Annotated in this window: 46 protein-coding genes and 1 pseudogene (2 of these 47 running past the window's edge); 22 read left to right on the plus strand and 25 right to left on the minus strand. The window is 71.1% G+C overall.

Translation table 11 applies throughout. The features are described 5' to 3' along the window. The 3 genes in view from ACFY2A_RS19065 to ACFY2A_RS19075 are tightly spaced (at most 32 nt apart) and all read left to right on the plus strand, a layout consistent with a single transcriptional unit that may run on beyond the window. Positions 1-520 carry the 3' portion of an ABC transporter ATP-binding protein gene (locus ACFY2A_RS19065; protein WP_387173173.1) on the plus strand. The gene continues 380 nt to the left of window position 1, outside the view, so 520 of the gene's 900 nt are visible here — the last part of the coding sequence; its start codon lies beyond the left edge, outside the window; its stop codon occupies positions 518-520. Between the two features lie 10 nt (positions 521-530). Then, positions 531-1,268, plus strand: a complete 738-nt coding sequence (locus tag ACFY2A_RS19070; RefSeq protein ID WP_363925045.1) for an ABC transporter permease — start codon at positions 531-533, stop codon at positions 1,266-1,268. A 32-nt stretch (positions 1,269-1,300) separates the two neighbouring features. After that, a complete protein-coding gene (locus tag ACFY2A_RS19075) occupies positions 1,301-1,792 on the plus strand; it encodes a molybdenum cofactor biosysynthesis protein (RefSeq protein WP_387173175.1) in 492 nt (163 codons plus the stop codon). Positions 1,793-1,797: 5 nt separating this feature from the next. On the opposite strand, the gene ACFY2A_RS19080 is transcribed toward ACFY2A_RS19075, so the two are convergent. Continuing rightward, positions 1,798-5,151, minus strand: a complete 3,354-nt coding sequence (locus ACFY2A_RS19080) for a BTAD domain-containing putative transcriptional regulator (RefSeq protein ID WP_387173177.1) — start codon at positions 5,149-5,151, stop codon at positions 1,798-1,800. 148 nt (positions 5,152-5,299) lie between these two features. Between ACFY2A_RS19080 and ACFY2A_RS19085 the strand changes: the two genes are divergently transcribed. After that, positions 5,300-6,196 (plus strand): alpha/beta fold hydrolase, encoded by an 897-nt coding sequence (locus ACFY2A_RS19085; protein WP_387173179.1) that lies wholly within the window; start codon positions 5,300-5,302, stop codon positions 6,194-6,196. Between the two features lie 547 nt (positions 6,197-6,743). Here ACFY2A_RS19085 and ACFY2A_RS19090 read toward each other — a convergent pair. Next, positions 6,744-8,837: a glycoside hydrolase gene (locus ACFY2A_RS19090; protein WP_387173181.1), complete on the minus strand. Its 2,094-nt coding sequence runs from the start codon at positions 8,835-8,837 to the stop codon at positions 6,744-6,746. Positions 8,838-9,060: 223 nt separating this feature from the next. Here ACFY2A_RS19090 and ACFY2A_RS19095 point away from each other — a divergent pair, with 223 nt between their 5' ends. After that, a complete protein-coding gene (locus ACFY2A_RS19095) occupies positions 9,061-9,798 on the plus strand; it encodes a DinB family protein (RefSeq protein WP_387173183.1) in 738 nt (245 codons plus the stop codon). Positions 9,799-9,892: 94 nt separating this feature from the next. On the opposite strand, the gene ACFY2A_RS19100 is transcribed toward ACFY2A_RS19095, so the two are convergent. Beyond that, positions 9,893-10,402 carry a DinB family protein gene (locus ACFY2A_RS19100; protein WP_387173185.1) on the minus strand — a complete coding sequence of 170 codons (510 nt, stop codon included), beginning with the start codon at positions 10,400-10,402 and terminating at the stop codon, positions 9,893-9,895. 32 nt (positions 10,403-10,434) lie between these two features. Beyond that, complete coding sequence (gene rph / locus ACFY2A_RS19105; protein ID WP_387173187.1) at positions 10,435-13,074, minus strand: rifamycin-inactivating phosphotransferase; 2,640 nt, start codon at positions 13,072-13,074, stop codon at positions 10,435-10,437. A gap of 169 nt (positions 13,075-13,243) precedes the next feature. Between rph and ACFY2A_RS19110 the strand changes: the two genes are divergently transcribed. Both ACFY2A_RS19110 and ACFY2A_RS19115 read left to right on the plus strand, forming a co-directional pair. After that, positions 13,244-13,909 (plus strand): TOPRIM nucleotidyl transferase/hydrolase domain-containing protein, encoded by a 666-nt coding sequence (locus ACFY2A_RS19110; RefSeq protein ID WP_387173189.1) that lies wholly within the window; start codon positions 13,244-13,246, stop codon positions 13,907-13,909. 174 nt (positions 13,910-14,083) lie between these two features. Beyond that, on the plus strand, positions 14,084-14,605 hold the full coding sequence (locus tag ACFY2A_RS19115; protein ID WP_387173191.1) for a hypothetical protein: 522 nt from the start codon (positions 14,084-14,086) through the stop codon (positions 14,603-14,605). A gap of 126 nt (positions 14,606-14,731) precedes the next feature. Here the strand turns inward: ACFY2A_RS19115 and ACFY2A_RS19120 are convergent, their stop codons facing one another. From ACFY2A_RS19120 to ACFY2A_RS19140, 5 genes are all read right to left on the minus strand, one after another. Continuing rightward, positions 14,732-15,547 (minus strand): carbohydrate ABC transporter permease, encoded by an 816-nt coding sequence (locus tag ACFY2A_RS19120; protein ID WP_363925055.1) that lies wholly within the window; start codon positions 15,545-15,547, stop codon positions 14,732-14,734. Positions 15,548-15,609: 62 nt separating this feature from the next. Beyond that, entirely contained in the window at positions 15,610-16,632 is a 1,023-nt protein-coding gene (locus ACFY2A_RS19125; protein ID WP_387173194.1) for a carbohydrate ABC transporter permease, read from the minus strand. 10 nt (positions 16,633-16,642) lie between these two features. Next, positions 16,643-17,827, minus strand: a complete 1,185-nt coding sequence (locus tag ACFY2A_RS19130) for an extracellular solute-binding protein (RefSeq protein WP_387173196.1) — start codon at positions 17,825-17,827, stop codon at positions 16,643-16,645. Positions 17,828-18,585: 758 nt separating this feature from the next. After that, positions 18,586-19,320 (minus strand): hypothetical protein, encoded by a 735-nt coding sequence (locus ACFY2A_RS19135; protein WP_363925058.1) that lies wholly within the window; start codon positions 19,318-19,320, stop codon positions 18,586-18,588. Further along, entirely contained in the window at positions 19,313-19,888 is a 576-nt protein-coding gene (locus ACFY2A_RS19140) for an RNA polymerase sigma factor (protein ID WP_387173198.1), read from the minus strand. The genes ACFY2A_RS19135 and ACFY2A_RS19140 overlap by 8 nt, the downstream gene beginning before the upstream one ends. 80 nt (positions 19,889-19,968) lie before the next feature. Between ACFY2A_RS19140 and ACFY2A_RS19145 the strand changes: the two genes are divergently transcribed. After that, complete coding sequence (locus tag ACFY2A_RS19145) at positions 19,969-21,225, plus strand: YncE family protein (RefSeq protein ID WP_387173200.1); 1,257 nt, start codon at positions 19,969-19,971, stop codon at positions 21,223-21,225. Between the two features lie 61 nt (positions 21,226-21,286). Here ACFY2A_RS19145 and ACFY2A_RS19150 read toward each other — a convergent pair whose 3' ends face one another. From ACFY2A_RS19150 to ACFY2A_RS19160, 3 genes are all read right to left on the minus strand, one after another. Beyond that, entirely contained in the window at positions 21,287-22,744 is a 1,458-nt protein-coding gene (locus tag ACFY2A_RS19150; protein ID WP_387173202.1) for a hypothetical protein, read from the minus strand. Continuing rightward, positions 22,741-24,585 (minus strand): dynamin family protein, encoded by a 1,845-nt coding sequence (locus ACFY2A_RS19155; protein ID WP_387173204.1) that lies wholly within the window; start codon positions 24,583-24,585, stop codon positions 22,741-22,743. Before ACFY2A_RS19155 ends, ACFY2A_RS19150 begins: the two co-directional genes overlap by 4 nt. Before the next feature lie 97 nt (positions 24,586-24,682). Then, a complete protein-coding gene (locus ACFY2A_RS19160; protein WP_387173206.1) occupies positions 24,683-25,576 on the minus strand; it encodes an IniB N-terminal domain-containing protein in 894 nt (297 codons plus the stop codon). Positions 25,577-25,872: 296 nt separating this feature from the next. Here ACFY2A_RS19160 and ACFY2A_RS19165 point away from each other — a divergent pair, with 296 nt between their 5' ends. The 3 genes from ACFY2A_RS19165 to ACFY2A_RS19175 are packed head-to-tail and all read left to right on the plus strand — an operon-like array spanning position 25,873 to position 30,162. Then, positions 25,873-27,165 (plus strand): Hsp70 family protein, encoded by a 1,293-nt coding sequence (locus tag ACFY2A_RS19165; protein ID WP_387173208.1) that lies wholly within the window; start codon positions 25,873-25,875, stop codon positions 27,163-27,165. 5 nt (positions 27,166-27,170) lie between these two features. After that, entirely contained in the window at positions 27,171-29,690 is a 2,520-nt protein-coding gene (locus ACFY2A_RS19170; RefSeq protein WP_387173210.1) for a LuxR C-terminal-related transcriptional regulator, read from the plus strand. A 49-nt stretch (positions 29,691-29,739) separates the two neighbouring features. Further along, positions 29,740-30,162 carry a roadblock/LC7 domain-containing protein gene (locus ACFY2A_RS19175; RefSeq protein WP_387173212.1) on the plus strand — a complete coding sequence of 141 codons (423 nt, stop codon included), beginning with the start codon at positions 29,740-29,742 and terminating at the stop codon, positions 30,160-30,162. A gap of 15 nt (positions 30,163-30,177) precedes the next feature. On the opposite strand, the gene ACFY2A_RS19180 is transcribed toward ACFY2A_RS19175, so the two are convergent. After that, positions 30,178-30,582, minus strand: a complete 405-nt coding sequence (locus ACFY2A_RS19180; protein ID WP_363925066.1) for a DUF2267 domain-containing protein — start codon at positions 30,580-30,582, stop codon at positions 30,178-30,180. 165 nt (positions 30,583-30,747) lie between these two features. Here ACFY2A_RS19180 and ACFY2A_RS19185 point away from each other — a divergent pair, with 165 nt between their 5' ends. Both ACFY2A_RS19185 and ACFY2A_RS19190 read left to right on the plus strand, forming a co-directional pair. Beyond that, positions 30,748-31,617, plus strand: coding sequence for a GyrI-like domain-containing protein (locus tag ACFY2A_RS19185; protein ID WP_387173214.1), 870 nt, complete (start codon positions 30,748-30,750; stop codon positions 31,615-31,617). Positions 31,618-31,749: 132 nt separating this feature from the next. Further along, entirely contained in the window at positions 31,750-33,807 is a 2,058-nt protein-coding gene (locus tag ACFY2A_RS19190) for an alpha-glucuronidase (protein WP_387173216.1), read from the plus strand. A gap of 57 nt (positions 33,808-33,864) precedes the next feature. Here ACFY2A_RS19190 and ACFY2A_RS19195 read toward each other — a convergent pair whose 3' ends face one another. Beyond that, positions 33,865-34,515: a class I SAM-dependent methyltransferase gene (locus ACFY2A_RS19195; RefSeq protein ID WP_387173218.1), complete on the minus strand. Its 651-nt coding sequence runs from the start codon at positions 34,513-34,515 to the stop codon at positions 33,865-33,867. Between the two features lie 141 nt (positions 34,516-34,656). On the opposite strand from ACFY2A_RS19195, the gene ACFY2A_RS19200 reads away from it, so the two are divergent. The 3 genes from ACFY2A_RS19200 (at position 34,657) to fxsT (ending at position 39,053) form a co-directional block, all read left to right on the plus strand. Continuing rightward, positions 34,657-35,541 (plus strand): AraC family transcriptional regulator, encoded by an 885-nt coding sequence (locus tag ACFY2A_RS19200; protein ID WP_387173409.1) that lies wholly within the window; start codon positions 34,657-34,659, stop codon positions 35,539-35,541. Between the two features lie 73 nt (positions 35,542-35,614). Beyond that, positions 35,615-36,205: a TIGR03086 family metal-binding protein gene (locus ACFY2A_RS19205; protein WP_387173220.1), complete on the plus strand. Its 591-nt coding sequence runs from the start codon at positions 35,615-35,617 to the stop codon at positions 36,203-36,205. A gap of 232 nt (positions 36,206-36,437) precedes the next feature. Beyond that, positions 36,438-39,053: an FxSxx-COOH system tetratricopeptide repeat protein gene (fxsT, locus tag ACFY2A_RS19210; RefSeq protein WP_387173222.1), complete on the plus strand. Its 2,616-nt coding sequence runs from the start codon at positions 36,438-36,440 to the stop codon at positions 39,051-39,053. A gap of 194 nt (positions 39,054-39,247) precedes the next feature. Here fxsT and ACFY2A_RS19215 read toward each other — a convergent pair whose 3' ends face one another. Together ACFY2A_RS19215 and ACFY2A_RS19220 are read right to left on the minus strand one after the other, a co-directional pair. Beyond that, positions 39,248-39,670, minus strand: coding sequence for a VOC family protein (locus ACFY2A_RS19215; protein ID WP_387173224.1), 423 nt, complete (start codon positions 39,668-39,670; stop codon positions 39,248-39,250). 19 nt (positions 39,671-39,689) lie between these two features. Further along, positions 39,690-40,613, minus strand: a complete 924-nt coding sequence (locus ACFY2A_RS19220) for an SDR family NAD(P)-dependent oxidoreductase (RefSeq protein ID WP_387173226.1) — start codon at positions 40,611-40,613, stop codon at positions 39,690-39,692. 102 nt (positions 40,614-40,715) lie between these two features. Here ACFY2A_RS19220 and ACFY2A_RS19225 point away from each other — a divergent pair, with 102 nt between their 5' ends. Together ACFY2A_RS19225 and ACFY2A_RS19230 are read left to right on the plus strand one after the other, a co-directional pair. Then, entirely contained in the window at positions 40,716-41,009 is a 294-nt protein-coding gene (locus ACFY2A_RS19225) for a hypothetical protein (protein WP_387173228.1), read from the plus strand. A 62-nt stretch (positions 41,010-41,071) separates the two neighbouring features. Next, a pseudogene (locus tag ACFY2A_RS19230) lies at positions 41,072-41,326 on the plus strand (XRE family transcriptional regulator); the annotation flags it as partial. A 46-nt stretch (positions 41,327-41,372) separates the two neighbouring features. On the opposite strand, the gene ACFY2A_RS19235 reads toward ACFY2A_RS19230, so the two are convergent. Together ACFY2A_RS19235 and ACFY2A_RS19240 are read right to left on the minus strand one after the other, a co-directional pair. Beyond that, positions 41,373-41,831 (minus strand): GNAT family N-acetyltransferase, encoded by a 459-nt coding sequence (locus ACFY2A_RS19235; protein ID WP_387173230.1) that lies wholly within the window; start codon positions 41,829-41,831, stop codon positions 41,373-41,375. Between the two features lie 178 nt (positions 41,832-42,009). Next, positions 42,010-42,759, minus strand: coding sequence for an SDR family NAD(P)-dependent oxidoreductase (locus tag ACFY2A_RS19240; RefSeq protein WP_387173232.1), 750 nt, complete (start codon positions 42,757-42,759; stop codon positions 42,010-42,012). A 90-nt stretch (positions 42,760-42,849) separates the two neighbouring features. On the opposite strand from ACFY2A_RS19240, the gene ACFY2A_RS19245 reads away from it, so the two are divergent. Then, positions 42,850-43,299: a MarR family winged helix-turn-helix transcriptional regulator gene (locus ACFY2A_RS19245; protein ID WP_387173234.1), complete on the plus strand. Its 450-nt coding sequence runs from the start codon at positions 42,850-42,852 to the stop codon at positions 43,297-43,299. 222 nt (positions 43,300-43,521) lie between these two features. Here ACFY2A_RS19245 and ACFY2A_RS19250 read toward each other — a convergent pair whose 3' ends face one another. The 6 genes from ACFY2A_RS19250 to ACFY2A_RS19275 form a co-directional block, all read right to left on the minus strand. Then, positions 43,522-44,205, minus strand: coding sequence for a DUF624 domain-containing protein (locus ACFY2A_RS19250; RefSeq protein WP_387173236.1), 684 nt, complete (start codon positions 44,203-44,205; stop codon positions 43,522-43,524). Beyond that, positions 44,202-45,722 carry a xylan 1,4-beta-xylosidase gene (locus ACFY2A_RS19255; RefSeq protein WP_387173238.1) on the minus strand — a complete coding sequence of 507 codons (1,521 nt, stop codon included), beginning with the start codon at positions 45,720-45,722 and terminating at the stop codon, positions 44,202-44,204. Before ACFY2A_RS19255 ends, ACFY2A_RS19250 begins: the two co-directional genes overlap by 4 nt. 70 nt (positions 45,723-45,792) lie before the next feature. Beyond that, positions 45,793-47,430 (minus strand): extracellular solute-binding protein, encoded by a 1,638-nt coding sequence (locus tag ACFY2A_RS19260; RefSeq protein WP_387173240.1) that lies wholly within the window; start codon positions 47,428-47,430, stop codon positions 45,793-45,795. A gap of 45 nt (positions 47,431-47,475) precedes the next feature. Beyond that, positions 47,476-48,408 (minus strand): carbohydrate ABC transporter permease, encoded by a 933-nt coding sequence (locus ACFY2A_RS19265; RefSeq protein ID WP_363925684.1) that lies wholly within the window; start codon positions 48,406-48,408, stop codon positions 47,476-47,478. After that, positions 48,405-49,385 carry an ABC transporter permease gene (locus ACFY2A_RS19270; protein ID WP_387173243.1) on the minus strand — a complete coding sequence of 327 codons (981 nt, stop codon included), beginning with the start codon at positions 49,383-49,385 and terminating at the stop codon, positions 48,405-48,407. The genes ACFY2A_RS19265 and ACFY2A_RS19270 overlap by 4 nt, the downstream gene beginning before the upstream one ends. Beyond that, positions 49,382-51,781, minus strand: a complete 2,400-nt coding sequence (locus tag ACFY2A_RS19275; protein WP_387173245.1) for a glycoside hydrolase family 3 N-terminal domain-containing protein — start codon at positions 51,779-51,781, stop codon at positions 49,382-49,384. Before ACFY2A_RS19275 ends, ACFY2A_RS19270 begins: the two co-directional genes overlap by 4 nt. A gap of 295 nt (positions 51,782-52,076) precedes the next feature. Between ACFY2A_RS19275 and ACFY2A_RS19280 the strand changes: the two genes are divergently transcribed. From ACFY2A_RS19280 to ACFY2A_RS19290, 3 genes are all read left to right on the plus strand, one after another. Next, positions 52,077-53,108, plus strand: a complete 1,032-nt coding sequence (locus tag ACFY2A_RS19280) for a substrate-binding domain-containing protein (protein ID WP_363925681.1) — start codon at positions 52,077-52,079, stop codon at positions 53,106-53,108. Positions 53,109-53,129: 21 nt separating this feature from the next. Then, on the plus strand, positions 53,130-54,176 hold the full coding sequence (locus ACFY2A_RS19285) for an acetylxylan esterase (protein WP_387173247.1): 1,047 nt from the start codon (positions 53,130-53,132) through the stop codon (positions 54,174-54,176). A gap of 263 nt (positions 54,177-54,439) precedes the next feature. Continuing rightward, complete coding sequence (locus ACFY2A_RS19290; RefSeq protein WP_387173249.1) at positions 54,440-55,900, plus strand: endo-1,4-beta-xylanase; 1,461 nt, start codon at positions 54,440-54,442, stop codon at positions 55,898-55,900. A gap of 97 nt (positions 55,901-55,997) precedes the next feature. Here ACFY2A_RS19290 and manD read toward each other — a convergent pair whose 3' ends face one another. Continuing rightward, a protein-coding gene (gene manD, locus ACFY2A_RS19295; RefSeq protein ID WP_363925329.1) for a D-mannonate dehydratase ManD crosses the window boundary here: on the minus strand, positions 55,998-57,136 show its 3' portion. Its footprint extends 70 nt past the window's final position; only the last 1,139 of its 1,209 coding nucleotides appear in the window; its start codon lies beyond the right edge, outside the window; it ends in the stop codon at positions 55,998-56,000.

Raw genomic sequence — 57,136 nt, forward strand, 5'->3', positions numbered from 1 at the left:
GCTGTCCGGGGGGCAGCGGCGGCGGCTGGCGGTGGCGCTGGCCTTCGTCGGTCGGCCCCGGCTGGTGCTGCTCGACGAGCCGACCACCGGCCTCGACGTCGAGGCCCGGCACGCGCTGTGGGACGCGATCCGCGCCTTCCACGCCGACGGCGGCACGGTCCTGCTCACCAGCCACTACCTGGAGGAGATCGAGGCGCTGGCCCAGCGGGTGGTGGTCATCGGGCAGGGCCGGGTGCTCGCCGACGACAGCGTCGCCGCCATCCGCGGCGTGGTCGGCCTGCGCCGGGTCAGCCTGACCGCCGACGATCTGCCGACCCTGCCGAACGTGGTCCGGGTGGAACGGGACCGGGAGCGGATCCACCTGCTCACCGGCGACGCCGACCAACTGGTCCGCGATCTGGTCACCGCCGGTGTGGCCTTCCGCGACCTGGAGGTCCGACCCACCTCACTGGAGGAGGCGTTCCTCACCATCACCGCCGACAGCCGCCCGGCGGCAGCCGGCGTACCGACCACCGCCTGAGGAGACCGCCGTGCAGTACGCCCTGGCTCACGCCCGCTATCAACTGCTGGAACTCGCCCGGACCCCGGTCGCGGTGTTCGGCAGCGCCTTCTTTCCCGCCGTCGCGATGCTCTTCTTCGTGGTGCCCGCCGTCGGCGACAACGCCGTCGCCGCCACCTACGCCACCGCCGCCATGGTCACCTTCGCGGTGCTCAGCGCGAACGTCTTCCAGTACGGCGTCGGTGTCGCCGAGGACCGTGCTCAGCCGTGGGATCCGTACCTGCGGACCCTGCCGGTCGGGCCGGCACCCCGGTTCGCCGGCCGGGTGCTGGCCGGCCTGACCCTGACCTATTTGTCGCTGCTGCCGGTGGTGCTCATCGCGGCGCTGCTCACCGAGGCGCGAACCACCGCGGCGGGGTTCGCGCTCGCCGCCGTCACCGTCGCGCTGGTGTCGGTGCCGTTCACGCTGATGGGTCTGGCCATCGGGTACGCCCTGCCGAGCAAGGCGGCGATCGTGGTCGCCCAACTGGTGTTCTTCCCGCTGGCAGTCGGCGGTGGTCTGCTCACCGCACCCGGGCAGGCACCCGCGTTCATCGAGGCGATCGCACCGTTCCTGCCGACGCGGGGCGCGGTCGAGCTGATGTGGACGGCGGTGGGTGACTTCCGGCCCGAGCCGCTCTCCATGATCATGCTCGGGGTGTGGATCGTCGGGCTGGCGGCACTCGCCGGCTGGGCGTACCGGCGCGACGAGGGACGCCGCTTCTCCTGACCCGCTCGCAGCGTCCGGCATAGAGTCGGGAAATGCCGGAGATCGTCGAGTTGCTGGCCTCGTCCGTGCACCGGTTCGTGGGCCGGCCGGCGGACGGGCCGGAGCCGGCGCCGGCCGATGAGCTGGTGGACGAGATCCAGGTCCGGGCCGAGTTGGGCATTGTGGGGGACCGGTACTTCGGCAAGGCCGCGCACCGGCAGGCGAGCGTCACCGTCATCGCGGCCGAGTCGCTGCCGCCGGGGACCGGCCTGGCTCAGGTTCGGCGCAACATCCTGACCACGGGAATCACCGTGGACGACCTGGTCGGCTCGGTGCTGGTGCTCGACTCGGGCCAGGGTCCGGTGCGGCTGCGGATGAACCGGGCGGCACACCCCTGCGCCTGGATGGACGTGACCATCGGCCCCGGCGCGTGGCGTGGCCTGCGCGGCAGGGGAGGCGTCCGCTGCACCCCGTTGACCGACGGCATCCTGCGGGTCGGCCCGGTCGACGTGACTATCGCGGACGAGCCGGAGCGGCGGAGTTGAGCCACTCACCCGCGACCGGACGCGTGGTGGCCCGCTGCCCGCGGGGCGTCGCCGAGTGCGGCGGCGAGGTCGTCGAGGTGACGGGCGACCGGGCCGAGGGTGAGCACCCCGCTGCCGGCACCGGCCAGCTCGCCGTCGGCGGGCAGCAGGTCGGCGTACGTGGCACGGATGCGGGCCCGGTCGTCGAGCGCGACGGCGGCGCGGGCGACGAGGCAGCCGCGGGCCTCGCGCAGCAGGTCGTGCGGCGAGTCCGGCACGGCCTCCAGGGCTTCGGCGGCCTCGGTGCGGTGACCGGCGGCGAGCAGCAGCAGCGGGCGGACCCAGGGTTCGTACGGGCCCCAGTCCTCGCCCTGCCAGCGGGCCGTCTCGCCCGGTGTCAGGTCACCGCCGGTGGTCAGGCGCAGGCAGAACAGCGCCAGCGGGGCCAGTCCCTGCGCCATGCCGGGCAGCTCGTGGGCGGGCAGGGCCTGACTCGCCTCCCGATAGGCGTCCTTTGCCTCGGCGGGTCGTCCCTCGATGGACAGCCGCAGGGCCGCGTACCACCGGGTGAAGAGACCGACCAGGGGCAGCTCGTAGCGTCGGGCGAGGCGGTCCGCGGCCGTGGCGCTGGCGTCGGCCGCGGCCACGTCGCCGACCGCGCAGTACGCCTGCATGGCGATGAGGTGGCCGAGCACCTCGAAGGTCACCAGATGCCGTGAACGGGCCACCTCCGCCAGCTCCACGCCGATCCGGGCCCGCTCCGGCGCCAGCCCGGCCCGGTGGAAGGTGTGCAGGTATCGGGCGTTGAGCGCCAACGCGAGCAGCGGTACGTCGCCGGTCTGCCGGGCGATGTCCTCCGCCTCCCGGGCGGCCCGGTCGCCGCGGTCGCCGGTGCTGCCGCGCAACTCCAGCGCCAGGGTGGCCAGCAGGTGACCTCGGCGCGTGCCTTCGTCCGGGGGCAGGGCCGCCAGCGCGGTCTCGACGGCCAGCGCGACCTGCCGGGACAGTGGCTCGTCATCGTTGCGGGTCCAGATCGCCGGTACGTCGAAGGCGGTGAGCACGTCCGCCAGCAGCTCAGGGTCGTCGAGGCGTTGCGCGGTGGTGATCGCCGCGGCCCGGTGCCGGCGGGCCTGCGCCAGCCGACCCGTGACCGCGAGGGACCGTCCCAGACCCATCTGCGCCGCCAACCGGCCGTGCACGTCGCCGTCGGTGGCCCGGTCGTACGCGGTGACCGCCTGCTCCCACAGCCGGACCGCGTCGTGCGGGGCGGCCCGCGCCTCGGCCTGCTCGGCGGCTGACCGTGCGTAGCGGGCCGCGCGGCCCGCGGTGGCCCGGGTCCCGGCGGCGGTGAAATGGTGGGCGAGGGCGGCGGCCTGGTGCGGGTGCAGCCGTTCCATCGCTTCCCCGGCGGCGGCGTGCCACCGGGCGCGGCGGGCTTGCGGCAGGTCGTCGTAGAGGGTGTCGCGCACCAGCATGTGGGTGAAGCGCAACTGCCCGGCCGGACCGTGCGCGCTGAGAAAGCCGGCCTGTTCGGCCTGGTCGAGGGCGTCGAGGACGACCGGTTCCCGCTCGCCGGTAAACGTCGAGAGCACCTCCGGGTCGACGTCGCGGCCGACGACCGCCGCCTGCCGTAGCAATGTGCGGGTGGCCTCCGGCAGTTGGGTGAGGCGGTGCCGGATGACGTCCCGCACCCCGGCAGGTACCCGCTGAAGTGCCTGCGGACCCTCGGCGGCGAGCAGCCGGGCCAGCTCGCGGACGAAGAACGGGTTACCGCCGCTGCGGTGGTGGATCGACCTGAGGGTGGCGGCGTCCACGTCGAGTCCGACGACCGCCCGGGTCAGTTCGGCGGTCGCCACCTCGGACAGGCCCGTCAGGTAGACCCGGGTCGGTTCGCGTGGTGCGAGCCGGGCCAGCGTCGCCGTCAGCCCGGCACCGACCTGCGACGTGCGGTACGCGGCGACGACCATGACGGGGCCGCTGGCCGGTTCGGGCTCGGCGAGCAGCCCGGTGAGCAGATCGAGGGTTCCCTCGTCGGCGCGGTGCAGGTCGTCGAGGACCAGCAGCACCGGGGCTTGGCGGGCTGCCGCGTCGACAAGCGCGACCGCCTCGCGTCGCAGCCGGAACCGCAGCGTCTCGAGGCTCCGGCCGTCGCCGTCGCCGTCGCCGTCGCCGTCGTCCGGCACCGGTCCGGTGCCGACCGGCGGTGGTGGCGCGGCCTGCCGTGCCGGCCCGATCGTCGCGGTCAGCGCCTGGCTGATCTGCGTCCAGGGCCAGGCGGTCGGCGCCCCGTCGTACTCGGGGATGCGACCCCAGGCGGTCAGCCAGCCGTCGGCCGACAGGCACCGGGTGAGTGTGTCGAGCAGGGCGGTCTTGCCGGCGCCCGCGTCGCCGGAGATCAGGGCGACGGCCGGCACGCCGTCGCGGGCCGCGCCGGCGGCGACTCGTACGAGGCGGTCCAGTTCCGGTTCGCGGCCGACGAACGGACGCCGCCCCGGCGGTACATCGGGACGTTCCGGGGTCGCGCCGCCGCCCCCGGCCGGAGCCTCGGCAGAGGTGGCCGGCACCGGTGTCGGCATCGCGGTGGGCGTGCTCGGGGCGAGGTGCGGCGCCTGCCGGAGAATGTCGGCTTCGAGCTGACGCAGTCGGGGCCCCGGGTCGATGCCGAGTTCGTCGACCAGCGTGTCGCGGACCCGGCGCAGCGCGGCGAGGGCTTCGCCCTGCCGGCCGGAGCGGTACAGCGCGACGATCCACAGCCGCCAGATGTCCTCGCGCAGCGGGTGCGCCTCGGCGTCGCTCCGCAGGACGCCGGCGGCCTCGACGTCGCGCCCCAGCGCCATCAGTGCTTCGGCCCGCCGCTGGCCACCGAGCAACCGGAGGTCGTCGAGGCGGTTGATCTCCCCACGGGCCCAGCTCTCGCCGTCGTACCCGGCGTAGGCGGGGCCCCGCCACAGGGTGAACGCGTCGTCCAGGCCGGTCAGTGCCCGCTCGGGGCGGCCCTGGTCGAGCAGCCGCCCGGCTTCCACCACTGCCGTTTCGAACCGCCAGGCGTCGACGGCGTCGGCGGGGGCGCGCAGCGCGTACCCGGGGGGTGTGGTGATCAGTAACCGGGCCGGTCGGCGGGCCGGCCGCTCCGGTTCCAGGGCCCGTCGCAGATCGGCCACGAAGGTGCGGATCGCCGCGATCGACCCTTCCGACGGCGCGTGCCAGAGGTCGGCGAGAAGTTGGTCGACGGGGACCACCCGGCCCCGGGCGATCAGCAACCGGGCAAGCACGGCGCGGTGCCGGGGGCCCTTCAAACCGATCGGTACGCCACCGGCCCACGCGGTGACCGCACCGAGCACCCCGAAGGACACCGCCGGGGCCGTGTCCTGCCTGGTCATGTGACCACTCTAGGACGAGTGCCGATCATGGCGACGGTTCGCCGGCACTCATCGGGCACTCATCCGATGCTGATCCGGCGCGGCGAACCTCGGTGTCGACGACCGGCAACCGCCGATCGACACACCCATGTGATCCGGAGGACCTGGAATGACCCCGCGCATCAGCGGCTTCGACCAGCAGCGCGTTCCCGTCGCCGACGGGGTGGAACTGCACGCCGCAGTCGGCGGCTCCGGCAGCCCGATCGTACTGCTGCACGGCTTCCCGCAGACCCACCTGATGTGGCGGCACGTCGCCGCCGACCTGGCCGCCGACCACACGGTGATCGTGCCGGACCTGCGTGGCTACGGCGCCAGCGACAAGCCTGCCGACCTGGACGGCACCGCGTACGCCAAACGAACCATGGCCGCCGACGTGGTCGCGCTCGCCGGAGCGCTCGGTCACGACCGGTTCGCGTTGGCCGGCCACGACCGGGGTGCCCTCGTGGCGATTCGCGCCGGCCTCGACCATCCGGCACGGATCACCCGTCTCGCCATCCTCGACGTGCTGCCCACCCTCGACATGTGGGACGTGCTGCACGGCGTCGACGCGGCGGTCGGCTTCCACCTTTACCTGATGGCGCAGCCACCCGGCCTGCCCGAACAGATGATCGCGGCGAGCGCCGACGCCTTCTTCGGCCACTTCCTGGACGCCTGGACCCGTGACCCGGGCGCGATTCCCGCCGACGTCCGGGCGGCGTACCTCGCGGCGTCCCGCGCGTCGGTGGACTCGATCGTCGCCGACTACCGGGCCACCGCCGGCATCGACGTCGTCCACGACCGGGCCGACCGGGCGGCCGGTAACCGGCTGCGGATGCCGGTGACCGTGCTTCAGCAGGACTGGGGTGCCGCCCTCGGGTACGACGCCGCCGGGCTGTGGCGCGGATGGGCACCGGACCTGGTGCACGAGACGGTCACCTGCGGTCACTTCATGGCCGAGGAGGCCCCGGCCGACGTGGTCCGAGCGCTGCGTGCGCTGCTGTCCCGGGAGCCGGCCCGCCGGGCGTGACGGCGCGGGCCCAACCGGGCCGAGATGACGGCGGGCCCGGCCGGACCGAGGCGACGGCGCGGCCCCGGCCGGGCCGGAGCAGCCGGCCGGGCCGCCGCCGGCCCTGGGAGAGCCGGACCGGCGCGGCCTGGGCGGGGGCCACGCCGAAGATCGGAACCAGCGCGGCCACCAGAGCCATCGCCCGGCCGGCAAGCAAGCCCCTGGTACGCGGTCTGCGAAAGTCATCCGATTGATGCGCTGAGTAATCCTCACCCAGCGTGTCACCCCTGACCTCCCCGCCGATATGCACCCGCCAAGCTTTGCTCTGCTTCAACCCACGCAATAGCCGCTGACCAGCGGCGGCGCATCGACGGTGATCCGCTGTTCGGCCGGTAGGCGACACGAAGCGTGACCGTTGCGTCGGTTGAAGCAGAGCAAAGCTTCGGAGTAGGTGAGTTCCTGGTCGGGCCGATGTTGCTCACGGTGGCGGTCGGCGGGGTGGTCGTCGGTGGCGCGGGTGGTGCGGTGAGTTCGGTGGCGGAGTGGCGCAGTGACGCAGTGACGCCGGTCAGTCGCTGAACTCGGCGCGGTCCACGGTGAAGAGGGTGCCGGCGCCGCCGGTGAACACCAGGTAGAGGTCGTGGAAGCCGTTCGCCGCCTGGGGGCTGGTGTCGATCCAGGTCGTCGCGGTCACCCAGTCGGTGCCGGACCCCGGCGGTACGGTCATCGAGCCGACCAGTGGGCCGTCGGGGCTGTCGATTCGTGCCTCGATGACGCCGCCCGCCTTCGGGGCCACGGTGGCGTGCAGGCGCAGCTGGCCCTTCTGGTCGGCGAAGCCGGCCGCCGAGCCGTCCGCGAAGTTGACGTTCGCCCAGCGGAGGTGGCTGCCGTCGCGTACGCCCGTGATGACCTTGCCGTGCTCGGGCGTCGTGACCACCCTCAGCCCGGCGGACCGCCCGTCGTTCTCCTCGGCCAGGTAGGTGGAGAAGACGTCCTTGCGGTCGGGGAGTGCGGGCAGCTCGGACCACTTCGGTACGAAGGTGGTCACGCTGCGGCCACGGAGGTGCGTGCTGAAGGACCCGCCGTGGGTGCGGATGTCGGCCAGCTTCTTCATGTTCTCGTTGGCCGACGTGCGGTACGGCACCACCGACGGACGTGGACCCTTGCCGGCGGCGACGTGGGAGACGCACTCGCCCTGGCTCCGGAAGGTCGGGTTGACGAAGTCGGTCCACCCGCCTCGCTTGCAGTCCCGCCTGGTCTCCGGCGGCAGCGGGAAGCCGCCGGTGAGGTCGACGGTCAGCGGGACGTCCTCGGGGTTGTTGTTGACCACGACGATGGTGAAGTCGTGCGTGGCCTCGTCCTTGTACGCGGTGAGCGTGACCCCGGGCGACGGGGTGCTGGTGGCGTCGATCATCACATCGCCGGGGTCGAGGAAGCGGCTGTACTGGCCGAACGTGTAGTAGCGCTTGAAGACGCGGTACTGGCCGTTCTCGGTCGGGTTGCCGCTCTGCGGGGTGCCGGTGTTGACCAGGCGGATCAGGTCCGAGCCGTCCGCGCCGTTGTTCGCCACCGGCCACCACCAGAAGTACGCGCCCAGCCGGGTCTCGTCAAACAGGTTGCCGATGAGGGTCGCGTAGCGCAGGCCGTCGCTGATGGTGTTGTTGACGAACAACCGGTCGCGCGGCGCGCCCTGGTTCATGTACTCCGTCTGCCAGATGGTCTTGCCCAGCGCGTGTGACGTGGTGAACGCGGTGGGCGCGGCCCGGGTGGCGTCGTCGATCAGCCCGGCGTAGCCGTGCGCCGCGACGACGTCGACGTGCCGGTTGGCCGCCGGGTCGGTGATCGTGGGCAGCGCGTACCCCTCGTGGAAGCCGACGCCCTCGCCAAGCACGATCTTCGCGGTCACGCCCCGCCGTTCGAACGTGGGACCGAGGTGGTCGCGTACCAGGACGCGTAGTTCCTCGGCGGTCCACTGGCAGCTGGAGTACCCGGTGGAGATGTCGGGTTCGTTGGTCGGTGAGATGTGCGTGATCCTGATTCCGAACTCGCGCTCGTAGCCGAGCACGTACTCCGCGAGGTAGTCCGCGAACGCCTGGTACATCTCGGGTCGCAGTTTGTTCGGCGGGCCGGAGGGGCCGGACGAGGTCACGCTGTTGTTCTGTTTCATCCACGCCGGTGGGCTCCACACGCTGGCGAGGATCGTCTCGACGCCGCGCGCCTGCGCCTGCCGCATCAACCAGACCTGGTACGCGTCGAAGTCGGCCTTGCGCTGTGCCCAGTCGGGCCGGTCCCACACGAAGGTGCCCGGCGCGGGGGCGATCGTCTGCGTCGGGCCGTCGTAGAGCTGGTCGCCCCACACGCCGCCGTCGCCGACCATCACCCGCACGATGTCCAGGCCGATCCCGGCCCGGTCGTCGAAGATCATGTCAAGCATCTGGGAGGTGAGTGGCTCGCCGAGCCGCTTGATGCCGCCGGCCTTGTGGAACGCGAAGGAGCCGCCGAAGCCGTCGACCCGCTGCCGCTCGACGCTCCAGTCGACCACGGCGGTGGGCGCGGTGGCGGGCCGGTGCGCGCTGCTGCCCACAGCTGTCGAGGCCACCAGGCTTCCCGCTGCGACCAGGGCGGTGGCCAGCCGGATCGTCCACGTCGTCGGTCGTCGCATGAAGGATGCCCCCGTCGCTGCTACCACCCGGCGGTAGGGCCAGCGGGAACGCGGGCGGCCACACCATCGCGACGCCGCGGGTGGTGATCCATTGACGTCCGCGAATCAAGGCTAGGGGTTCACCCATCGACGGGCAAGGCAGGGCGGCTACGCGGCTACGCGGATCAGCGACGTCGCACCTCCGCGCTACTGTCGCCGCGATTCGTTGACGGGAGGAGTCCGGATGGTCCAGGAGCAGAAGGCCGAGTTCGTCGACCGGGACCTACAGGGGGCACGGTTCATCAGCTCGACGTTGGCCGGGGCGGTGATGCGCGGCGTCGAGGTGCGGGGGCTCGATATCGACGCACCCTGGCTGGCGGAGGGGTCGCTACTGGTCAACGGGGTCGACGTCGTGCCGTTCGTCGAGGCCGAGCTCAACCGACGGTTCCCGGGGCGGGAGCTGAGGCAGGCCGGGGATCCGGAGGGTCTGCGGGCGGCGTGGGCGGCGCTCGAACGGGCCTGGGCGACCGCGGTCGACCGCGCGTCCTCGATGCCGGCCGACGCCGTCGACGCCTCGGTCGACGGCGAGTGGTCCTTCACACAGACCCTGCGCCACCTTGCGTTCGCCGCCGACGCCTGGCTCGGCAAGGCGGTGCTGCGCCTGCCGCAGCCCTTTCATCCGCTCGGGCAGCCGCACGTCGAGTACGCGACGGACGGCTTCGACACGTCGATCTTCGCCACGGAGCAACCGACCCTGGCCGAGGTACTCGACCTGCGTGCCGAGCGGCAGGCCATGGTCCGCCAGTTCCTCGCCACCGTCACCCCGGAACTGCTCGCCGAGCCTCGACGGAACCCGTGGTCAGCCGAGACCGAGGTGTCGGTCCTGCACTGCCTGCACGTGATCCTCGGCGAGGAGTGGGAGCACCTGCGCTTCGCCCTGCGCGACCTCACGACGATCAGCACTGCCCGGCCCGGCGGCTGACGCGATCTACGTCGTCATCCCGGGGTGGGGCTGGCGGGCCGCCCTCTTCACCGCGCACGCCCTCGGCCTGAGCGGGTAGCTGTGCGGCAGCCGGTCAATCGGTCCGCCGGGTGAGGGCGTCTCGAAGGAGATCCAGGTGCCCGCGGTGCTGGGCGGTCTCCTCAATCATGTGCACGAAGATCCACCGGAGACTCACCGGACCGCCGCCGAACGACGGTTTGGCGGCGTGGTCGCTGAGATCCGCGAAACCGGCGGCGGCGCGGCGGCTCCGCTGGCACACAGCCGCGTACAACGCACACAGGTCGGCGGGGGAGTCCTCGCCGGCGGAGTGGAAGTCCCAGTCCGGGTCGGCGTCCAGCGGCGCCGACGCCCAGGGCTCGGGCACCGGGGCGCCGAGAAGCTTCTCCTGGAACCAGAGATCTTCCACGCGCGCCAGGTGCTTGACGATGCCGCCGATGGTCAGCTGGGTTGCCGGCAGCAGCCTGGCCGCCGCGTCGTCATGACCGAGTCCGTCCAACGTGTCGAGGACACATTGGCGATGGAAGTCGAGGAACTGTTCCAGGGTGCTGCGTTCGTCCGCTGCCACGTCAGGGAACTTGACCACCAGGTGAGCCTGCCATCCCTACGCGAGCGCGTCTATCCGGGCAGGATCTCCACGTAGCCGTCGGTGGCGTGCACGCGGATCCGCTGCCCGTCGGGGATCAGCCGGGTGGCGTCTGCCACCCCGACGACGGCCGGGAGGCCGTACTCCCGGGCGATCACCGCTCCGTGGGTCATCTGTCCGCCGATCTCCGTCACCAGGCCGGCGACCGCGACGAACAGGGGCGTCCAACTGGGGTCGGTGTGGGCGGTGACGAGGATGTCGCCCGGTTCGAGGTCGGCGTGGGCGAGGTCCAGGATGACTCGGGCGCGTCCCTCCACGGCCCCGGTGGAGACCGGCAGGCCCACCAGGGCGCCGGCCGGCACGTCGTCGCGTCGGTACGCCCCGTTGACGGTCTCGCCGTCCGAGGTGAGCACCCGGGGCGGCCGGAGTGCCTCGTACGACCGGAACTCCGCCCGGCGTCGACGGACGAGTCGGTCGTCGACCTGGTTGGTGCGTACGGCGTGGTGGAACTCCTGGAAGGTGAGGAAGAAGACGTCCTCCTTCTCCCCGATCACCCGTGCCCGCGCGAGGCGCTCGGCCTCGGCCAGCAGGGCCTGCTTGTAGAGGAAGTAGCGGCTGATGATGTCGTACTTCGGGTACTCCCGGTAGCCGGTGAAGGTCCGGACCCGGTCGATCATCCGCTTGGTCTCGGTGGCCTTGCGCTCCCCGTCCGGTAGGGCCCGCAGCCGGGACAGCACCTCCTGCGCCTTCTGCTCCGCGGCCTGCCGTCCGTGCTCGAAACGCCGCGCGGCGGCACCCGGCTCGGCGTTCCTGACGTGTTCCAGCAGCACCGGCAGCAGCGTGGTGGGACGTTCGCGCCACCGTGGCCTGGTGATGTCGATCTCGCCGACGCAGCGCATGCCGTACCGGTCGAGATAGGCCTCGATGGCGTGCCGCGCCTCGGTGCCGCCGGGAAGCTTCGGCAACTCGTCCAGGAAGCTCTCGTCCTCGACGCTGTGCAGGAACGCCACCACCTCGGGATGCGGGCGGATCACATCGGCGACGTCCAGCAGGGCCAGGCCCATCTCCGACGTCACGTTGCCAGGAGCGGACAGGGTCAGCGTGTCAGCCGCGTTCTTCTCGCCGAGCCACTCCCACAACTGGTCGTTGAGCCACCAGGTGGCCTCCATGCCCGCCATGATCGCTTGCATGCTCAGCGGGTCACTGAGGACTCGCTTGTGCTCCGCGAACGCGGTCGTCAGGAAGTCGAAAAGTGCCGTGCCGGTCTTCGTTCGGATGTCGCGCCGCAGGGCGGCGATGGAGGCTTGGCTGCGCTCGACCAGCCCGGCGAGGAAGGCCGGGTCCGTGTCGATCGGGGTGGCCGCTGGGCCGGCTGCCGCCCCGGCGGCCCGTGCCCCACCGACCGCCGCGTCCGGGCGCGTCGGGATGAAATCGGCGCGGTCGAGGACGGTCTCCAGTGCATCCCTGACCAGCGGATCGCCCTTACCCATGATCTCCAGCAGGGCGGCGCGGGTCGCGGGCGACGCCAGGCGCTGGGTGACGTCGACGAACAGCCTTCCGCCGGCCGCCTGCATCGGTGCCATGGCCGTCAACTGCCACATCGACAGTCCCAGCGGCTTCATCGCGTCGGTCATCATCTGCTGGTGGCCGACCGACACGTAGACGTGGTTGTCCCGGTCGCCGGCCCTCGGGACCGGGAACAGTGTCGTGATGGGCCGGCTCTGCACGATCTGGAAGGCGTCGCCGGCCAGGCACCACTCGATGTCCTGGGGGCGGCCGAAGTGTGCCTCGATCCGTCGGCCGAGCTGCACGAGTCGTACGACCTGGTTGTCCGTCAGCGCCGGCTGGTTCTGCCGCTGCGGGTCGAGCGCCTGTTCCCGGGTACCTCCGGCGGGTAGGGCGTGGACGGCCCGCCGCTTGGTGGCGATGACCCGACCGACGATCTCGTCGTCGCGCACCGTGTACACGTCCGGGTTCACCAGACCGGAGACCAGGGCCTCGCCGAGACCGAAGCTGGCGTCCACGGAGGAGACCTTCCGGTTGCCGGTGACCGGGTCGGCCGTGAACAGGATGCCGGCCACGTCCGGGAAGACCATCTGCTGCACGACCACAGCCATCCGGACCGTACGGTGGTCGACGCCGTTGCGCTGGCGGTAGGTCACGGCCCGCTCGCTGAACAGCGAGGCCCAGCACCGGCGGACATGCTCGACGACGGCGGTCGGACCCAGCACGTTCAGATACGTGTCGTGCTGGCCGGCGAAGGAGGCCGTCGGCAGGTCCTCGGCGGTGGCGCTGGACCGGACGGCGTACGCGGCCCGGCCGTCGAGTGCTTCGACGGCGCCGGTGATCGCCGCTGTCAGATCATCCGGCACGCGGATCCCCTCGATGGCGTGCCGGATCTCGGCGCTGCGTGCCCGGATCGCCTCCCGGTCGTCCGGGTCCAGCCGCGCCAGCTGATCGAGTCGATCGTCGATCGACGGTACCTGCGCCATGGCCCGTCGGAACGCGGCCGTGGTCACGCAGCAGCCGGCCGGCATCCGGAGGCCGTCGATCCGTGTCAACACCCCCAGGTGGGCAGCCTTACCGCCGACGACTCCGAGCTGCGTTCCATCGATGTCGCGCAGGTCCACCACGTACTGCCCGGTTGTCTCGTACGTCGACAGCTCCCGCACGGTGTGCCCCCATTTCCTCGTCCGGCCGACGATTCTGCGGCAGAACCCGGGTCTTGCCACAAGCCCCCCGGTGCGCTATACGTTAGGAGTGGCAGGGAGGTGGCTCTCTGCCTTTTGTCTTTGTCGCCCGTTGCGGGGCTCCGCCGCCGATCGGACGGGGAGGCCCAGCATGGATGTCACCTCGCGTCGCGAGCCGGCCCGGATCGGTCTGGACGGGCCGTTGGGCGGCAACGCCGCCTCGATGCAGGCCACCGCCCGCGCTCTGGCGCAGGCCGAGTCCGCCGTGGCCGTGATCCTCGTCGAGGGCATCAGCGACCAGATCGCCCTGGAGACGCTGGCTGTCGGTCGTGGTCGCGACCTCGCCGCAGAGCGGATCGTCATCGTGCCGATCGGCGGTGCCCACGCGATCGGCCGCTTCCTGACCAGGCTCGGCCCGCCCGGCGTCGGGTTGCGGCTCGCCGGCCTGTGCGACCTGCGCGAAGAGGAGATCTTCCGGCGTGGGCTGACCGAGGCGGGTGTCGGTGCGCCTCGCAGTCGAGCCGAGATGGCGCAGCTCGGGTTCCAGGTCTGCGTCGACGACCTTGAGGACGAGCTGATCCGAGCCGTCGGCAGCGCGGGGGTCGAAGCCCTCTTCGAGGCCCAGGGCGACCTGCGGCTGTTCCGTGGGTTCCAAAGCCAGCCCGCCTGGCGTGGCCGGGATCCCGACGCGCAGCTGTGGCGGTTCCTGCGCAGCAGTTCGCGCCGCAACCTGCGCTACGCCCGCCTGCTCGTCGAGGCCGCCGTCGCCCGGGACACCGTGCCCCGACCCCTCGACGCGCTGCTCGCCGGCGCGTGATCGGCGCGGCGGCGATGCGGGCGCTCCGCATGTGCCCCTGGCCATGCTGGCCGTCCCACCCGTCACCTGACCGCGCCGCCGGCAAAGCCGGGGGTATCTACCGATTCAAGTTTCGGCTGGTCGTGCTGGAGTTGGTCATCGGCGGCAAGCGGTGCCGCGGCGGAGGGATGACCCATGGAGATCCTCAGAAGGCTGGCCCGGGCTGCGGTCGTCGGTGGGACGCTCGCCATGCTCGTGGCGTGCGGGAGCGATGCCGGCTCAGGCTTGTCGACGCCGGGGGAGACTCCGGGCGCGGCGGGGAGCGTGGCGGCTCCGGACGATGCCGCCGGGTCGCTGACCGAGCCGAAGGGCGAGGAGTGCGAACGCCTCACGACCGACGAGGTCGCGGGCGTGATCGGGGCGCACGACGGTGGCCAGCATGACTACCAGCTCGGCGGTTGCGTGTGGACGGCGACCTCCGGCGGAGAGGCGATCCACGCGTCGGTGCTGTCCAAGGACGAGTACGAGGCGGTGGCCGAGATCGGGGAGCCGGTGAGCGGATCCGCCGACGGCGCCGTCTACGACGACATCCATGGCGAGCTGTGGTTTCCGTGCGGCAACGGTGACTTCTGTGGCGTCAAGGCCAACATCGGCGAGTCGGACCGGCGCAAGGAGGTCGCGTTGCGGATGGGCACGATCCTGCAAGGCCGGATGTAGCACCCGCCGCACGCGGTGGCGCTAACGCCTGACGCACCGGCGCGCCCGGCTCGCCCCGGTCAGACCTGAGTCTGGACCGGAGCGAGCCGGGCGCGCCGAGGCGTTTCGGCCGTGTCCGCTGACGAATCAGCCCTTCACGGCTCCGGTCAGTCCCCCGACGATCCGGCGCTGGAACAGGCTGAAGAACACCAGTGCCGGGATCATCGACAGCGAGGTGAACGCCAGGACCTTGGCCGTGTCGACCGAGTACTCCGAGGCGAAGGCCTGCACGCCGAGGGGCAGCGTGAAGGTCTCCTCCCGGTTCAGGATGAACAGCGGCAGCAGGTACCCGTTCCAGCTCTGGATGAAGGTCAGGATGGCCACGGTGATGACGCCCGGCATGGCCAGCGGTAGCACCATCCGCCAGAAGAAGCCCAGTCGGCTGCAACCGTCGATCGACGCGGCCTCCTGGATCTCGTCGGGGATCGCCCGTACGAACGGCACCAGGATGATGATGGTCAGCGGGATGCCGAACCCGATCTGGGGCAGGATCACCCCTGGCAGCGTGTTCATCAGCCCGAGGTTCTTGACCAGGATGTACAGCGGGGTGATCGCCACGGTCAGCGGGAACATCAGACCGGCGGCGAACAGTGCGTACATCGCCCCCCGCCCCCAGAACCGGTAGCGCGCGATGATGAAGCTGGTCATCAGGCCGAGGGTGACCACTCCCGCCGTGGTGGCCAGCGCCACGATGGTGGAGTTGAAGACCTGCTGCCAGAAGGTGCCGCCGGTCAGCACATCGAGGTAGTTCTGGGTCTGCCAGGTGCTGGGCAGTCCGGCGGGGTCGGTGGTGATCTCCGCGTTGGTGCGGAAGCCGCCCAGGATGATGTAGATGACCGGGGCCAGCATCGTCGCGATGAGCAGCAGCGCGACGAAGTACACCGACGGGTCGGTCCAGCTCATCGGCTTTCTGGACCGGGACGACCTGCGCGGTGCCCGGCGCCCAGCTACGGCGGTCACGGCCATCAGCGCCTCCCTCCGGTGATCGCGCCCTCGGTGTCCCGGCGCAGGACGAACCGCTGGTAGAGCAGGGCCGCGAAGAGCGAGACGAAGAACAGGACCACGGCGACCGCGTTGCCGTACCCGTACTCTCCCGCGTTCCGCCCGTTGGCCACCATGTAGGTGGCCATCGTGGACGTCCCCGCCGTCGCCGCCACGTACTGGCCCCAGATGATGTAGACCAGGTCGAACAGTTGCAGGGCACCGATCATCGACAGGAAGGCCCAGATGCGGATCGTCGGCCCGAGCAGCGGCAGTGTGATGCGTCGTTGGATCTGCCAGTACGAGGCTCCGTCGATCGCCGCAGCCTCCGTCAGCTCCTCCGGGATGCCCTGCAGCCCGGCGAGGAAGAGGATGACGGCGAAACCGATGTACTTCCAGGTGAGGATGCCCATCAGCGTCCAGATGGCAATCTTCGGATCGGACAGCCAGTCGGCCTGCAGCCAGCCGAGCCCGATCTTCTCGAGGACGGCGTTGACCACGCCCTCCCCGTGCAGCATCAGGCTCCAGCCGGTGCCGACGACCACCTCGGCGATCACGTACGGGATGAAGACCAGCACCCGGATGATCGTCTGTCCCCGCATCTGCCGGTTCAGCAGCAGGGCGAGCAGGATGGCGGCCGGCCCCTGGAGCAGCAGCGACAGCACCACGATGATGCCGTTGTGGCGCAGGGCGTCGATGAAGGTGCCATCTTCGAAGATCAGCAGGTAGTTGCGGAAGCCGACGAAGTCCTCGGCGGGCCCGTAACCCTGCCAGCTGAAGAAGCCGTAGTAGGCGGCCATGGCCACGGGCAGGATGACGAACGACAGGAAGACGATAAGTGTCGGCCCCGTCATCAGCGCGATTTCCAGCCGGGCTGGCCAGCCGATGCCCTTGGGTCGGCGGCGCCGGGCCGGGGGCGACACGACCGGCGTGTCACCCCCGACCTTCGTCAGACCCGGTGACGGGTCCAGCGCGAGCCGTACGCTCTCGTGTTGCTTTTCAGACATGGCGTTTGGACTACTGCGCCCTCTTGGCGGCGGCCTTGACCGCGTCGACGATGCCCTGCGGGTCTCCCTTGCCGGCCAGCATGTTCACCACGGCGGTGTTCAGGGCGTTGCCCACGTTCTGCCCGTAGACCGTGTCGAGCCACTGGGAGACGAACGGCGCCTGGTTGTAGGCGGCGAGGATGGACTGCAGGTGCGGCTCGGTGACCGCGGCCTGCGCCTCGCTGTTGACCGGCGGCGCGTTGAACGCCTCGTAGTAGGCCTTCTGAACGTCGGTCTTCGCGATGTAGTTCAGGAAGGCGGTGCACTCGGCCTTCGGGGCCTGGGCCGAGCAGGAGTAACCGTCGACACCACCGAGGATCGCACCGGGCTGACCGGCACCGCCCTCGATGCTGGGGAAGGGGAACCAACCCAGGTCGGGCAGCGGCTTCTGGTCCGGGGTCAGGGAGGCGATGACGCCCGGGTTCCAGGCGCCCATCAGCTCCATCGCCGCCTTCTTGTTGGCAAGCAGACCGGCGGAGCTGCCGGCACCCTGCTGGGCGGAGGTGGTCAGGAAGCCGTTGTTGAACGGCTCGGACGCGGCGAAGTTCTGCACGTCCTGACCGGCCTTGAGCCAGCAGGGGTCGTCGAAGGTCATCGTCTGACCGGCCTGGGTGATCGTCTCCGAGCTGCACTCACGCAGCGCGAAGAAGTAGTAGTAGAAGGCGGCCGGCCAGGCGTCCTTCGCACCGAGGGCGATCGGCTGCACGTCCGCGGCCTTCAGCTTGGTCACAGCATCCTGAAGCTCGGCGAGGGTGGCCGGGGGCTGGGTGATGCCCGCCTTGGTGAACAGGTCCTTGCTGTAGAAGAAGCCACCGGGCAGGACCGCCACCGGCATGGCGTAGACCTTGCCCTCGATCGTCTGCGCCGTGAACGACCCCTCGGAGATCACCTTCTTGGTGTCGTCGGTGATCGAGTCCGTGAGGTCCATCAGCTGGCCGGCCTTGACCATCGCGGCCATCTTGCCGCCGCCGCGCTGCATGAACACGTCGGGGGCGTCGCCGGAGTTGAGGGCGGTCTGGAGCTTGCCGTCCAGGTCCTCGTTCTGGATCGACTGGATCTCGATCTTCACGTTCTGGTTGGCGGCCTGGAAGTCCGCGACCGTCTTCTCCCAGAACGCCTTACCCGGCCCGGTGCTGGCGTTGTGCCAGAAGCTCATCGTTACCGAGCCATCGCTGTTGCGGCCATCCGAATCGTCGCCGCCGCAGGCCGCCGTCGCCAGGACGCCCGTTGCCAGGGCTACCGACACAGCCAGTAGTTTTCTCGCCCTCATCAATCTTCCTCTCTGCCAAGTCCGCCCACCTGAAACATCCCTGAACGAGCCGCCGGCCAGGACGTGCACCATGGCGGCGCCGGAGGGTTGTCTCCCTGTCGACAGGCGCTGGTCCGGGCTCGGCTCGCGGTCACATCGCGATCAACCTCGGAGTGACCCAGGCCACCGACGGCCAAAACGGTCGCAGACTTGTCCGAAAAAAACAAGACACGTTTCCGAAACTTCCGTGACCTAGTGCCGGGGGTGAAGACGTCGCTGGTCAGCCGGGCTTATCGGCGGCAGTAGCAGGGCGGCTACCTACGTGGCTCTGCGTGACAGGGTGTTTGCGCTAACAAGCACTGGCCGGTAATGGCGTCCGAATCGTCCGGTAGCTGGGCAGGGAGCTCCGCCGAGCCACTCCGGCGACCTGGTCGCTCGCATACTGGTCCCGGAAAAATCCCGGTAGGTGTCCGGACGCCGTCATCCGGCTCGCCCGGAAGGAATCGTTGTGGGCCCGTTACGAAGGCGATACCGGACCACGGTGTGCGGAGGAGCCGGGGCAACATCGGGCGGCGCTGGTTGATCACGCTTACACCAACAATTCGACCGAGGCGTCATCGACATCGCATGACCGTGACGAAACGCGGAAAACCGGCACTGCGGCGTCACGCCAGGGTGGTGGCGATGGTGACCGCCTCGGCCATCGTCAGCTCGCCCTCCAACCGATACGTCACCCCGGCGTCCTCCCAGATCAGGGTCGCCGCCGCGAGGCGGGCGCTCTCCTGGCGGACGATCCCGTGGCGGTCGGTGTAGGAGACCGGGTGCGGGCCACCGACCCAGATCGCCTCAGCCGCACCCACCTGCGTCCACTCGGCGTCCGACCCGCCGGCCTGCTTGAAGAAGACCGGATCGAGACGGCCGTCGAAGGTGTCCAGACGCAGGGCGCCGGCCCGGTAGAACAGACTCGCCACCCGGTGCCCGCCGGTGTCGTCCGGGTCGGCCAGCAGTACCTGCTCGGGTGGACCCAGCACGGTCGGCGTCCGGATCGGGAAGCGCACCAGCCGGCGCGCCTCGTCCAGGGTAGCGGTGCGCTGCCCCGGCGGCGGAGACGGGACGCCGGTCGGCGGTGTCCGGGCAGGGGAGGTGCTGATGGTGATGCCGGCGAAGCGCAGCAGTCCCGCCATCGCGTCGGCGAGCGCGGCCCGTCCCGGCGGCAGCACCGCCACCAGCAGCGCGGCCAGCGCCGCCGCCAGCGCGTACCGCCAGCGTCGTCGGACCGCGACGCGGCGGGCAGGTGGTGCGGCGGCCAGCCGGGCACGGACCCGGGTCGTAACGTCCGGCGGCTGGGGGGTCTCCAGCCAGCCGGACAGGTCGCGTAGCTCCCGCTCCAGGTCATCCACGGCTGACCTCCTCGACGGCGAGCAGGCCGCGCAGTTTCACAAGCGCCCGCGAGGTACGCGACTTCACGGTGCCCCGCGGCCAGCCCAGCATGGTGACCGTCTCGTCCTCGCTGAGGTCCAGCAGGAACCGGCAGACGATCACCTCCCGGTCCCGGGACGGCAGCGACCGCAGGGCCCGCACGAGAGCGGCCCGGCGCTCCCCGGCGAGGACCGCGCCGACGGCGTCGTCCTCGACGATCTCCGCGCCCGACGCCACCCGTGCCGCGCGCAGCACCAGACCGTTGCGCCGTTCCCGGGTGCGGTGCAGGTTGCGCGTCTCGTTCGCCACGATCGCCAGCAGCCAGGAACGGAACGACGACTCGCCACGGTAACGGTCGAGCTTGCGGTACCCCTTCACGAACGCCTCCTGGATGACGTCCTCGGCATCGGAGCCCGCGCCGAGCAGCACCGCGGTCCGGTGCGCGGCCGCGGTGTGCCGCGTGACCAGGGACTCGTACGCCTCCAGGTCACCTGCCTGCGCGCGGGTGACGAACTGCTCGTCGTCCAGGGCTACCTCCGGTGGAATCACCCCTACTGACACCGCCCGCGCCGCGTGGGTTCCATCGCGCCGAGTGGGAACCCGGGACGCCCCGGAGGTGTCACCGGGTCATGATGGCGAACACGACGATCTCGCGGCGTACCCTGCTGACCGCGCTGGCCGGGGTCGGAGCCGCGACCCTGGCCGGTTGCGAGCCGACCTCGGCGGTACCGGCGGCCGCCGACCCGCTGCCCGACCCACTGCTCGTCGCCCTCGACGGTGGCCTGACCGTGTTGCGGGGCACCGACCGACAACCGATCGGCGCCGGGGTGGCCACCGCCGACGGGCGGCTGGTGTGGACGGTCGCCGCCGCCGGTGCCGACACCGACCTGTGGCGCGTCGACGCCGGCCGGGGCGCCGCCTCCGAGCGGGTACGGCTGCCGGGCCGGTGGGTGCCGCAGACCGCCTCCACCGACGGCACCCGGCTGGCGCTGACCACCGAACGTCTCAGCGCCACCGGGGACCGTCCCGCCGGCCGCGACGAGACGCTGGTGTTGATCGCCGACGCCGGTGGGGTGCGGCAACGGCTGCGGTTGCCGGGCAACGTCGTGCCGGAGGCGTTCACCCACGACCTGGCCGGGCTGTTCGTGCTGGAATGGCTGCCGCCGGCCGCGCCGGACCGCTACCGGGTACGCCTGGTCGACCTCGCCACCGGGGTAGCCGGGCCGCTGCTCACCCGCGCCAAGACACCGGTGCCGGAGGGCGGGGAGGAGGAGATGCGCGGCGACGGACGGCAGGCGGTGCTGTCCCCGAACCGCACCGTGCTCTACACGCTCTACACCCACCAGCCCGACCACCAGCACACCCGGGACCGGATCAGCGGCCGGCCGGGCAGCGACGTGCACGCCTTCGTGCACACGCTGCACCTGGAGCAGCGGTGGGCGTACTGCGTGGACCTGCCGCACCCGTTCGGGGAGGGCGCCGCCGACGGCCACACCATGGCGATCACGCCGGACGGCGGCCGGCTCTACGTCGCCGACGTCGGTTCCGGCGCCGTCGCCGAGATCTCCACCGAGGAACTGACCGTACGCCGCGTCGCCGCCCTCGCCACCGGGGCCGGTCCGGCGTACGCGGCGGCCTCCGCCGAGCGGCTGTTCGTCGGCGCCGGCACCGCCGTACGGGCCGTGGACCTGGCGGGTCTCGCCGTCACCGCCGAGCGGGCGACAGCCGACCCGATCACCGGTGTCGTGCTCAGCCCGGACGGCTCTCACCTCTACCTGGGCCAGCGGGCCGCGGTGAGCTGGCAGGATCCGGTCACCGGCGGCGAACTCGGCCGCGCCGCCGTGCCCGGCCTGGTCGGCCTGTACGGTCCCGCCCGGCCCGCCTGACCGGGTAGCGGTCCCCGGCGCGGCCGGTCGTCGGCGGGCCCGCCGCGGGCCGACCCGGGGCCTAGCGGGCGTGGGCGGCGGCCAGGTCGGCGAGCAGCCCCTCACAGCTGCGGGCCACCACCTGCGCGCCCCGCCGCTGCGGCAACGCGAGCCCGGGATCCTCGGCGTGTTCCCGCCACCGCCACCGCGCCTCGGCGGCGGTCTCCCACAGCCACGCCAGTGTCGCGTCGGGCGCGATTCCCAGCCGGGCCGCCGGTTCGTCACCGTCGCCGCCGACCAGCCGCCGCGCCTCGGCGGCCAGCTCGGCGTCGAACCCGAGCCGGCCGTCGCGCAGCGCCGCCAGCAGCCGCGACTCGGCGAACTCGTGCGCACCGGCGAGCAGCTGCTCCAACGCGGCGAGCAGGTCGCCGGTGGCCGGACCCGGTTCGTCGCGCAGCAGCGCCTCCACTGCCGTCAGCGCAGACCGGGCCTTGAGCACATGTCGGCGGTCGACGAAGAGGCGGTTGAGGGACTCGCGTAGCTCACCGAGCCCGCTGCGGCGGACCAGCTCGGCGGCCAGGGCCACCCGGTTGTCGCAACCGGTGCGGACGAGGGTGGTCGCCAGGCGGATCCCGACCACACCGAGCCGCTCCAGCAGCGCGCCGCGGGTGGCCGCGTCCAATCCGGCCGGCGGCTCGCCGCGAGCGAACCGCTCGGCGGAGAGGAGGTACGGCTCAAGCTCGGCACGCGGCACCCGGGCCAGGGCCGCCAGCGCGGCGAACTCGGTCTCGCCGAGCACCCGGCCGGCCAGGCCGAGCAGCCCGCTGCACGGCACCACCGCCACGCACAGCGCGTCCACGTGCGGGTCCCGCAGCGCCCGCCGGGCGAGCTGACGGGCGCCGAGCAGTGCGTCGACCCGACCGCCACCGGACTCGTCCACCCGGGACAGCACCATGATCGTGTGCACCGGTGCGGCCTGCCCGACGACGCCCTCCCGGGTCGCCCCCAGGATCCGCAGGTCGGCGCCCCGGGCGTCGCGGGTCAGGTACAGCAGCGCGTCGGCTTCCCGCCGCACCCGCGCCAGCACCGGATCCGCCGCCTGCTCGTCGGCTGCGCCGATCGCCGGTGTGTCCAGCAACGTCACCTGCCGCAGCGAGCGTGCCGGCCACCGCACCACGATGTCGCGCAGCTCCCCGGCGCGCCAACCGGTGAGGTCGACCCGCATCCCGGTGCCGGAGCGCAGCACCGCCAGCCGCTGCGGCGGATGACTGGTGGAGTACCCGGTGGCGTCCGGCTGCGGCCCGTCCTCGTACCAGGTGAAGGCGCTCCCGTCGACCGGGGCCACCTCCTCACCCATCAGGGCGTTGAGCAGGGTCGACTTGCCGCTGCGCCACCCGCCGACGACGGCGACCCGCAGCGGTTGGTCGTAGCGGGCCAGCTGGTGCCGCAGCAGCTCGGTGATCCGGGGGTTTTCGCGGTAGCCGTGCAGCGCCCGGTGCAGCAGGTCCCGGACCTCCGCGTCCAGCCGCACGCCGGTCATGCCAGCGGCGCCAGTGGCGCCGGGCGGGCGGCGGTCACCTGCTGCGCCTGCTCGTACAGCTCGGCCAGCCGGATCATCCGCTGCTGGATCTCCCGCTGACGTCGCTCACGTACCGCCGCGTCGGTGTCCGCCGCCTCCTTGGCGCTGCGCAGCGACTCGATGATGGCGGTCTGCAACTCGTCGGTCAGCGCGGCGAAGTGGTCCCGCAACACCCGCTGCGCCCGACGGGCCGCGTCCCGGCTGTCCTTGCTGACCTGGATGAAGAAGTCGTCGACGTGCCGCTGTACCGCCGCCTTGACCGTGGCCTGCCGGCGGCGCAACAACTGTTTGCCCTCGTCGCGGATGCTCTTGCCGCCGAACAGGGCGCCGGCGCCGATCGAGATCGGGTTGATCATCGGCATGCCGGCCAGGGTCAGCGCCAGGCCGAACATCAGCAGCCCACCGTAGGAGCCCTTCATGCCGGTGAACACCTTCTGGCCGACGGTGAACCGGTCGACGTTGGGGCGTTCCAGCTCCGGCACCGGTGCGCCGTACTCCACCGAGGCGGTCAGCGGCCACGGTGGCAGCGACCCGTGGCCGTACCGGGCGAACGACTCGGCGACCCGCCGGGCGATCCAGTCGCACCGCTGAACCAGCCACCGTCGGTTCGCCGCGGCCGCCTCGACGAGGCTCTCCTCCAGCCACTGCGCGACGGTGTCCCACGCCACCAGCGGGTCGGCGGTCTCGAACGCCTCGTCGACCATCCGCAGGATCTGCCGGGTGCGGTCGCGCAGGTCGTGCTCGATGTCGGAGATCAGATCGGCCATCTCGTCGGTCAACGTGTTCTGCCATCGGGTGGCGCACCGACGCAGCTCGTCGACCTCCCGTTGTGCCGCGTGCAGCCGGGCCATCGGCGCGGACTCCTCGGCCGAGCGCTGGTCGGTCAGTTCCGCCCGCAGCGGCGCGGCGAGCTGCTCCACCACGGTGCGCGCGGTAAGCACCACCGCGGCCCGGGCCAGGGTGTCGGGCTTGGCTGCCAGGTGTCGCCGGAGCAGGGCGATCAGCGCCGGGAAGCCGGACTCCGCGTTGAGCGCGTGGTCGTCGGTGGTGGCGGCGTGCAGGCGCAGCGCGGCGGACACCGGGATCAAGGGTGCCGGCACCCCGGCATCGGCCAGGTGCCGCCGGTTGCGGTCGGCCACGGCCCGCCAGTCCGGGACCAGGTCCGTCTTGGTCTGCACCACGGCCACGTTGGAGTGCGACCGGGTGAGGTGCAGCAGCATGTTCAGCTCGTTGACCGACAGGTCCCGGGTGGAGTCGGTGACCAGCAGCACGGTGTCCGCGCGGGCCAGGGCGGCGACCGGGGTGCCGGCGCCCACGGCGGCGACGTCACCGCCGCCCGGCATGTCGACAAGCACCACGCCGGCGCCGAGCAGCGCCCGGGGCAGACCGATTTCGATGTACGCGGGGCCGCCGCCGGGCAGCCGACCGGTGCTGCCACCGACTCCGGCGGCGATCTGGTCGGTCGGCACCGGCGTCCGTTGCACGGCCGGCGGGTCGGCGGCCGGCGTTCCCGGCCTCGTCAGCGGCGTCTGCACCACCGTCGCCGAGGCGACCTCGGCGTGCCGCAGCACCGTCGGCAGGACGGTCGTGGTCCCGTCACCGACCGGGCAGACCGGTGCGTTGACGATCGCGTTGACCAGTTGACTCTTGCCCTGGTTCGGCTCGCCGACGACCAGCACGGTCAACGTCGGATCGAGCAGGTGGGCGCGCTTGAGGCGGACCGCCTGAAGCAGGTCGCCCCGACCGTGTTCCTGGCACGTGCGGGCGATGTCGTCGAGCGCGTCGAGCCAGATTCCCGCCATCACCGCACCAAGTGTGCTGAATTCGGCTCAATTTTCAAGTGCGAAGAGGCGGGCGGGGCCGGCACCGAACGGTGCCGACCCCGCCCGCCGACGGGCGTCAGAGTAGACCGTCGGTGAGGCCCAGCACCCCGCCGGTCGAGGTGGAGGCCTCGCCGTGGGTTGCCGTGTCCCCGCTCACCGAACCACTGACCCCGCCGTCCAGAAGCCCCTTCGTGCCACCGGTGACGGTGCCGGTGACACCGCCCAACAGGCCGTCGACCTGCCCGGTCACACCGCCCACAGTGGAATCGAGGTCCAGCGACGGCACCACGCCACCCGTGTCGCCGGTCAGGCCGAGCCCGCCCAGGGTGTCACCGACACCGAGCGAGCCGACCAGATCGCCGACCTGACTGGTGGTGCCGGGAAGCAGACCGGAGGTGGTGTCCAGCAGCCCGGAACTGGTGCCGTTCACCGCGGACACGGGGTCACCCACCGCGCCGGTGACGTCACCGAGCGCCGGCTCCGTGGTGCGGTCGAGCGGGGCGACCACGTCCGCGTCGAGGGTGTCGGCCACGTCGTGTACGCCGGACAGGTCCGCGCCCACCCCGGTGGGGGTCACACCGACGCCGACTCCCGGGAAGACGGTCGCCCCCGCGGTCACCGTCGACGGGTCGACGGCGATCGTGCCGAGCACCCCGGCCTTGACGTCCACCCCGGAGTGGGAGCTGCCGACGCTGATCTGCTGCGCCACGCTCTGCAACTGGCTGATCGCGTCGGTGGCGTCACCGACCAGCGGGTCGAGGCCGAGCTGCCCGGTCACCGGGGCGACCGGGGCGAGCCCCTGCACCGGGGCGTAGTCCACCACCAGCGGCACCACGTCCTGGACATCGGCGGCCGTGATGTCGCCGAGGCCGGCGGCCCGCAGCGCGCCCTCCGGGTCGAGGTCGAACGCCGACCGGGCATCCGCGTCGGTCAGCAGGTTGAGCACGAAGTCGTGCAGGGTCTGGTCCATGTCGGGGGTTCTCTCCTCGGCGAAACGTCAACGACCGGTGATCGCCGATGACGCTACGGACGGTGCCCGGGACCGGGCATCGGGGACGGTCCCGCAATCCGACCCGTTCGATTAGGGGCATCCGGGCTCTCGTACGTTAGGGGGAGTGGGGGACCGGCGCCCGCCGAAGTTGGGGCTCCTGATGCCGGAGTGATCTCTGGTACGAACGTAGGAGCCCACGGGGTCCCCCGGGGCGGCCCGCATGGGTGGGCCTGTCCGGCCCACCCCACGGCCGACGCGGTCAAGGAAGAAAGCAGATGGCCTACGTGCTCGGGATCGACATCGGCAACACCAGCACCGTCGCCGCGGTCGCCCGGCACCGTGACGGGCACTGGGGTCACCCCGAGCCGGTCGCCCTGCACCCAGGACCGGGGGCGCTGCCGTCGACGTTGCTGCTGTCCGCCGATGGCACGTTCGCCCTCGGTGAGGGTGACGAATCGGAGCGTACCGCCCGGGGGGTGTTGAGCCGGGTCGGCGACGGCGTGCCGCTGCTGCTCGCCGGTGAGCGGTACCGGCCGGAGACCCTCGTCGCGCTGCTCGCCGCGCACGTGGTCGACCAGGTCCACGGTGCCCGGGGCGCGCCGGCCGAGACGATCGTGCTCAGCCACCCCGCCTCCTGGGGGCGCTACCGCCGCGACCTGCTGCACAACGCGCTGTGGGACTACGGCCTGGGCGCGGTGACGCTGCTACCCCGCACAGTCACCGTGGCGGAGGGACACGCCGCCCGGGGCTTCGCCGGTGGAGTCGCCGCCGTCTACGCGCTCGGCGGCAACACCTTCGAGACCGCACTGGTCCGGCGCAACGCCCGGGACCGGTACGAGACCGTCGGCGTCCCCGCGACGCTCGCCCGGTTCGGCGGCGCCGACTTCGACGAGGCGCTGGCCGCACACGTGCGGACCGCGCTCGCCCGGGACCTGGCCGCCGCCGGCCCCGGTGCCCGTACCGCCCTGCGTCAGCTGCCCGTCGAGTGTGAACGGGCCAAACGGGAGCTGACCGTCGGGTCGCAGACCGACGTGGCGTTGTCGCTGCCGACCGGACCCGTCCGGGTGCCGGTGACCAGGCTGGAGTTCGAGGAACTGATCCGGCCGGCCGTGCAGACCACAGTGGAACTGCTGTCGCAGGCCGTCCGCGCCGCCGACCTGGCACCCGGGCAGCTCGACGGCGTGCTGCTGGCCGGCGGCGCCAGCCGGGTACCGCTGGTCGCCGAGCTGCTCGCCACGGCCGGCTTTCCGGTCGAGACCGCACCCGACCCGCAGAACACCGCCGCGGCCGGCGCGGCCGCCGCCGGCACCCGGATGCTGTCCCCACGTCCGCTGCCGACCGGCCCGCCCCCACCGGCCGGCCCACCCGCGACCGTCGGAACCCCCGCGACCGTCGCGACCGCGTCCACCGGGTCCATGGCGCACACCGCCGGCCCGCCCCTGGGCCCGGCCGACGACCTGACCCCCCGCGACGAGCCACCGCCCCGCCCGCCGATCCGCTACCCGCCCCTCGAACTGCCGACACGATCCCGCCGAAAGCTGGCACGCAGCCGGGGACACGAAGGATGACCGCCATGATGACGAGCGCCGTGGCGGACAGCCCGCTGGTCCTCGACGCCGAACCGACCGACCTGCTCGACGCGATCACCGCAGACCCGGCCGCGCCGCTCACCCTCGGGGTGATCGGGCCGGGCGGCCACGGCCGCACCACCTACCTGCAGGAAATGGCCGGTCGGTACGCCCGGGCCGGCGTCACCGTCCGCACCGAAGCACCGGCCACCGACGACGCGTACGCTCCCGACACGGTGCTGCTGATCGACGACGCGCACCTGCTCGACGAGGCCCGGCTGCGCACGCTGCGGCGGCTGGTGACCGACCGCCGGCACCGCATCGCGATCAGCTACCGACCGTGGCCCCGACCGGCGGCCCTGATCGAGCTGACCGACACGCTGCGCCGTGAGGGACGCCAACTCCTGCTCACCCCGTTCACCCGGGCGCGCACCGCCGCGTACCTCGCCGCCGTGCCCCGCCTCGGCCGCCGCCCGGACCTGGTCGACTTCGTGCACAGCCAGACCGGTGGGGTGCCCCGGCACGTGGGATGGCTGGTCGACGGGCTGCGCGAGCAGGAGACGGCCACCGGCGTACCGACCGAACCGCCCCGCCAGGTGGTCCTGCACCTCGGTCCCGACCTGGAACACCTGCCCTCCGATGTGCGACGGCTGCTGATCGCGCTGGCCGCCGGCGTCCCGCTGCCCACCGAAGCGCTGCGCCCACTGCTGAACCGCGAACCGGCGGAGATCGACGACCTCGTGGCCGAAGCCCGCGCGGCCGGGCTGCTCGGCGCCGACGGCCGCCCCACCCCGCTGGTCCGGCGGGCGGTGACCGCGCTGAGCCCGGCCGCCGACCGTACCGCCGTCTGGCATCTGCTCAGCGACCTCGCGCTCAACCGTGGCGCACCGGTGTTGCCGCTGGTGCGCTCGCTGCTGGCGGCCGGCGTCGCCGGTGACTGCCCGGCCGCCACCCTGGAGGCGGCGGCGGAGGAGGCCCTCGGCGGCGAGCCGGCGCTGGCAGCGCACCTGTTCGCCGCGGCGGGCGCCGCCGGTCGACCCACCGGCGTCCGGCAGGCGGTCGCCGCCGCCCTCGCCGGTGACCTCGACCTCGCGCTGCGGCTGGCCGACCGGCTGCTCACCACCGCACCGCCGGACGCCCGGGCGGAGGCCGCCCTCGTTGCCGCCACCGCACTGGCCCACCGTGGACAGACCAACCGCAGCGTGGAGCTGTACCGCTGGTCCGGCGGGGTCAGCGCGCACGCCTTCGCCGCGGTCGGCGCGCTCGCCACCGCCCGTCCCAGCGACCACCCCGAACCCGTCCCGGACAGCCCACCGACGTTGCAGGCCGGTGCCGCCCGACTGATGGCCGACGGGGTACGCGAAACTGTCCACGGCACCCCGTCGGCGGCGCTGTCCACCCTCGTGCAGGCGGCGGCCCTGCTGGAACCGGACGGACGGGCGGTGCTGCTGCCGGACAGTCCCGCCGCCCTGGCGGCGCTGACCGCCGTGCACTGTGGCGAGCTGGACATCGCCGAGCGGGTCCTCGACCGGGCCCTGGCCAGCGGCATCGGCGGGCCGCTGCTGACCGCCCGGCACCGGCTGCTGCGCGCCTGGATCCTGATGGCGCGGGGGCGGATCGCCGCCGCCGGCGAACAACTCGCCGAGGCCACCACCGGCGTCGGGCTGGAGTCCCGCGACCTGCTCTTCGCCGCCGGGTTGACCATGGGCATCGCCCGGCGCACCAGCGACCTCGGCGCGTTGCAGCGCGGCTGGGTGCCGGCGCTGGAGGCGGTGGTCCGCCACCCGGTCGACCTGTTCACGCTGCTGCCGCTGGGCGAGCTGGCCATCGCCGGTGCCCGGCTGGGTGACCTCAGCCGCCTCCAGCCCTACCTGCGGGCCGCCCACGAACTGCTCGGCCGCCTGGACGATCCGCCGCTGTGGCGTACGCCGTTGCACTGGAGCGGACTGCACGCGGCGATCCTGTCCGACGACCCGGTCGCCGCCGACGGGCACGTCAGCGCCCTGCTCGCCGTCGCCGGCCACAGCCGGTACGCCGCCGTGGTGGCCGCTGCGGCCGAGTGCTGGCTGGAGGTGCTGCGCGGCACCGTCGACCCGGTCCGGGTCGAGGCCGCCGCCCGGGGCCTGCACGACACCGGCCTGTGCTGGGACGGCGCCCGGCTGGCCGGGCAGGCCGCCATCCGCACCGCCGACCGGCGGGCGATGACGGCGTTGCTGGACTGCGCACGGGCGCTTCAGGGCCGGTCCGCCGCCGAGGACCGCAAGCCGGCAGCCGGCACCGTCTCGCACCGGCTCAGCGACCGGGAGCGGGAGGTGGCCGAACTGGTCGTCGCCGGTCTCACCTATCGGGAGATCGGGGACCGGTTGTTCATCTCCGCCAAGACTGTGGAGCACCACGTGGCCCGGATGCGCTCGCGGCTCAACTGCGCCAACCGCACCGACCTGTTGGCCCTGCTTCGAACCATTCTGGCTGACCCGTCGTACACCACGAACGGACAGCAGTGGCCCCGACGGGCCGCGAACTGAGCCTCGGACCGGCCCTCACCCGCCGGTTCCGCCAACGAGAGGACCTGCCATGACTTCTGCGGTGGCCACCGCCGACAACCTCAGCCGCGCGCTCGACAACATCGTCGACCGCGTGCCGGGTGCCCAGTTCGCGGTGGTGCTCTCCCCGGACGGCCTGCTGCTGGGCGCCTCGCGGGGCATCGACGATGAACTCGCCAGCCAGCTGTCCAGCATGGTCTGCGGGCTTCAGGCGCTGGGCCTGGCCGCCGCGCGGGTCTGCGGGGACGGCGAACTGCACCAGGTGGTGGTGCAGATGTCCCGGGCGTTCCTGTTCCACGCCACCACCGGAAACGGTGCGGTCCTCGCCGCCGGTATCGACGGCGACGCGGAGGTCGGCGACATGGCGTACGAGGTGGCCATGTTCGTCGCGCAGGCCGGCGACCACCTTCCGGTGTACCTGGAGCCGGTGGTGCAACGCGTCGCGCTCCGGTGATCGCCGGCGTCGCGGTCAGCCCCGGTCGCGGTGTGCGTCGTACTGCGGTGCCGGGTTCGCCACCTGCCAGAACTCGGCGGGCAGGAACGTGATGACATCGTCGTACTGACCGGCTTCGACGGCCTCGCGGATGGTGTCGAGGACCGCCCGGATGCCGGCCGCCGCCAGGTCGGGGTCGACGTCTGCCCGCCCACCGACCCGCTGCACGAACACGTCGAGGCCGAAACGCTCGGCGTCCTCATGTGGGCCGAACGCGTACGCCCGCAGCCCTTCCGGGAGTTGCCCGGCGAGGTCGCGCGCCTCACCGCCGTCGATCCGCTCCGCCAGGGTGGTAAGCGTGGCCCGCGCGATGGCGGTCGCCTGCTCGGCCGAGGTCCCGGTGCGGCTCGCCACAGAGTCGATGAACTGGTCGTCGTCCACCTCGCCGTACCCCTCTCGCCGCGGATCCGGCGTCTACCCGCCCACCGGGGTCCCAAACGAACGCGTCCTGCGCCGCCGTCGGCTCCCGCATGATCGGATCGGGCCAGGACGATCGGGCGCGACAAGGGGCGCGCGGGCCAGCCTTGGAGGCGAAAGGAGGCCTCAATGATCTCGGCACTCAACCGGCTTGTCGACCTCGTCGAGGAGCACCTCACCGCGGAGATCGACGTCACCGGGGCGGCCCGGGCGCTCGGCACGACCGAGTACCACCTGCGCCGGATGTTCTCGTCGCTGGCCGGCATGCCGCTGTCGGAGTACGTGCGTCGGCGGCGCATGACCGTCGCCGCCGCCGACGTCGTCCGCGGCGAGGACGACCTGCTCACGATCGGTGTGCGGTACGGGTACGGCTCCACGGAGGCGTTCGGACGCGCGTTCCGGGCCGTCCACGGCGTCGGCCCCGGTGACGTACGCCGCGACGGAGGCCCCCTGCGTACCCAACCACAACTCAGGTTCCGCCTGACCGTCGAAGGGAGCATCCCTGTGGACACCCGCATCGTCGACCGCCCCGCGTTCCGACTCATCGGACACGCCACCCGGGTTCCGCTCATCCACCAGGGCGTCAACCCGCACATCCAGCGGCACGTCACCGCGCTGCCGGCCGAGGAGCACCAGCGGCTCAAGGAACTCGGCGACATCGAGCCGGGAGGCCTGCTCCAGGTGACCGACGATGTCGCCCCCGACGCCGTCGAAGGCACCGAGCTGACCTACCTGCACGGGGTCGCTGTCGCCCGCGACACCTCGGTCCCCGACGACCTCGACAGCATCGAGGCGCCGGCCGGTACGTGGGCGGTCTTCCGCACCGCCGGACCGTACCCGCAGAAGCTGCAACAGGCCTGGGCCGCGACCGCGTCCGAATGGTTCCCGTCGAACCCGTGGCGGCTGCGGCCGGGTCCGTCGATCGTCGCGATCCTCGATCGTGCGGCCGATTTCAGCACCGCCACCTGTGAGCTGTGGCTGCCCGTCGAACCAAGCTGACGGGTACCGGCTCGGGATGCTGGTGACAGCCGGTGGGCCCGCCGCACAGGTGGCCGCACAGGTGGGCCCACCGGTGGCCGGGACTTCCGGAAGTATCTTGACGTGTTTGGTGGGATCGTTACGATCTGCGCAATGACCGGCCCTGCCCCGACCGACGTCCACCCCGCCTGGTTGCCGCCTGAGGTGTTCCGTGCCGTCGGCTCCCGGCACTGTCTCGTACTCGGCGCCGGAGGGCTCGTCGACACGGTCGTCGCCGAGGTCGAGCGGGCCTGCGCCGAGCACGGCGGCAGCGTCCGGCGGGAGGTGGAGGGGCCACCGCCGAGCCTGGTGCTCGCCCTGGTCCCGGCCGTCGGCGACGGCGGCCCCGCCGAACTCGACGCCGCCCTGGCCGAGCTGGAAACGGCAGGCGGTGGGCCGCTCGGCGCGGAAGGCTACGCCCTGGCCCGCCACGGCGAGGTCACGGTGCTCCTCGCCGACCAGCCGGCCGGGCTGCTCTACGGGCTGTTCCACCTGACCCGCCTCGGCGAATCGGCATTCGGCGCACCGTACGCGGCGCAGCCGCACCGTCCCGCGATGCGCCGCCGCATGCTCGACCACTGGGACAACGTCGACGTGCACCCGGTGATGGGGCAGGTCGAACGCGGCTACGCCGGCGGGTCGATCTTCTGGCAGGCCGGCCACCCCCGGCGGGACCGCGGCCGGGTCCGGGCGTACGCGCGCCTGCTCGCCGCCTGTGGCATCAACGCGGTGACGGTGAACAACGTCAACGTCCACGCCACCGAGGCACGGCTGCTCACCGAGCGGCTCGACGACGTCGCCGAACTCGCCGACGAGTTTCGCCCGTACGGCATCCGGGTGCACCTGTCGGTCACCTTCGCCGCGCCGGTCGTGCTCGCCGGCCTGTCCACCGCGGATCCCCTCGACGACGCGGTGCGGGCCTGGTGGGCCCAGACCACCCGAGCGGTGTACGCCCGCATCCCCGACTTCGGTGGCTACGTCGTCAAGGCCGACTCGGAGGGACAACCGGGCCCGTTCAGCTACGGCCGCGACCACGCCGACGGAGCGAACCTGCTCGCCGAGGCATTGGCCCCCCACGGAGGCGTGGTGCACTGGCGGGCCTTCGTCTACAACCACCGGCAGGACTGGCGTGACCGCTCCACCGACCGGGCCCGGGCCGCGTTCGACCACTTCGCCCCGCTCGACGGCCGCTTCCGGGACAACGTCATCGTGCAGGTCAAGCATGGCCCGATGGATTTCCAGACCCGGGAACCCGTCTCTCCGGTGATCACGGCGATGCCTGGCACCCGGATGGCGGTGGAGTTCCAGGTGACGCAGGAGTACACCGGCCAGCAGCGGCACGTGTGTTACCTGGCTCCCTGGTGGAGCGAGGTGCTGCGGTTCGGCTGGAGCGACGACGGACATACCGTCGCCGGCGTGGCCGCCGACGGCGGCGGCCTGGTCGCCGTCTCCAACGTGGGCGACGATCCGTTCTGGACCGGGCATCCGCTGGCCCAGGCCAACCTGTACGCCTTCGGCCGGCTGGCCTGGGATCCGCAGCTGCGACCGGCTGAACTGCTCGACGAGTGGATCGAGCTGACCTTCCACCCGGACACCAGCGCCGACCCGGACCTGCTCCGCCGCACCCTGCACGAGATCATGGACGATTCGTGGCGCACCTACGAGCGCTACACCGCCCCGCTGGGCGTGGGATTCATGGTGCGACCGGGACTCCACTACGGCCCCGACGTCGACGGATACGAGTACAGCCGCTGGGGCACGTACCATTTCGCCGACCGCGACGGCGTGGGCGTGGACCGCACCCGGGCCACCGGCACCGGCTTCACCGGCCAGTACCCGCGGCCGTGGTCCCGGGTGTACGAATCCCCGGACACCTGCCCCGACGAGGTGCTGCTCTTCTTCCACCACGTGCCGTACGAGCATGTGCTGCACAGCGGCCGCACCGTCATCCAGCACATCTACGACACCCACTTCGACGGGGTGGCCGAGGTGGAGGCGGCCTGCCTGCGGTGGAAGTCGCTGGTCGGCCTGGTGGACGCGGCGGTGCACGCCCGGGTGACCGAGCGGCTCGACGAGCAGCTGCGCTGCGCGCGGGAGTGGCGCGACCAGATCAACGCCTACTTCCACCGCAAGTCCGGGGTGCCCGACGCGCACGGCCGGCTCCTGCACTGAGCCGGGGCGTCGGCGACCCCGAGCTGCGGCGACGGGCTCGTCGACGGCCGGTCCGCCTCAGGGCGCCTCGGCGCGGTAGAAGGCGAAGCGGCCGAACCACGCCTTACCCCCGCCGTTGCTCGCGACGCCGGTCAGGCCGGCGTCGCCCAGCGCGGCCAGCACCCGCTCGGGGAGACTGGCGGCCACCCGGGCGTTGCGGTGAGCCATCCCGCCGCCCCGCCCGGACGGTGTGCCGTCGATGTCGAGCAGGTGCAGTTCACCGCCGCGCCGCAGCACCCGCCTGACCTCCCGCAGCGCCCTGGTCCGCTCGTCGTCGTCCAGGTGGTGCAGCATGAACGCGGACAGCACCCGGTCGACGCTGTCGTCGGGCAGCGGCAGCGCGCCGGCGAACGCCTGCTCGTACCGGATCGGCAGTCCGCTCCGGGCCGCCTTACGGCGGGCGCGGCGCAGCGCGGCGGGGTCGGGGTCGATGCCCAGCGCGTCGGTGTCCCGGAGGCGACGCCCGAGCGCGGTCAGGAGGTTGCCGGTACCACAGCCAATCTCCAGGATCCGCTGGCCGGACCGGAGGTTCGCCCGGTCCATCAGCTGCCCGTGGATACGCCCGACACCGGCGAGGCGGGAGAACGGATCGTAGAGCGGGAGCAGCCAGTGCTTACCCATACCGGGCAGGTACTGCTGGGCGTCCGTGGGGTGCGGCTGTCCGGTCATGTGACGCTCCGATGTCAGATGAAGTTCGGTCGTACTCTCAGCGTCATGGAGCACGACACCGTGGACAATGGCGCAACTGTGGGCCGGATGCGACGAAGTTCGGTTCCAGCATCCCGTGCCGTCGGGGTGACCGGGCAGGGCGTGCCGGTCATCGGGTTCGGTCGGGTGGCCGGCCTCGCCCCCGTCGCCGTGGCCCGTGTCCCACAGGGCACGCCGATCCTGGACCCGGCCGCCGGCGGTGCCCACGCCCACGACTTCCTGGTGCTCTTCTACGCGCACCGCGCCGACGGCAGGCTGGTGATCGACAGCCGCAGGTGGACGGTGACCGACGGGGACCTGTTCGTCATCGCGCCAGGGCAGGTCGTTTCCCTCCTCGACCCGATCGAGACGACGGTCAACGACGGGTGGGCGGTGTCGTTCCCGACCGACGTGGTGCGGCCCGGGACGTCGGGGGCCTACTCGTCGTGGCGGTCACACCCATTGCTCCTCCCGTTCGCCCACGGCACCCACCGGGCACAGCGGCTGCGCATCCCACCGTCCGACCGAGCGGGCTGGCTCGAGCGCTTCGCCTCGCTGGACACCGAGCTGCGCGCCCGGCGCGACGGGCACCAGGAGGCGGCCCTCGCCCACCTGACCCTGCTTCTGGTGGCCGCGGCCCGGTTGCCGACCGGCGTCGCCGACCAGCTGCGATCGGCGGAGGAACCGCTGCTCGCGGCCGTCTTCGACGTCATCGAGCGGCGCTATCAGGAACCCATCTCGCTGGCCGATGTCGCCGCCGAACTGGCGCTCACCGCCGGGCATCTCACCACCGTGGTACGCCGCAAGACCGGCCGGACCGTCCAGCAGTGGATCGCGCAGCGCCGCATGCAACAGGCCCGCCTGCTGCTCACCGACACCAACCTGACCGTGGCGACGATCAGCCGCCGGACCGGCTACCCCGACGTCAGCTACTTCATCAAACGCTTCCGCGCGGAACACGGGGTGACCCCGACCCAGTGGCGCGACGCCGCCCCCGGCACGCCGTGACCGACCGTCGTCACGGATTGTCTGTCGGTCCCGGCGCGTAGCGTGCGGAAACGTTCGCGACGAAGGAGCAGAGATGATTCACAGTAACGGCAGCCCGGATTTCGAGCCCGCAGCCCGCGCGCTGAAGGCGCTGCTGCCCGGGGTGACCGATGACCGGCTCGCCGCGCCCACTCCGTGCCAGAGCTGGGCGGTCGGCGAGCTGCTCGACCACCTCATGGGGCTGACGCTCGCGTTCCGGACGGCGGCCGAGAAGGGACCGGATCCCGCGCCGAACGGTCCGGGTGACCCCTCCGCCGACAGGCTCGACGCCCAGTGGCGCAGCCGGCTACCGGTGCAGCTCGACGAGTTGGTTTCCGCATGGCGCGGTTCGGCCGCATGGACGGGCGAGACCGCGGTCGGCGGGGTCATGCTGCCGGCCGAGATCATGGGCGTCGTCGCGCTGAACGAACTGGTCGTCCACGGATGGGATCTCGCCAGCGCGACCGGGCAGCCGTACGACATTGACGACCAGACCCTCGACACGGTCCACCGCCTGGTGTCCCAACAGGCCAGCAGCGACGGCACCCCCGGCCTGTTCGGCCCGTCGATCACCCAACCCGCCGACGCTCCGCTGCTCGACCAGGTTCTCGGGCTCACCGGCCGCAACCGTGAATGGACGCCCTGACGATCGGTGACCCGGCAGCAACTTGAGGCATTGGATGCCCGAGCCTCAAGTGACGCCGACTGTCCGCAGTGAGGGGCGACGCGCGGCGTAGATCCGTCCGGCAATGCCCGGTGGTGTCAGATATCTGATGGTGTTCACGTGTTGATCCGTCAGATGTCGATCGCGAGGATGGTCACCTGATTCGAGACGGCGGTCGCGTCCGTTTCATTAATTCTGACTGGTCTGGCCGGGTATGGGGTCTGATTTCTTCATCAGCTATACGGGTGCGGATTCCGCGTGGGCCGAATGGGTCGCGGTCGAGCTGGAGGCGGCGGGCTACTCCACTGTGCTCCAGGCGTGGGACTTCACTCCGGGCACGGACTTCCTGCACAAGATGCAGGAGGCGACCACCTCTGCGCGGCGGACCGTGGCGGTGTTGTCGCCGGACTACCTCGGTTCCGCGTTCGGCGAGGCGGAGTGGCGGGCGTCGTTCGCCAAGGACCCCAGCGGTGAGCTGGGGCTTCTGGTGCCGGTACGGGTACGCGATTGTCGGCCGCCCGGGTTGCTGGCGACCCGAGTGTGGGTGGACCTGGTCGGCACCCACGAGGCGCAGGCCCGCGAGCGACTGTTGACCGGGGTGAACCGGAACCGCCCGCGACCGACGTCGGCGGTTTTCCCAGGCGAACAGTCTGCCTCGGCTGCACTGCCGGCCAGATCTCCGCGGCCGTTTCCCGGACCGCCCGACGCTACGCCGGCGGTAGTGTCGAACCTCCCGCCCGCGAATCCGGGCTTTGTCGGCCGGGAAACCCAGCTGACCCAGATTCAGCAGGGACTGGAACGGCGAGGGCGGGTGGCGCTCTGTTCACGTGACCGAATGGCCGGTATCGGCAAAACGCAGCTCGCGTTGGAGTTCGCCAACCGCCACGGCGACGCCTACGAGGTGGTCTGGCTGGTGCCCGCCGAGCAGGCCGATCTGATCGGTGGGCAATTGGCTCAGGCGGCGGCGAAGGCAGGGCTGGTCGCCTCCGACGTGACCACCCCCGCGGCGGTGCAGGCGATACACACCGCCTTGGAGGGGGGCCGACGATGGTTACTGATCTTCGACAACGTCGACGACCGGCAGCAGGTGGTGAGGTGGCTACCACCACGCGGCGGACACGTGATCATCACGTCCCGCAATCCCGGATGGCACGAGGATGCTGTCCCGGTCGAGGTCGGCCTGTTCGACCAGAACGAATCCGCCGACCTGCTGCGGCGGCGGGTCCCCGCCCTCGGCGAATCGGACGCCGGCCGCTTGGCAGAGGCACTCGGGCACCTGCCGCTGGCCGTGGCCCAGGCCGCGAGCGTGATCGCCGAGACCGGCATGTCCGCCCGGGAGTATCTTGACCTGCTCGACAAACACTCCACCGTGATCCTCGACCAAGGCCGCCCGGCGACCTACCCGGTGTCGCTGGCTGCCGCCGTCAACCTGGCTGTCGACCGTCTCGAACAGCACGAACCCGCTGCGGCGCACCTGGTGACGCTGCGCGCGACGATGGCGCCGGAACCTGTCCCGCTGACCGTGTTCACCCAGTCCCTCGACAGACTTGCCCCACCGCTGCGCGACCTCGATCCGGTCGGCTTCTACCGGGTCGTGTCCACTCTCACGGCGCATGGGTTGGCCGGTGCCAGCGCCGACGGGCTGCACATGCACCGGCTCACCCAGGCGGTGGTCCGCCACCGCGCACACAGCACGATCGACGAAGCGCGGACCTACGCCAGCGTGTCGCTGGCCGCGGCCACGCCCACCGACACCGACGACCCCGCCTTCTGGCCACAATGGGCGGCCCTGGCACCACACCTCATCGCCGCCGACCCCGCAACCAGCACACACCCGCCGCTGCGGGAGGCCGCCTGCCGGCTCGTGCTGTACCTGCTCCGCCGCGGGGAGTTACACACTGCACACGCCCTCGTCCGGGACCTGTATCAGTCCTGGCAACGCCTCCTCAGCCCAGACCACCCGCACACCCTCAAGGCAGCCACCGAATACGCCCACGCCCGGTACGCCCTCGGCGCGATCCGCGAAGCGCACGACATCATCACCGACACCCTGCCGCGCTACCGCCGTGTCCTCGGCGAAGACCACCCCGACACCCTGCGCTCCGCCCACGACCTCGCCACCACCCTGCACGCGCTCGGTGACTACACCGAGGACCGCACCCTGTCCGAGGACACCTTGGCCCGTTGCCGCCGGGTGCTTGGTGACGACCACCCTGACACCCTGCGCTCCGCCCATGGCCTCGCCAACACCCTGTATGCGCTCGGTGACTACACCGAGGACCGCGCCCTGTCCGAGGACACCTTGGCTCGCTGTCGCCGGGTGCTTGGTGACGATCACCCCCAAACCTTGCGCTCCGCCCAGAGCCTCGCCACAACCCTGCATACGCTCGGTGATCACAACGGGGCCCGTGCCCTGTCTGAGGACACCTTGGCGCGCTCTCGCCGGGTGCTTGGTGACGACCATCCTTCAACTCTGCGCTCCGCCCATAGCCTCGCCACAACCCTGCATACGCTCGGTGATCACAACGAATGCCGCGCCCTGTCCGAGAACACGTTGGCGCGCTCTCGCCGGGTGCTTGGTGACGACCACCCTGACACCCTTCTCTTTGCGTTTGGCCTGGCAGTCTCCTATGCCTCCACCGGAAGGCTCATCGACGCGCGAAGGCTGATCGACGACACATTAAGCCGAAGCGTCCGTAAGTTTGGACACAATCACCCCCGGACGATGAAGATCCGCGAAGTGCGACGGGAGATTGCCGCGAGGATGGGAGGAAACACGAGCCCTGGGAGAAACAGGCGTCGACCCAAGAACCCAAGAAGGCCTAAATAGCGTGGTGGCAATGAGGGCGGGGACCATCAAAACGATCCCGATCCTTCAATAAGTGCGCGGACTCAACTCGGCAAGAGCGTGGGTTGGGCGGTAGTGCGCTCAGCGGCAACGTAGTCGCTCCTGTGTGGACTTCGAAGGGTCCCGCCGCTGCTGGGGACGGCCCTGCTCAGGGTGCCGGGCCGCGCACCGCTCGGTCAGGTGATCTGTTCGGCGAGCGCGACCATGATGCCGGCCGGGCCGCGCAGGTAGCAGAGCCGGTAGCTGTTCTCGTACTGCACCAGTTCGCCGACGAGTTCGGCTCCGTGCGGCCGCAACCGGTCGAGAATCTCCTCGATGTCGTCGACGGCGAACATGACGCGATGTGCGCCCAACGTGTTCGCCGGCGCATGCGGGTCACCGACCTGGCTCGACGGGCTGTGGTACTTGGTCAGCTCAAGCCGTCCGTGGCCGTCCGGCGTGCGCATTATCGCGATGTCCGATCGGACTCCCTCGAGCCCGACCAGGCGATCCACCGCGCTGCCTTCGACTGTCGCCTCGCCTTCGAGTTCCAGGCCGAGTTCGGCGAAGAACGCCTTGGCGGCGGCGAGGTCGTCGACGACGACGGCGACGTTGTCCATCCGCTGGATCGTCCCTCGTTCAGGGTGGCGGTTCCGTTGGGCGGTGTCCTCCATGATGCTCCTTTCCGGGTCGGCCGCACTGCGCGTCGGCCGCTTCGAACAGTTCGCGCTCCCGCTGGGGATCGTAGGATGCGTCCGAGGAGCGCTCGGCCCGCCCGAGGTTCACGTAGGACCCGCTCGGTGCCACGGCCGGGCCGGTCGCCACCCGGGCCAGGTGGTGACCGGCGGTCCGCGGGCTCACCGACAGCGGTGTGAGGGTGAGCAGCGGCAGCACCCGGGCGGCCGCGAATCGTGCGATCGGACCCGCGTCGCGGGTCAGTCCGGTGCCGGGGACAAAGCCCGGATTCCAGCTGTACACCTCGGTGCTGCCGCCCAGTCGCCGCGCCCACTCGTGCACCAGATAGATGACGGCGAGCTTGCTTGTCGAGTAGGCGGTCCGCCCGGCGACCGAGGTGTGCGGCCCGTCGGGACGGGCCAGTTCCGCCGGAGGTCGCCACACCGGTGCGGGCGCGAGCCCCAGGTTGTGCCGGAAGTCCCCGAAGTGGGTGTCCGAGGCCGTGATCACCGCTCGTCGTAGCTGGTCGCCGACCAGTCGCAGCAGCAGGTGGTTGGCGAGCACGTTCACGGCGAACGTCACCTCGTACCCGTCGGCGCTGCGCCGGGCCCCGCTGGTCACCTGTAGTCCCGCGTTACCGACGAACGACGTCACGCGGGCCCGCTGCATGACGTGGTGGGCCGCGGCGCGTACCGAGTCGAGGGACGCCAGGTCGGCGCGCACGCCGTACACCTGCGGGTTTCCGCTCTTGGCGCGCAGTGCCTCGGCCAGCCCGCCGGTGCGGTCGGTCACGAACATCTGCAGGCCCGGGTTCGTCGCGAGCATCGCGACCGCCGCGTGCCACCCGATTCCCCGGCTGGCACCGGTCATCAGCATCGTCTCGTCCATGCCCCGACTGTGGCCGCCGCAGCGACGCGCAGCCAGCGCCCGGTGCGACGGTAGGACCCGCAGTACCAGGAACAGCCTCGGGCCGGTCGGGATACTGGTGGGGTGACAAGTGCGTTCGGTGCCGCCGTGCGAGCGTGGCGGGACCGGCTCTCCGTCGCCGACACGGGCCTGCCCGCGACGGCCCGCCGTCGGGCGGCCGGTCTGCGCCGCGAGGAGCTGGCGTCCCTCGCCGGTCTGTCGGTCGACTACGTGGTGCGCCTGGAGCAGGGCCGCGCGCGCTCAACCCGTCCCCGCAGGTCGTCGCGGCTCTGGCCCGGGCCCTACAGCTCAACGCTGCCGAGCGCGACCACCTGTACCGCACCGCGGGTCTCCTGCCACCCGCCGCAGGTGACGTGAGCACCCACATCCCGCCCGGCGTGGCCCGCATCGCCGCCCGCCTGGGCGACGTCCCCCTGGCCGTGTTCTCGGCTGACTGGACGCTGCTCACCTGGACTCCGCTGTGGGCGTCCCTGCTCGGCGATCCGGCGGTCGTGGCTCCGGACGGGCGCAACCTCCTGCGGATCCTCTTCATGCCGGGCGCGTCGTTCGCCTGGCCGCGCGTCACCTCCGACGGTGTCTCCGCGGCCCTGCCGGCCGCCCTCGTCGCCGACCTGCGCACCACGGCCGCCGCCCACCCGCACGACCGTCGGCTGGCGGCGCTTGTCGCCTCGTTGTACTCCGCTGAAGCGCCGCAGCACACCTGGCCGGACAGTCACTTCGTCAACGGCCGCACCGGTCCAGGCGCTCCCAGGGCCAATCGGTGGCGATCCAGTCCGCGACGGCGGTGGCCAGCGGCACGTCGAGGTCTGCCCGGTCGGCCCGCACCCAGGACTGCACGGTCACGTCGTACTCCGCGGAGGCCGACGGGTAGAGGTAGACGCAGCCGATGACGTCGCCGTCGACCGGGTCGAGGACGGTGAAGGTGAACCCGGCGCCCCTGGTGAAGTCGTCGGCATGACGGCGCAGATCGGAGAGGTTCTTCTCCAGCGACATACCGCTGAGCGGTGGCCAGTTGCCGTCCGGGTAACCAGGCGTGGCGCGGATGTGTTCGATGCTCGACATCCAGGCGGCGTGGTCCGCCACGTTGTGCTGCGGACCCAGCGGTTCGAGGTGGAACCGGTCGGCGACCAGCGACGTTGGCGGGGTGAAGCCGGGTGGTACGAAAGCGTCCGAGGTCATGGGCCAGGACGCTACTGCTCTGGCCGGCCCTCACGCACCCGACTTCAGTTCGGCGAGCGCGAGGTCGGCCGTCCCCACCTTCGGTCGCTGCGGGCTCTGCGCACGCCTGATCGCCCGACACCAGCCGGTCGGGCATCCGGGCATCGGCACACTCGGACACCGGCGGCGCGTGCCAGGGTCACCCGCGAACGAGTTCGCGACCACCCGCCAGCGACAACGTCTGCCCGTTGACATGACCGTTCGCCGCCGAGGCCAGATAGGTGACCGCGGTGGCGACGTCCTCGGGAGTGCAGATGCGGCCGGTGGGGGTCTTCTCCGACTCGGCCGCGACCGCTTCCGGTCCCAGGAACGGGGCGGTCAGTGCCTTGTCGGTGAGGGTGAAGCCGGGGCGCACGATGTTTGTCAGAATCCCGTGGCGGGCTTCCCGGACGGCGAGCACCCGCGCGGCGGTCTCGAGCGCGCCCTTCGCTGTGGCGTAGGCGAGTGGCCCCGCCATGGGTTGCGCGACGATGTCGGTGGACACGACGACGATGCGTCCCCAGCCGGCGGCACGCATGGTTGGCAGAGCCGCATCGATCAGAGCCGCCGGACCGACGGCGTTGACGGCCAGCGACGTGGTGAGGCCACCGATCTCGTCGGTGTCGAAGGAGGGCCACTGCACGGCGTTGGCGATCAGGGCGGAGACCGGCCCGAGACGTTCGCTGATCTCCTCGATGACGCGTGGCATGGTGGTGGGGCTGCGGTGATCCAGGTGGATGGCGCAGGCCCGGCCGCCGGCCTGCGTGATGGCCTCGACCACGTCCAGGGCACCGCCGTGGTTGGTGTACCAGGACACGCCGACGGAGGCGCCCTCGGCCGCCAGGTGCAGGGCGGTGGCTCGGCCGATGGCCCCGGAGGCCCCGGTGACGAGGGCGACCCTGTTCGACAAACCGGTTTCCATCATCATCTCCATAGCCGGCTATAGGTTAGCCGACTATGCAACAGGGTGTGGTGGCTCGTCAACTCGTACACTGCCCGGGTGGAACTGACGGATGTCCTGGCCACCAACAAAGCCCTGGTCAAGGTGGCCAAGCTGTACCGGAGCGCGCAGGCCGACGTGCTCAGCGCGCTCGCCCTGCACCCGGGGCAGGACGTCCTGCTGTGGATGCTCGGCCAGGAACCCGACGGTATGACGATCTCTGAGATAGCCGCCCGGCTCGGCGTGGAACAGCCCACGGTGACCCGCAGCCTCAGTCGTCTCGACCAGGGTGGCTGGTTCATCAGGGAATCCGTACCGGAAGATCGGCGCGCCACCCGGATCCAGCTGACCCGGAAGGGTCGGGCCGCCATTCCAAAGATCGAGGCGGCCTGGCGAACGCTCGCCGAAACCGCGACGGCCGGCATGGCGACCGACCAACGGGCCACATTTGTCGAACTACTCGAAAAAGTACGCGGAAACCTCCTCACCCTCACCGCCGAGACCGAGTGAGAGCGCGTCGCCGGCCACCTGTCCACGCTGGACGAGCTTTGACGCTGACTCCGGCCCCGCCGGGTAGGATCTGTCGATCGACGGTGGCATGCCGTACACGCGCACCGCGCTCGCCGAGGATCTGGCGGCGCTCGGGGTACGGCGCGGTTCGGTGCTGCTGGTGCACTCCTCGTTCAAGGCGCTCGGTTGGGTCTGCGGCGGCCCGGTCGCGGTGGTCCAGGCTCACTCGACGAACTCCTCGCTGATGATGTCGGTCATCGGTGCGGCGCCACGGACCAGCGCCAGCACCAGCACCGAGCCGAGGGCGGCGAGTGCCGCCTCGGAGGCGACCATGGTGAGCGCCGTCGCCGCCACCAGCAGCAACGCGGTGCCGACGGCGACCACCGGGGTACGCAGCACGAAGTACCCGGCCAGCCGGAACACGTCGCGCAGCCGGAACGTGAACAGCGACGTGATCACCAGCGCGTTGACCCCGACCACCGACACCCCGGCACCGACCAGCACCAGCGGCACCGCCCACCAGCCGGGCACCCCCGCCGCCGGCAGGTTTACCAGATTGACCGCGATGACGGTCAGCCACAGCAGGGTCGGCACCCAGACCAGTAGCGAACCGGTCAGGTTGGCCCGGTACCCGCGCCAGAACAACCGCCACGGGTGCAGCTCGGTCAGGTCGAGACGCTGCCGGTGCAGGGCGTACAGCGCGGCGGAGAAGGCCGGGCCGAGCGGCACCGCACAGACCGCGACCAGCGGCAGGTTGCTCACGTGCCGCTCCAGCGCGAACAGCGCCACCAGGCCGGGCGCCGCGCAGACCAGCAGCAGCAGCTCCACCACCAACAGCGTGTAGATCAGCGCCGCCCCTCGGGACAGCGGGCCGGTGCCGAACTCCCGGCGGGCGGCGGTGCTCACGACGGCTCCCGGCCCAGCAGCCGACTCTCGTCCCACCACGGTGGCGTCTCGTCGGTCACCGGGCTCACCTCGGCCAGGGTCACCTCGTGCCGAGCCAGGTGCAGGTCCAGCTCGACGCGGCCGGCCAGCACCGGCAGCGAGCCGTGCCGTCGGGCCGGCTCGGCGGCCTGCCGCAGGACGTCCAGTTGGCGGGCGGTGGGGGAGGGCGGTCGGCCCAGTTCACCCCAGGCCCGCCAGGCGTTGCCGGACTCCTCGCTGACCGAGGAGCGCAGCAGGAACGCGGTGCGGGCGGTCGGGTCGGCTACCGGCAGCGACAGGCGTACCGTGTGGCCGTCCACCGGGTCGCGGCCGGTGACGTCGACCGGAGCCCAGGCCAGCACGGCGATCCGGCCCGTGTCGTCGCGGGTGACCAGGTGGTCCGCGCCCCGGGCCAGGATCTGCTCGCCCAGCCGGTTCATGAAGGCGTACAGGTGATAGGTGGGTTTGCGGATCTGACGGTGGGTGAGCAGCCCGAAGCCGCCGTGGAACAGCGTGGTCGGGATGCCCACCTCCTCGAACACGTCGCTGAAGGTCCAGTACGCGAAGGAGTCGACCAGGTCGCCGCCGCCGGCCAGCACCGGGGCGAGGTAGGCGGCGTGGAAGGCGGTGTCGTGGATGGGGTTGTCCGGCCGGTACGAGCTGTTGAACTCCGTGATGTGCACCGGCAGGTCCGCCAGTGCGGTGCCGGCGAGCAACCGGCGGGGGCTGGCGAACTGCTCCAGCAGCCGCTGCGCCGGTGCCAGGGTCTGGTGTACGCCGAAGGGCACGTGCTGGGCCGGGCCGGAGGTGTAGGCGTGCCGGCTGACGAAGTCGATCGGCACCGCACGGTCGGTGACGAACTCGGCGAACCGGGGTAGCCAAGCGTCGTCGGCGCCGGGGGAGAGTGCCGGGCCACCGACCTGAAGGTCGGCGTCGACGTCCTTCACCGCGTGCGCGGTCACCTCGTAGAGCCGGTGGTAGGCGTCGGCGTCCGCGTCCTGCCAGAAGTCCTTCAGGTCGGGCTCGTTCCACACCTCGATCGGCCAGCCACGCACCTCGTCGAGGCCGTACCGGTCGACGAGGTGGCCGATGGTGGCCCGGACCAGGTCGGCCCATTCGGTGTGCGACCGGGGTGGCGTGACGTTGCCGCGCCACCAGAAGACCGTCTGGTCGCCGCTGGCCAACCCGGCGGGCATGAAACCCAGCTCCACGAACGGTCGGACGCCCAGCTCGAGGTAGGCGTCGACGACCTGGTCGAGGTAGCCGAAGGCGTGCCGGACCTGGCGTTGGCCCCGGTGGTCGTACGGTCGGTGCACCCCGACGCCGTCGCTGAGCAGGCCGTGCCCGCGGATGTACCGGAAGCCGATCTCGCGTTGCACCAGGGCCAGTGAGTCCTGGTAGTCGCGCCGCAGGGCCAGGTCGAGCCGGCCGGTGCCGACGGCGAGGCGCCACGCGTCGCTCAGCCGGCCGACGGGTTGCTCCGCAACGGTGATCCGCATCGTCGTCCCTGTGCTCGGGTGGAAGGTGCCCGGTCCGGTCGCGCCGACACGACCGGACCGGGCAGGTCTGCTAGTTCTTCTCCTGGAAGCGCTTGTGCGCCCCGTTGACCATCTCCAGGTAGGCGTCCATGTTCTTGCTCTTCAGCTCCGCCACGTACGCGTCCCATTCGGCGAAGTCACGCTGCCCGAGAACGAACTGGAGCGTGGCCTGGTAGACGTGGTCCTTCAGCGGGGTCTCCCAGAGCGACACCTGCTCGCGTTCCTCGTCGTTGAGCGGGTACGGCGGCGGCACCGTCTTCGGAGCGCGGGCGTTCATCACCTGCTGGAACTCCTGCTCCTCGGGCGAGAAGAACCCCTGCACCAGCTCGGGCTTGCCGCCGTAGGAGAAGACGCCGTTGCCGAAGCCGAAGTCCTTCTGCAGGTGCTTCGGTGCACCCGGGTTCAGGCCGATCATGTCGACCTCCGGCGCGAGGGTGGGCTTGCCGGCGGCGTCCCTGACGAAGGTGGTGCCCTCGACGCCCCACTTGGCGAACTCCTGGCCCGCGTCGGAGTACCAGAGCCAGTCGACGAACTGCATCATGGCCACGAAGTTCTTGCTCTCCCGGGCCTTCGAGGAGATCATCATGCCGTTCTCGAGTCGGCTGGCCGGGTTGATCTCGCCGGCCGGGCCGATCGGCAGCGGGATCTTGGTGATCTTCGCCTTCGGGTTGGTCGCCGCCAGGTCCGGTCGGTAGTCGTTTACCAGCGTCTGGGCGTTGCTGCTGATCACGAAGGACTTGCTGTTGGCGAGCTTCTGCCGGGCCAGATCGTCGGTCTGGGTGAAGCTCTCCGGGTCGAGCAGCTTCTCCGCCACCAGCTTGTTGAGGTACTGCAACATCTGCTTGTACTGCTCGGTGGCGCCGGTGTACTCGAACTGCTGCGCCTGGGCGTTCCAGGTGACGTGCTGGAAGTTCCAACCCGCGCCCTCCAGGCCGTACGACGCGGCCAGCATGTTGAGCAGGTTACCGGCCGGGTTGGGCTGGCTGAACCGGTCGGAGAACGGGTAGACGTCCGGGTACGCCGCCTTCATCGCCTTGAGCATGGTGTAGACCTCGTCCCAGGTCTTCGGGACCTGGAGGTTCAGCTCTTCGAGGATGTCGGTGCGGACCGCCAGGGAGTACTCGTGCCAGGGCTTCTCGTGCAGGCCGGGCAGCAGGTAGTACTTGCCGTCCTGCTGGCGCAGCGTGTCGATCTCAGCCTTGAGATTCCACTTCTCGATCTTGTCCTTGAAGTTCGGCATCAGATCGAGGTAGTCGCTGACCGGCAGGATCGCCCCCGAGGAGACGTACGCGTGCACGTCCGGCGGATAGGTCTTCGGGATCAGCAGCGGTGCGTCGCCGGCACCGATGAGCAGGCTGCGCTTCTGGTTGTAGTCGCTCAGCGGCACGGCGACCTTGTCGAGGCTGACGTTCGTCCGGGACTTCAACTCCGTCCAGAACAGCCAGTCCTCCTTGAGCGGATAGTTCGGGTGGTTGTTGTAGAGGACGGAGAAGGAGAGTGGTTCGGTGGCCTTGAACTGGGTACCGGCGGTGTAGTTCTCCATCGCGCCGGCCCGGTTCTCCGACAGGTCCTCGCTGTCGGACGGGTCGTCGCCACAGGCGGTGACGCTGCTGAGGGCTAGCAGCACGGCAGCAGCCGCCGCCGCGTGACGCCACGATCTGCGGAACATGGCGGGATCCTTTCAACTCGGTGGTGAGAGGGGTGTTTCTTCTGGTCAGCCCTTTACCGCGCCGAGCATGATGCCCCGGACGAAATACCGCTGGACGAAGGGATAGACCAGGAGGATCGGCAGAGTGGTGAGCACGATGGTCACGGCCTTGAGCGTCGCCTCGGCCTGTACCTCGTTGGCCTCGGTGATCGACCCGACGTTCTCCGCGCCGGTGGCACCGGCGATCAGGTTGCGCAGGTACACGGTGACCGGCCACAGCTCCTGCCGGTCCATGTAGAGGAACGCCGCGAACCAGGAGTTCCAGAAGGCCACCGCGTAGAAGAGCACCATCGTGGCGACGATGGCCTTCGACAGCGGCAGCACGATTCGCAGCAGGATGCCGTACGTGTTGAGCCCGTCGACGGCGGCGGCCTCCTCCAACTCCGTCGGCAGACTCTCGAAGAACGCCTTCATCACCAACAGGTTGAACACGTTTATGGCGTTGGGTAGCGCGATGGCCCAGACGCTGTTCTTCAGGCCCAGGCTGGTGACCAGCACGTAGTTGGGGATGAGGCCGCCGGTGAAGAACATGGTGAAGACCGCGATGCCGACCAGCATCCCGCGGCCCTTGAGCTGCTTCTTCGACAGCACGTACGCGTAGCAGGTGGTCATCACGATCGAGATGACCGTGGCGGTGACCGTGTAGAACACGGTGTTGCGGTAGTTCGTCCAGAACAGCGGGTCGGACATCAGCAGCTGGTACGTGTCCAGGGTGAACCCGCGCGGCACGAGATTCACCTGGCCGGCGATGATGTACGCCTCGTCGCTCAACGAGCGGGCCACGATGTTGACGAACGGGTAGAGCGTCACCATCACCACGAGGGTCAGGACGATCCCGTTGACCACCCGGAACACCCGGTAGCCCCGGGTCTCCTGGATGCCGCGACGACGGGGGCGGGGCGTGGACTCGGTGGGCCGCTCGGCGGTGTCGACGGTCACCACAGGCTCGTCCCCACCGTGCGGCGGGCGATCAGGTTTGCCGAGACGACCAGGATCAACCCGATCACCGCCTCGAACAGCCCGATCGCGGCGGCGTAGCTGAAGTTGCTGGACTGGAAGCCCATCCGGAACAGGTAGGTGGAGATCACGTCCGCGGTCGGATAGGTGAGCGGGTTGTACAGCAGCAGGATCTTCTCGAAGCCGACCGCCATGAAGGCGCCGATGTTGAGGATCAGCAGCGTCACCATGGTCGGCCGGATGCCCGGCAGCGTGACGTGCCAGGTCTGCCGCCACCGGTTGGCGCCGTCGATGCGGGCCGCTTCGTAGAGGTCGTCGTCGATGGTGGTCAGCGCCGCCAGGTAGAGGATCGTGCCCCAGCCGACGGTCTGCCAGACCTCGGAGGAGACGTAGATGGTGCGGAACCACTCCGGCCGTTGCAGGAACGGGATCGCTTCGCCGCCACCGGCGCGGACGAGCTGGTTGACCGTGCCGTCCATCGACAGCAACTGCATGACGATGGCCGCCACGATCACGATGGACAGGAAGTGCGGCAGGTAGGACACCGACTGCACGAAGCGCTTGAGCTTGCGGGCCCGCACCTCGTTGAGCAGCAGCGCCAGCACGATCGGCAGCGGGAAGCAGAACAGCAGGGTCAGCGCACCCAGCACCAGCGTGTTTGTGAAGACGTTCCAGAACGTCGGGTCGTTCAGGAACATCTTGAAGTACCGCAGCCCGACCCAGTACTCACCGAAAATGTTGCCGCCGGGCTGGAACCGGCGGAAGGCGATGATGTTGCCCAGCATCGGCAGGTACCGGAAGATCAGGAAGAACAGCAGCGGCAGGATCGCCAGCGAGTACAACTGCCAGTCGCGCCGCAGCGCACGCCGCCAGGTCTGCCGGGCGGCCCGTCGTGGCGGCTTCGGTGTCGTTGTGTCGGGGCTGGACGCCGATGGGGTCAGGGTGGTCACGCTGCTCATGGCCGACCCTCCGGCGCGGGCCCGGCGACGGGTTCGACGCGTACCCGGGACAGCAGTTCGCGGTGGTGACCGACCTCGCGCTCGCCGCCCTCCAGCCGCAGTGCCAGGCTTGCCACCACGTCACCGCTGGAGCGGCTGAGCCGAAGTTGCACCTCGCCGGGCTCGACCACTCGCCGGCCGTGCAGCCCGGTGAACGAGGTGACGTCGGCAGGGACGGTGAAGCTGACCCGGGCCGCCCCGCCGGGCTCCACTGGGACCCGCGCGTATCCGATCAGGCGCACCACCGGCCGGGTGGTCTGCGCCACCGGATCGTGCAGGTAGAGCTGAACCACCTCGGTGCCGGCTCGGGTGCCGGTGTTGCGGACCGTGACGCCGAGGGTCACCTCCCCGTCGACCGGCCAGGGCGTCGGGTCCCCGGTGCCGCCGCCCGGCGCGTCGCTCACCGCGGCGTCGCTCCACTCGAAGGTGGTGTAGCTGAGACCGTGGCCGAACGGGAACGCCGGCGTCGGGTCCACCGACGACACCTTCGACCGTCGGGCCAGGATGGGGGTGAGGTAGGTGCCGGGCAACCCACCGGCGTGTCGGGGCACGCTTACCGGCAGCCTGCCGGACGGGTCCACCGCGCCGGTGAGGATCTCCGCCAACGCCTGACCGCCGAGCTGACCGGGGAAGAACGCCTGCACGATGGCGCTCGCGCCGTCCACCGCGTCGCCCAGGGCGTACGGGCGGCCGGAGAGGACCACCAGCACGACCGGGGTACCGGTGGCCAGCACCGCGCGTACCAGTTCGGCCTGCACCCCGGGCAGCTCCAGGTCGACCGCGTCGCAGCCCTCGCCGGAGGTGCCCCGGCCGAACATGCCGGCCCGGTCGCCGACGGCCAGCACGCAGACGTCGGCGTCGGTGGCCGCCTGGACCGCCGCGGCGATGCCCGAGGTGTCGGCACCGGTGATGTCGGTGCCCGGTACGTGGGTGAGCTGTGGGTGCCGCTGCTGGAGCGCCTCGCGCAGGGACGGGATCTCGACCCCGGTGCCGTGCTCGGGGTGATGCACACCGACGTGCAGCGGGAACGTGTAGCAGCCGAGCATGGCCATCGCGTCGTCCGCGACCGGCCCGATCAGCGCGATCCGCTGGTGATCGGCGAGCGGTAACAGCCCGTCCCGGTTGCGGAGCAGGACGACGGCCTGGCGGGCCAGCCGCAGGGCGACGGCCTGACCGGCCTCGTCGTCGAAGCGCAGCGCCTCGACGTCCGCCGGCAACTCGTCCCAGCCCTCGTCGAGCAGACCCAGCTCGATCTTCTGAATCAGCACCCGCCGCAGTGCCCGGTCGACCAGGCTCTCGCTGACCTCGCCGGAGCGCACCGCCGCCGCCAGGGGCGCGCCGTAGGCGTCCACGGTGGGCAGCTCCACGTCGATGCCGGCCCGCAGCGCCAGCCGGGCCGCCGCCGCGGCGTCGGCGGCGACGCCGTGCAGGGTCTGCAGGAACCGGACGGCGAAGTAGTCGGCGACCAGCACCCCGTCGAAGCCCCACTGCTCACGCAGCGTCCGGGTGAGCAGATCCTCGTCGGCCGCCGCCGGCACACCATCGATCTCGGCGTACGAGTTCATCACCGACCGTGCCCCACCGAGCCGCAGGGCCATCTCGAAGGGTGGGAGGATCACGTCTGCCAGTTCCCGACGGCCCATCGCCGTCGGTGCCAGGTTCCGGCCGCCCCGCGACGCCGAGTAGCCGGCGAAGTGCTTCAACGTCGCCACCACGCCGGCCCGTTCCAACCCGCGCACGTACGCCGCGCCGATCGTGCCGACCAGGTAGGGATCCTCGGCAATCGTCTCCTCGGTGCGCCCCCAGCGGTAGTCGCGGGTGACGTCCAGCACTGGGGCGAGTCCCTGATGGACACCGGCCGCCCGCATGGACCGGCCGATCAGCCCGGCCATCTCCTCGACCAGCTCCGGGTCGAAGGCCGCGCCCCAGCTCAGCGGTGTCGGGTAGACCGTCGCCCGCCAGGCGGCGAAGCCGGTGAGGCACTCCTCGTGCACCTGCGCCGGAATACCGAACCGGCTCGCCGCGACGATCTGCGCCTGGGACGCGGCCAGGGACCGTGCGCCGAGGACCGGGTCGACCGGCGCGGTGCCGAACGGCCGGGTCAGCTGCCCCAGGCCGTGCCGGATCGCCTCCGACCACGGCGGGATGTGCTCGACCATGTCGGTCTGGTGGGGAGCGACGCCCTCACCGGAAGCGTTCGCACCGACCCAGAGGCCGACCAGCTGAGCGAGCTTCTCCTCCAGCGACATCAGCGGGATGAGCGCGTCGGCCCGTTCGTCCGGTCGCAGCTTCGGATCACGCCACCGATCGGCGTGAGTGGACGCCAATCGGTCGTCGACGGGCAGCTGACTTGTCATGCGAACCCCTCCGGCCGGGGCCGGGAGGTATCCCGGCAGGCCACGCCGACCGCCGTGGGACACGGCGATTATCGAAATTTTCGGAAACCAGTCGGACACCTGTGTCGGGGAACCTAAGGGCGTCGACAGGGCATGTCAAGGGGCGCGGAAAGACTGTTCAGACCGTACTTGCCATGCTGGTAAGCGATTGCCGGGATTCATCCTCGCGAGTAGCCAGCATCGACTCAGGTCACCCTCTGCCGGTCCGCTGCGTGCTACAGTCTCCGAAATTTTCGGACTCGTTGCAGAGGATCGGATGGCAGAGAAGCGTTCGCCGGCAGCGCTCGGCTCCGCGACCATCGCGACCATCGCGCGGGAGGTCGGTGTCTCCTCGGCCACGGTCTCGAAGGTTCTCAACGGACGTTCGGACGTGGCCGCCGTGACCCGGGCGCGGGTCGAGGCCAGCCTGCAACGGCACCGCTACCGTCGGCGCGCCCGCCGGGCACCCGGAGAGGGCCAGATCGACCTGGTGTTCCACGAGTTCGGCTCCGACTGGGCTTTGGAGATCATCAGGGGGGTCGAGGCGGTCGCCGCCCTCACCGGGGTGAACGTGGTGCTGTCGCAGCTCAGTGCCGCCCGCCGGCCGCCGCAGTCCTGGGTCGACGCGGCGGTCGCCCGGCGTCCCCTCGGGGTGCTGCTGGTCATGTGCAACCTCACCGACCAGCAGCGGCAACAGTTGCAGCGCCAGTCGATCCCCGTGGTCGTCATCGACACCGACAGCGCCAGCGTGGCCTCCGTGCCCACCGTCGGCTCGAACAACTGGAACGGTGGCCTGATCGCCACTCGACACCTGTTGGATCTGGGGCACCGCCGGATCGCGGTCATCTCCGGTCCACGGGACGTGCTCTGCGCCCGGGCCCGTACGGCCGGCTTCCGTTGCGCCCACGAGGAACTCGGCGTTCCGATCGACGCCACGCTGATCCGTCATGGCAACTTCCACCTCGACGCCGGCTACACCCACGGGATCGAGTTGCTCAGCCGGTCCGACCGGCCGTCGGCGATCTTCGCCGGCTCCGACCTGCAGGCGTTGGGCGTGTTACGGGCGGCCCGGCAGCTCGGCCTCGACGTCCCCGGCGACGTTTCGGTGGTCGGCTACGACAACCTGCCGCTGTCGGCTTGGGTCGGTCCGGCCCTGACCACGGTCCACCAGCCGCTGCGCGACATGGCCGGCACCGCTACCCAGATGCTGCTCGATCTCGCCCGCGGCAACGCCCTGCCCACCAGCCGGATAGATCTGGTCGCCGAACTGGTGATCCGGGAGAGCACCGCGCCGCCTCCACATTCATGACCGAGCCCGCTGCGAGGAGCCATGCCCCTGTTCGACCTCCCGCTGGACCAGTTACGGCAGTACACGCCGGCCGTGGCCGAGCCCGCCGATTTCGACACGTTCTGGCGGTCTACGCTGGATGCGGCGACGCAGTCGCCGGTGCTGCTCGACGTCCGGCCGGAACCGACCGACCTGCGCCTGGTGGACAGCTGGGACGTCACCTTCGCGGGGTTCGGCGGCGATCCGATCCGGGCCTGGTACAACCGTCCGGCCGGGGTGGACGAGGCGCTGCCGGTGATCGTGGAGTACGTGGGCTACGGCCGCGGCCGGGGGCTCCCGCACGAACGCCTGATCTGGCCGGTTGCCGGCTACGCCCACCTGCTGATGGACGCCAGGGGACAGTCCGGCCAGTACGGCGCGGGTGACACGCCGGACCCGCACGGCGAGGCGCCCGGCGGGCCGTCGCCGGTGACCCGCGGCATCATGACCCCGGAGGGCTACTACTACCGCCGGCTCATCACCGACGCGGTGCGGGCGGTCCACGCGGCCCGGGCGCTGCCGGGAGTCGACCCACACCGGGTGGTGGTCGCCGGCAACAGCCAGGGCGGTGGGCTGTCCCTTGCCGTCGCCGGGCTGGTCGGTGACCTGGCCGCCGTGCTCACCACCGCGCCGTTCCTCTGCCACCCGCAGCGGGCCCTGGAGATCACCGAGGTCGGCGTCTACGGCGAGATCGTCAACTACCTCGCGGTCAACCGCGACGCGGAGCCGGCCGTACGACGCACGCTGTCCTATGTCGACGGGGTCAGCTTCGCCCGTCGCGCCAACGCACCGGTCCACTTCGGCATCGGGCTGCGGGACATGGTGTGCCCCCCGAGCACCGGGTTCGCCGCCTACAACCACTACGGCGCCACCGTCGGTGGTCCGCCTCCCGAGCGGACGATGCACGTCTACCCGTTCAACGGCCACGAACACGGCGACGCCACCCAGGTACGGCGGCAGCTGCGCTGGCTGGCCGACGTGCTCGGCGACGGAGTCGCGGGCCGGTCGGATGGGCCGAAACTTTCGGGGGCCCTGATCTCGCCGGCGTGACCCCGTTCCCCATGGCGCGCCGAGGGCAGCGGAGTCGGATCGTGACCGGGACGAACGGTCAAAGAGTGCCGCGACGCGTTGAGCTTTCGGATCTGTTTCGATAAGGTTTTCGATACAACAGCCTCGATCTACTCACGATGACCGGCTGAGTGCACCGGCCGACGCGGCATCCGGGCGACCGCGTCGGCGTGGGAGGGCCATCGTGTTGGGCAGTAGTCGGGGCCGGCTTCTCATCAGCACGGCTTCGTCGAAAGGCTCATGCCATGAAAAACGCCCTCGCCCGCGCCAGCGGGCGGCTGGCTACCCGACTGCGACCGCGCGGCGCGCTGGTCTCGGCCGCAGCCGGTCTCGCCCTCGTCGCCACCAGCATGGTTGTGGTGACCTCCAGCGCCCAGGCTGCCGAGTCCACCCTGGGGGCGGCTGCCGCGCAGTCAGGCCGCTACTTCGGTGCTGCGGTGGCGGCGAACAAGCTCTCCGATTCCACCTATGTCGGCATCCTGAACCGTGAGTTCAACTCGGTCACGGCCGAGAACGAGATGAAGATCGACGCGCTCGAGCCGCAGCAGGGGCGGTTCACCTACACGAACGCGGATCGGATCGTCAACCACGCCCTGTCCCGGGGTTGGAAGGTGCGGGGTCACACCCTGGCCTGGCACTCGCAGCAGCCCGAGTGGATGCGGAACATGTCGGGCACCGCGTTGCGTAACGCGATGCTCAACCACGTCACCCAGGTCGCGACCTACTACCGCGGCAAGATCGACTCGTGGGACGTGGTGAACGAGGCATTCGACGACGGCAACAACGGCGCGCGGCGGGACTCGAACCTGCAGCGCACCGGCAACGACTGGATCGAGGCCGCGTTCCGGGCCGCCCGGGCGGCCGACCCGGGTGCCAAGCTCTGCTACAACGACTACAACACCGACAACTGGACCTGGGCCAAGACCCAGGCGGTCTACCGGATGGTGCAGGACTTCAAGCAGCGCGGCGTACCGATCGACTGCGTCGGGTTCCAGTCGCACTTCAACGCCCAGTCGGCGTACAACAGCAACTACCGCACCACGTTGTCCAGCTTCGCCGCCCTCGGGGTGGACGTGCAGATCACCGAGCTGGACATCGAGGGCTCCGGCACCCAGCAGGCGGACACGTACCGTCGGGTGGTCCAGGACTGCCTTGCGGTGCCGCGGTGCAACGGCATCACCGTGTGGGGCATCCGGGACAGCGACTCGTGGCGCTCCTACGGCACCCCGCTGCTGTTCGACAACAACGGCAACAAGAAGCAGGCGTACAACGCGACGCTCGAAGCCCTGAACGCGGGCGGGACCACCCCGCCGCCCACCACCCCGCCGCCGACGACTCCGCCGCCGAGCACTCCGCCGCCGAGCACCCCGCCGCCGAGCACCCCGCCACCGAGCACCCCGCCGCCCGGTGGATCCGGATGCACCGCATCGGTGGCGTCGCTGGACCAGTGGAACGGTGGCTTCGTCGCTCAGATCCGGGTCACCGCAGGCTCCAGCAGTTTGAACGGCTGGGCGGTAACCATCGGGCTTCCGGGCGGTAGCTCGTTGACCAACACGTGGAACGCCAACCCCAGCGGTACCAGTGGCAATGTGACGTTCCGCAACGTCAGCTACAACGGTAGCGTCGGCGCCGGCGGCACCGCCGAATTCGGCTTCCAGGGCACCGGTACCGGGCCATCCGGTAGCTTCGCCTGCTCCGGGAGCTGATCCGTCAGCACCACACCGGGCCCGGCGCGGACATGTCCGCGCCGGGCCTTGGCGCGCCAGGTGCCGCCTGGCTCAGCGTTTCAGGCCGAGCGCCACGTCACCAGTTGTGCAGGGTGCCGTCCTCCAACCGGTTCACCGGCAGCGCCGCCGGGCGGTACGGATGCTGTGCCGCGAGTTCCTCGTCGATGTCGACACCGAGCCCCGGCTCCTCCGACGGGTGGAGACAGCCGTCGGCGAAGCGGTACGAGTGCGGGAAGACCGCGTCGGTCGCCTCGGTGTGCGGCAGGTACTCCTGGAGGCCGAAGTTGGGGATGCTGACGTCGAGGTGCAGGGCTGCGGCCAGGCACACCGGGGACAGCGTGGTGGTGCCGTGTGACCCGCTGCGTACGTGGAACAGGTGGGCAAGGTCGAAGATGCGGCGTAGGTGGGTGATGCCTCCGGCGTGCACGACTGTGGCCCGTACGTAGTCGATGAGCTGCTCGGTGATGAGCTGCTGGCAGTCCCAGATGGTGTTGAAGACCTCGCCGACGGCGATCGGCGTGGTGGTGTGCTGGCGGATCAGCCGGAAGCCCTCCTGCAACTCCGCCGGTACCGGGTCCTCCAGCCAGGTCAGCGCGTACGGCTCCAGGGCTTTGCCCAGCCGGGCGGCCTCGATCGGGGTGAGCCGGTGGTGCACGTCGTGCAGCAGCTTCACCTCCGGCCCGAACTCGCTGCGTACCTGGGCGAAGACCGACGGCAGGTGGGTGAGATACCGTTCGCTGCTCCACACGGTCTCGGCCGGGACAGCCGTCTCCGCCGGCTGGTGGGACGATCCGTCCGGTGCCACGCCGTAGGTGTCGGACAGCCCGGGCACGCCGCACTGCACCCGGATCGCGCGGTACCCGAGGTCGAGGTGGCGGGCCATCTCGGCGAGCAGGCCGTCCACGGTGGGCGCGTACGCGTGGCCGTAGACGGTGACCCCGTCGCGGCTGCGACCGCCCAGCAGCTGGTACACAGGTAGCCCGGCCACCTTGCCCTTGATGTCCCACAGCGCGGTGTCCACCGCCGCGATGGCGCTCATCGTCACCGGACCGCGCCGCCAGTACGCGCCCCGGTACAGGTACTGCCAGGTGTCCTCGATCCGGTCGGCCTCCCGACCGATCAACAACGGGACGACGTGCTCGGTCAGGTAGCTCGCGACCGCGAGTTCCCGGCCGGTGAGGGTGGCGTCGCCGACCCCGGTCACCCCGTCGTCCG

Source organism: Micromonospora sp. NPDC000442 (genome assembly GCF_042898635.1).
Classification (GTDB): Bacteria; Actinomycetota; Actinomycetes; order Mycobacteriales; family Micromonosporaceae; genus Micromonospora.

What these genes read in the sequence shown, in the direction of transcription:
- ACFY2A_RS19235 (WP_387173230.1), bottom strand. Translation starts at nt 41,831, where the DNA reads ATGACCTCGGACGCTTTCGTACCACCCGGCTTCACCCCGCCAACGTCG.
- ACFY2A_RS19145 (WP_387173200.1), top strand. Translation starts at nt 19,969, where the DNA reads ATGATGGCGAACACGACGATCTCGCGGCGTACCCTGCTGACCGCGCTG.
- ACFY2A_RS19195 (WP_387173218.1), bottom strand. Translation starts at nt 34,515, where the DNA reads ATGACCGGACAGCCGCACCCCACGGACGCCCAGCAGTACCTGCCCGGT.
- ACFY2A_RS19280 (WP_363925681.1), top strand. Translation starts at nt 52,077, where the DNA reads ATGGCAGAGAAGCGTTCGCCGGCAGCGCTCGGCTCCGCGACCATCGCG.
- ACFY2A_RS19275 (WP_387173245.1), bottom strand. Translation starts at nt 51,781, where the DNA reads ATGACAAGTCAGCTGCCCGTCGACGACCGATTGGCGTCCACTCACGCC.
- ACFY2A_RS19270 (WP_387173243.1), bottom strand. Translation starts at nt 49,385, where the DNA reads ATGAGCAGCGTGACCACCCTGACCCCATCGGCGTCCAGCCCCGACACA.
- ACFY2A_RS19155 (WP_387173204.1), bottom strand. Translation starts at nt 24,585, where the DNA reads ATGGCGGGAATCTGGCTCGACGCGCTCGACGACATCGCCCGCACGTGC.
- ACFY2A_RS19080 (WP_387173177.1), bottom strand. Translation starts at nt 5,151, where the DNA reads ATGACCAGGCAGGACACGGCCCCGGCGGTGTCCTTCGGGGTGCTCGGT.
- ACFY2A_RS19150 (WP_387173202.1), bottom strand. Translation starts at nt 22,744, where the DNA reads ATGACCGGCGTGCGGCTGGACGCGGAGGTCCGGGACCTGCTGCACCGG.
- ACFY2A_RS19115 (WP_387173191.1), top strand. Translation starts at nt 14,084, where the DNA reads ATGGAGATCCTCAGAAGGCTGGCCCGGGCTGCGGTCGTCGGTGGGACG.
- ACFY2A_RS19185 (WP_387173214.1), top strand. Translation starts at nt 30,748, where the DNA reads ATGATCTCGGCACTCAACCGGCTTGTCGACCTCGTCGAGGAGCACCTC.
- ACFY2A_RS19220 (WP_387173226.1), bottom strand. Translation starts at nt 40,613, where the DNA reads ATGGACGAGACGATGCTGATGACCGGTGCCAGCCGGGGAATCGGGTGG.
- ACFY2A_RS19215 (WP_387173224.1), bottom strand. Translation starts at nt 39,670, where the DNA reads ATGGACAACGTCGCCGTCGTCGTCGACGACCTCGCCGCCGCCAAGGCG.
- ACFY2A_RS19160 (WP_387173206.1), bottom strand. Translation starts at nt 25,576, where the DNA reads ATGGACCAGACCCTGCACGACTTCGTGCTCAACCTGCTGACCGACGCG.
- ACFY2A_RS19190 (WP_387173216.1), top strand. Translation starts at nt 31,750, where the DNA reads ATGACCGGCCCTGCCCCGACCGACGTCCACCCCGCCTGGTTGCCGCCT.
- fxsT (WP_387173222.1), top strand. Translation starts at nt 36,438, where the DNA reads ATGGGGTCTGATTTCTTCATCAGCTATACGGGTGCGGATTCCGCGTGG.
- ACFY2A_RS19260 (WP_387173240.1), bottom strand. Translation starts at nt 47,430, where the DNA reads ATGTTCCGCAGATCGTGGCGTCACGCGGCGGCGGCTGCTGCCGTGCTG.
- ACFY2A_RS19170 (WP_387173210.1), top strand. Translation starts at nt 27,171, where the DNA reads ATGATGACGAGCGCCGTGGCGGACAGCCCGCTGGTCCTCGACGCCGAA.
- ACFY2A_RS19165 (WP_387173208.1), top strand. Translation starts at nt 25,873, where the DNA reads ATGGCCTACGTGCTCGGGATCGACATCGGCAACACCAGCACCGTCGCC.
- ACFY2A_RS19110 (WP_387173189.1), top strand. Translation starts at nt 13,244, where the DNA reads ATGGATGTCACCTCGCGTCGCGAGCCGGCCCGGATCGGTCTGGACGGG.
- ACFY2A_RS19290 (WP_387173249.1), top strand. Translation starts at nt 54,440, where the DNA reads ATGAAAAACGCCCTCGCCCGCGCCAGCGGGCGGCTGGCTACCCGACTG.
- ACFY2A_RS19255 (WP_387173238.1), bottom strand. Translation starts at nt 45,722, where the DNA reads ATGCGGATCACCGTTGCGGAGCAACCCGTCGGCCGGCTGAGCGACGCG.
- ACFY2A_RS19085 (WP_387173179.1), top strand. Translation starts at nt 5,300, where the DNA reads ATGACCCCGCGCATCAGCGGCTTCGACCAGCAGCGCGTTCCCGTCGCC.
- ACFY2A_RS19090 (WP_387173181.1), bottom strand. Translation starts at nt 8,837, where the DNA reads ATGCGACGACCGACGACGTGGACGATCCGGCTGGCCACCGCCCTGGTC.
- ACFY2A_RS19285 (WP_387173247.1), top strand. Translation starts at nt 53,130, where the DNA reads ATGCCCCTGTTCGACCTCCCGCTGGACCAGTTACGGCAGTACACGCCG.
- ACFY2A_RS19125 (WP_387173194.1), bottom strand. Translation starts at nt 16,632, where the DNA reads ATGTCTGAAAAGCAACACGAGAGCGTACGGCTCGCGCTGGACCCGTCA.
- ACFY2A_RS19205 (WP_387173220.1), top strand. Translation starts at nt 35,615, where the DNA reads ATGATTCACAGTAACGGCAGCCCGGATTTCGAGCCCGCAGCCCGCGCG.
- ACFY2A_RS19075 (WP_387173175.1), top strand. Translation starts at nt 1,301, where the DNA reads ATGCCGGAGATCGTCGAGTTGCTGGCCTCGTCCGTGCACCGGTTCGTG.
- ACFY2A_RS19130 (WP_387173196.1), bottom strand. Translation starts at nt 17,827, where the DNA reads ATGAGCTTCTGGCACAACGCCAGCACCGGGCCGGGTAAGGCGTTCTGG.
- ACFY2A_RS19095 (WP_387173183.1), top strand. Translation starts at nt 9,061, where the DNA reads ATGGTCCAGGAGCAGAAGGCCGAGTTCGTCGACCGGGACCTACAGGGG.
- ACFY2A_RS19120 (WP_363925055.1), bottom strand. Translation starts at nt 15,547, where the DNA reads ATGAGCTGGACCGACCCGTCGGTGTACTTCGTCGCGCTGCTGCTCATC.
- ACFY2A_RS19175 (WP_387173212.1), top strand. Translation starts at nt 29,740, where the DNA reads ATGACTTCTGCGGTGGCCACCGCCGACAACCTCAGCCGCGCGCTCGAC.